At 61.3% G+C, this 55,058-nt stretch carries 57 protein-coding genes and 2 tRNA genes (2 of these 59 cut by a window edge); 28 read left to right on the top strand and 31 right to left on the bottom strand.

Annotated elements, in window-relative coordinates:
* From CAF76_RS16470 to recX, 17 genes are all read left to right on the top strand, one after another.
* Nucleotides 1-538 carry the 3' portion of a baseplate J/gp47 family protein gene (locus CAF76_RS16470; protein ID WP_074691337.1) on the top strand. Its footprint begins 506 nt before the window's first position, so only the last 538 of its 1,044 coding nucleotides appear in the window; its start codon lies beyond the left edge, outside the window; its stop codon occupies nucleotides 536-538.
* On the top strand, nucleotides 526-1,125 hold the full coding sequence (locus tag CAF76_RS16475) for a YmfQ family protein (RefSeq protein WP_011332730.1): 600 nt from the start codon (nucleotides 526-528) through the stop codon (nucleotides 1,123-1,125). The genes CAF76_RS16470 and CAF76_RS16475 overlap by 13 nt, the downstream gene beginning before the upstream one ends.
* An 11-nt stretch (nucleotides 1,126-1,136) precedes the next feature.
* Nucleotides 1,137-2,015 (top strand): hypothetical protein, encoded by an 879-nt coding sequence (locus CAF76_RS16480; RefSeq protein WP_085647819.1) that lies wholly within the window; start codon nucleotides 1,137-1,139, stop codon nucleotides 2,013-2,015.
* Nucleotides 2,016-2,032: 17 nt separating this feature from the next.
* Entirely contained in the window at nucleotides 2,033-2,452 is a 420-nt protein-coding gene (locus tag CAF76_RS16485; RefSeq protein ID WP_085605284.1) for a tail fiber assembly protein, read from the top strand.
* A gap of 70 nt (nucleotides 2,453-2,522) precedes the next feature.
* Nucleotides 2,523-3,674: a phage tail protein gene (locus tag CAF76_RS16490; protein WP_085647820.1), complete on the top strand. Its 1,152-nt coding sequence runs from the start codon at nucleotides 2,523-2,525 to the stop codon at nucleotides 3,672-3,674.
* Complete coding sequence (locus CAF76_RS16495) at nucleotides 3,671-4,186, top strand: phage tail protein (protein ID WP_085647821.1); 516 nt, start codon at nucleotides 3,671-3,673, stop codon at nucleotides 4,184-4,186. Before CAF76_RS16490 ends, CAF76_RS16495 begins: the two co-directional genes overlap by 4 nt.
* A 127-nt stretch (nucleotides 4,187-4,313) precedes the next feature.
* The gene (locus CAF76_RS16500; protein ID WP_085647822.1) at nucleotides 4,314-5,408 is read left to right on the top strand and encodes a phage tail protein; all 1,095 of its coding nucleotides are present in this window, start codon (nucleotides 4,314-4,316) and stop codon (nucleotides 5,406-5,408) included.
* Between the two features lie 7 nt (nucleotides 5,409-5,415).
* Nucleotides 5,416-5,982: a tail fiber assembly protein gene (locus CAF76_RS16505; protein WP_011332734.1), complete on the top strand. Its 567-nt coding sequence runs from the start codon at nucleotides 5,416-5,418 to the stop codon at nucleotides 5,980-5,982.
* A gap of 14 nt (nucleotides 5,983-5,996) precedes the next feature.
* Complete coding sequence (locus CAF76_RS16510) at nucleotides 5,997-6,917, top strand: hypothetical protein (protein WP_011332735.1); 921 nt, start codon at nucleotides 5,997-5,999, stop codon at nucleotides 6,915-6,917.
* A 2-nt stretch (nucleotides 6,918-6,919) separates the two neighbouring features.
* Complete coding sequence (locus CAF76_RS16515) at nucleotides 6,920-7,360, top strand: phage tail assembly chaperone (protein WP_085647823.1); 441 nt, start codon at nucleotides 6,920-6,922, stop codon at nucleotides 7,358-7,360.
* Between the two features lie 29 nt (nucleotides 7,361-7,389).
* Nucleotides 7,390-8,592, top strand: a complete 1,203-nt coding sequence (locus CAF76_RS16520; RefSeq protein ID WP_064593862.1) for a carbohydrate binding domain-containing protein — start codon at nucleotides 7,390-7,392, stop codon at nucleotides 8,590-8,592.
* Between the two features lie 11 nt (nucleotides 8,593-8,603).
* Nucleotides 8,604-8,846 (top strand): hypothetical protein, encoded by a 243-nt coding sequence (locus tag CAF76_RS16525; protein ID WP_064593864.1) that lies wholly within the window; start codon nucleotides 8,604-8,606, stop codon nucleotides 8,844-8,846.
* Nucleotides 8,847-8,902: 56 nt separating this feature from the next.
* Nucleotides 8,903-9,466, top strand: a complete 564-nt coding sequence (locus CAF76_RS16530) for a glycoside hydrolase family 19 protein (protein ID WP_039771292.1) — start codon at nucleotides 8,903-8,905, stop codon at nucleotides 9,464-9,466.
* A complete protein-coding gene (locus tag CAF76_RS16535; protein ID WP_085647824.1) occupies nucleotides 9,448-9,978 on the top strand; it encodes a lysis system i-spanin subunit Rz in 531 nt (176 codons plus the stop codon). Before CAF76_RS16530 ends, CAF76_RS16535 begins: the two co-directional genes overlap by 19 nt.
* A gap of 68 nt (nucleotides 9,979-10,046) precedes the next feature.
* On the top strand, nucleotides 10,047-10,547 hold the full coding sequence (locus CAF76_RS16540; RefSeq protein WP_085647825.1) for a CinA family protein: 501 nt from the start codon (nucleotides 10,047-10,049) through the stop codon (nucleotides 10,545-10,547).
* A gap of 83 nt (nucleotides 10,548-10,630) precedes the next feature.
* The gene (gene recA / locus CAF76_RS16545; RefSeq protein ID WP_003222269.1) at nucleotides 10,631-11,689 is read left to right on the top strand and encodes a recombinase RecA; all 1,059 of its coding nucleotides are present in this window, start codon (nucleotides 10,631-10,633) and stop codon (nucleotides 11,687-11,689) included.
* Between the two features lie 8 nt (nucleotides 11,690-11,697).
* Nucleotides 11,698-12,168, top strand: a complete 471-nt coding sequence (gene recX / locus CAF76_RS16550) for a recombination regulator RecX (protein ID WP_039771298.1) — start codon at nucleotides 11,698-11,700, stop codon at nucleotides 12,166-12,168.
* A gap of 80 nt (nucleotides 12,169-12,248) precedes the next feature.
* On the opposite strand, the gene CAF76_RS16555 is transcribed toward recX, so the two are convergent.
* A complete protein-coding gene (locus CAF76_RS16555; protein ID WP_085647826.1) occupies nucleotides 12,249-13,367 on the bottom strand; it encodes a TIGR00730 family Rossman fold protein in 1,119 nt (372 codons plus the stop codon).
* Between the two features lie 351 nt (nucleotides 13,368-13,718).
* Between CAF76_RS16555 and CAF76_RS16560 the strand changes: the two genes are divergently transcribed.
* Nucleotides 13,719-13,913 carry a hypothetical protein gene (locus CAF76_RS16560; RefSeq protein ID WP_011332745.1) on the top strand — a complete coding sequence of 65 codons (195 nt, stop codon included), beginning with the start codon at nucleotides 13,719-13,721 and terminating at the stop codon, nucleotides 13,911-13,913.
* On the opposite strand, the gene CAF76_RS16565 is transcribed toward CAF76_RS16560, so the two are convergent.
* On the bottom strand, nucleotides 13,914-14,339 hold the full coding sequence (locus CAF76_RS16565) for a PA3611 family quorum-sensing-regulated virulence factor (protein ID WP_011332746.1): 426 nt from the start codon (nucleotides 14,337-14,339) through the stop codon (nucleotides 13,914-13,916).
* A 189-nt stretch (nucleotides 14,340-14,528) separates the two neighbouring features.
* Between CAF76_RS16565 and CAF76_RS16570 the strand changes: the two genes are divergently transcribed.
* From CAF76_RS16570 to CAF76_RS16580, 3 genes are all read left to right on the top strand, one after another.
* Nucleotides 14,529-15,272: a tRNA-uridine aminocarboxypropyltransferase gene (locus CAF76_RS16570; protein WP_064593874.1), complete on the top strand. Its 744-nt coding sequence runs from the start codon at nucleotides 14,529-14,531 to the stop codon at nucleotides 15,270-15,272.
* 224 nt (nucleotides 15,273-15,496) lie between these two features.
* Nucleotides 15,497-16,147 (top strand): response regulator transcription factor ErdR, encoded by a 651-nt coding sequence (gene erdR / locus CAF76_RS16575; protein WP_085647827.1) that lies wholly within the window; start codon nucleotides 15,497-15,499, stop codon nucleotides 16,145-16,147.
* A 75-nt stretch (nucleotides 16,148-16,222) separates the two neighbouring features.
* A complete protein-coding gene (locus CAF76_RS16580; protein WP_003222276.1) occupies nucleotides 16,223-16,585 on the top strand; it encodes a diacylglycerol kinase in 363 nt (120 codons plus the stop codon).
* Here the strand turns inward: CAF76_RS16580 and CAF76_RS16585 are convergent.
* Nucleotides 16,582-17,508 carry a LysR family transcriptional regulator gene (locus CAF76_RS16585; RefSeq protein ID WP_011332748.1) on the bottom strand — a complete coding sequence of 309 codons (927 nt, stop codon included), beginning with the start codon at nucleotides 17,506-17,508 and terminating at the stop codon, nucleotides 16,582-16,584. The two genes, CAF76_RS16580 and CAF76_RS16585, sit on opposite strands and share 4 nt — an antisense overlap.
* A gap of 144 nt (nucleotides 17,509-17,652) precedes the next feature.
* Between CAF76_RS16585 and fpr the strand changes: the two genes are divergently transcribed.
* On the top strand, nucleotides 17,653-18,432 hold the full coding sequence (gene fpr, locus CAF76_RS16590; RefSeq protein WP_007908723.1) for a ferredoxin-NADP reductase: 780 nt from the start codon (nucleotides 17,653-17,655) through the stop codon (nucleotides 18,430-18,432).
* 69 nt (nucleotides 18,433-18,501) lie between these two features.
* Here fpr and tsaA read toward each other — a convergent pair whose 3' ends face one another.
* The 6 genes from tsaA to rimO form a co-directional block, all read right to left on the bottom strand.
* On the bottom strand, nucleotides 18,502-19,200 hold the full coding sequence (tsaA, locus tag CAF76_RS16595) for a tRNA (N6-threonylcarbamoyladenosine(37)-N6)-methyltransferase TrmO (protein ID WP_178076182.1): 699 nt from the start codon (nucleotides 19,198-19,200) through the stop codon (nucleotides 18,502-18,504).
* Between the two features lie 157 nt (nucleotides 19,201-19,357).
* On the bottom strand, nucleotides 19,358-20,128 hold the full coding sequence (locus tag CAF76_RS16600) for an SDR family oxidoreductase (protein WP_085647829.1): 771 nt from the start codon (nucleotides 20,126-20,128) through the stop codon (nucleotides 19,358-19,360).
* 127 nt (nucleotides 20,129-20,255) lie between these two features.
* On the bottom strand, nucleotides 20,256-20,723 hold the full coding sequence (locus CAF76_RS16605; protein ID WP_064593879.1) for a DUF1456 family protein: 468 nt from the start codon (nucleotides 20,721-20,723) through the stop codon (nucleotides 20,256-20,258).
* A 74-nt stretch (nucleotides 20,724-20,797) separates the two neighbouring features.
* Nucleotides 20,798-21,508: an rRNA pseudouridine synthase gene (locus tag CAF76_RS16610; protein ID WP_039771310.1), complete on the bottom strand. Its 711-nt coding sequence runs from the start codon at nucleotides 21,506-21,508 to the stop codon at nucleotides 20,798-20,800.
* A gap of 191 nt (nucleotides 21,509-21,699) precedes the next feature.
* A complete protein-coding gene (locus CAF76_RS16615; protein ID WP_085647830.1) occupies nucleotides 21,700-22,173 on the bottom strand; it encodes a GNAT family N-acetyltransferase in 474 nt (157 codons plus the stop codon).
* A 111-nt stretch (nucleotides 22,174-22,284) separates the two neighbouring features.
* The gene (gene rimO / locus CAF76_RS16620; RefSeq protein WP_085612340.1) at nucleotides 22,285-23,622 is read right to left on the bottom strand and encodes a 30S ribosomal protein S12 methylthiotransferase RimO; all 1,338 of its coding nucleotides are present in this window, start codon (nucleotides 23,620-23,622) and stop codon (nucleotides 22,285-22,287) included.
* A 347-nt stretch (nucleotides 23,623-23,969) separates the two neighbouring features.
* On the opposite strand from rimO, the gene CAF76_RS16630 reads away from it, so the two are divergent.
* The gene (locus CAF76_RS16630; protein WP_371857891.1) at nucleotides 23,970-25,811 is read left to right on the top strand and encodes a potassium transporter Kup; all 1,842 of its coding nucleotides are present in this window, start codon (nucleotides 23,970-23,972) and stop codon (nucleotides 25,809-25,811) included.
* 261 nt (nucleotides 25,812-26,072) lie between these two features.
* Here the strand turns inward: CAF76_RS16630 and CAF76_RS16635 are convergent, their stop codons facing one another.
* The 4 genes from CAF76_RS16635 to CAF76_RS16650 all read right to left on the bottom strand — a co-directional run bounded on the left by CAF76_RS16635 (nucleotide 26,073) and on the right by CAF76_RS16650 (nucleotide 30,644).
* On the bottom strand, nucleotides 26,073-27,368 hold the full coding sequence (locus CAF76_RS16635; protein ID WP_074691372.1) for a virulence factor family protein: 1,296 nt from the start codon (nucleotides 27,366-27,368) through the stop codon (nucleotides 26,073-26,075).
* A complete protein-coding gene (mprF, locus tag CAF76_RS16640; RefSeq protein ID WP_064593893.1) occupies nucleotides 27,368-30,007 on the bottom strand; it encodes a bifunctional lysylphosphatidylglycerol flippase/synthetase MprF in 2,640 nt (879 codons plus the stop codon). The genes CAF76_RS16635 and mprF overlap by 1 nt, the downstream gene beginning before the upstream one ends.
* 279 nt (nucleotides 30,008-30,286) lie before the next feature.
* Nucleotides 30,287-30,363, bottom strand: a tRNA-Met gene (locus CAF76_RS16645).
* Nucleotides 30,364-30,567: 204 nt separating this feature from the next.
* Nucleotides 30,568-30,644: transfer RNA gene (locus CAF76_RS16650), tRNA-Met, on the bottom strand.
* Between the two features lie 274 nt (nucleotides 30,645-30,918).
* Between CAF76_RS16650 and dinB the strand changes: the two genes are divergently transcribed.
* Complete coding sequence (gene dinB / locus CAF76_RS16655; RefSeq protein WP_039771321.1) at nucleotides 30,919-31,980, top strand: DNA polymerase IV; 1,062 nt, start codon at nucleotides 30,919-30,921, stop codon at nucleotides 31,978-31,980.
* A 49-nt stretch (nucleotides 31,981-32,029) separates the two neighbouring features.
* Here dinB and CAF76_RS16660 read toward each other — a convergent pair whose 3' ends face one another.
* The 4 genes from CAF76_RS16660 to CAF76_RS16675 form a co-directional block, all read right to left on the bottom strand.
* A complete protein-coding gene (locus CAF76_RS16660; RefSeq protein ID WP_039771323.1) occupies nucleotides 32,030-32,983 on the bottom strand; it encodes a hypothetical protein in 954 nt (317 codons plus the stop codon).
* A 17-nt stretch (nucleotides 32,984-33,000) separates the two neighbouring features.
* Complete coding sequence (locus CAF76_RS16665) at nucleotides 33,001-34,716, bottom strand: proline--tRNA ligase (RefSeq protein WP_039771325.1); 1,716 nt, start codon at nucleotides 34,714-34,716, stop codon at nucleotides 33,001-33,003.
* Between the two features lie 115 nt (nucleotides 34,717-34,831).
* Nucleotides 34,832-36,391 (bottom strand): AmpG family muropeptide MFS transporter, encoded by a 1,560-nt coding sequence (locus tag CAF76_RS16670; RefSeq protein WP_011332760.1) that lies wholly within the window; start codon nucleotides 36,389-36,391, stop codon nucleotides 34,832-34,834.
* A gap of 43 nt (nucleotides 36,392-36,434) precedes the next feature.
* A complete protein-coding gene (locus tag CAF76_RS16675) occupies nucleotides 36,435-36,776 on the bottom strand; it encodes an MGMT family protein (protein ID WP_256579625.1) in 342 nt (113 codons plus the stop codon).
* A gap of 177 nt (nucleotides 36,777-36,953) precedes the next feature.
* On the opposite strand from CAF76_RS16675, the gene CAF76_RS16680 reads away from it, so the two are divergent.
* Nucleotides 36,954-37,961, top strand: coding sequence for a DUF481 domain-containing protein (locus CAF76_RS16680; RefSeq protein WP_064593901.1), 1,008 nt, complete (start codon nucleotides 36,954-36,956; stop codon nucleotides 37,959-37,961).
* 118 nt (nucleotides 37,962-38,079) lie between these two features.
* Here CAF76_RS16680 and CAF76_RS16685 read toward each other — a convergent pair whose 3' ends face one another.
* Nucleotides 38,080-38,289 (bottom strand): cold-shock protein, encoded by a 210-nt coding sequence (locus CAF76_RS16685; protein WP_002554837.1) that lies wholly within the window; start codon nucleotides 38,287-38,289, stop codon nucleotides 38,080-38,082.
* Between the two features lie 353 nt (nucleotides 38,290-38,642).
* Here CAF76_RS16685 and dcd point away from each other — a divergent pair, with 353 nt between their 5' ends.
* Nucleotides 38,643-39,209 carry a dCTP deaminase gene (gene dcd, locus CAF76_RS16690; RefSeq protein WP_007954988.1) on the top strand — a complete coding sequence of 189 codons (567 nt, stop codon included), beginning with the start codon at nucleotides 38,643-38,645 and terminating at the stop codon, nucleotides 39,207-39,209.
* A gap of 106 nt (nucleotides 39,210-39,315) precedes the next feature.
* Nucleotides 39,316-39,525 (top strand): hypothetical protein, encoded by a 210-nt coding sequence (locus CAF76_RS16695; protein WP_085647833.1) that lies wholly within the window; start codon nucleotides 39,316-39,318, stop codon nucleotides 39,523-39,525.
* Nucleotides 39,526-39,564: 39 nt separating this feature from the next.
* Here CAF76_RS16695 and pdeM read toward each other — a convergent pair whose 3' ends face one another.
* From pdeM to CAF76_RS16750, 11 genes are all read right to left on the bottom strand, one after another.
* Nucleotides 39,565-40,221, bottom strand: coding sequence for a ligase-associated DNA damage response endonuclease PdeM (gene pdeM / locus CAF76_RS16700; RefSeq protein ID WP_085647834.1), 657 nt, complete (start codon nucleotides 40,219-40,221; stop codon nucleotides 39,565-39,567).
* Nucleotides 40,218-42,707 carry a ligase-associated DNA damage response DEXH box helicase gene (locus tag CAF76_RS16705; RefSeq protein WP_085647835.1) on the bottom strand — a complete coding sequence of 830 codons (2,490 nt, stop codon included), beginning with the start codon at nucleotides 42,705-42,707 and terminating at the stop codon, nucleotides 40,218-40,220. The genes pdeM and CAF76_RS16705 overlap by 4 nt, the downstream gene beginning before the upstream one ends.
* 59 nt (nucleotides 42,708-42,766) lie before the next feature.
* Nucleotides 42,767-43,531 carry an ABC transporter ATP-binding protein gene (locus CAF76_RS16710; protein ID WP_039771333.1) on the bottom strand — a complete coding sequence of 255 codons (765 nt, stop codon included), beginning with the start codon at nucleotides 43,529-43,531 and terminating at the stop codon, nucleotides 42,767-42,769.
* Nucleotides 43,532-43,544: 13 nt separating this feature from the next.
* Entirely contained in the window at nucleotides 43,545-44,663 is a 1,119-nt protein-coding gene (locus tag CAF76_RS16715; protein WP_085647836.1) for a succinylglutamate desuccinylase/aspartoacylase family protein, read from the bottom strand.
* Nucleotides 44,664-44,675: 12 nt separating this feature from the next.
* On the bottom strand, nucleotides 44,676-45,386 hold the full coding sequence (locus tag CAF76_RS16720; RefSeq protein WP_011332767.1) for an ABC transporter permease: 711 nt from the start codon (nucleotides 45,384-45,386) through the stop codon (nucleotides 44,676-44,678).
* A complete protein-coding gene (locus CAF76_RS16725) occupies nucleotides 45,383-46,111 on the bottom strand; it encodes an ABC transporter permease (protein WP_085647837.1) in 729 nt (242 codons plus the stop codon). The genes CAF76_RS16720 and CAF76_RS16725 overlap by 4 nt, the downstream gene beginning before the upstream one ends.
* Before the next feature lie 56 nt (nucleotides 46,112-46,167).
* Complete coding sequence (locus tag CAF76_RS16730; RefSeq protein ID WP_011332769.1) at nucleotides 46,168-46,950, bottom strand: transporter substrate-binding domain-containing protein; 783 nt, start codon at nucleotides 46,948-46,950, stop codon at nucleotides 46,168-46,170.
* A 342-nt stretch (nucleotides 46,951-47,292) separates the two neighbouring features.
* Nucleotides 47,293-48,981, bottom strand: a complete 1,689-nt coding sequence (locus CAF76_RS16735) for an ATP-dependent DNA ligase (RefSeq protein WP_085647838.1) — start codon at nucleotides 48,979-48,981, stop codon at nucleotides 47,293-47,295.
* Nucleotides 48,978-50,012 (bottom strand): ligase-associated DNA damage response exonuclease, encoded by a 1,035-nt coding sequence (locus CAF76_RS16740; protein ID WP_039771341.1) that lies wholly within the window; start codon nucleotides 50,010-50,012, stop codon nucleotides 48,978-48,980. The genes CAF76_RS16735 and CAF76_RS16740 overlap by 4 nt, the downstream gene beginning before the upstream one ends.
* Before the next feature lie 320 nt (nucleotides 50,013-50,332).
* Nucleotides 50,333-52,783 carry a penicillin acylase family protein gene (locus CAF76_RS16745; RefSeq protein ID WP_085647839.1) on the bottom strand — a complete coding sequence of 817 codons (2,451 nt, stop codon included), beginning with the start codon at nucleotides 52,781-52,783 and terminating at the stop codon, nucleotides 50,333-50,335.
* Between the two features lie 144 nt (nucleotides 52,784-52,927).
* On the bottom strand, nucleotides 52,928-53,572 hold the full coding sequence (locus tag CAF76_RS16750; protein ID WP_064593916.1) for a glutathione binding-like protein: 645 nt from the start codon (nucleotides 53,570-53,572) through the stop codon (nucleotides 52,928-52,930).
* A gap of 147 nt (nucleotides 53,573-53,719) precedes the next feature.
* On the opposite strand from CAF76_RS16750, the gene CAF76_RS16755 reads away from it, so the two are divergent.
* Nucleotides 53,720-54,277 carry a cysteine hydrolase family protein gene (locus tag CAF76_RS16755; protein WP_085647840.1) on the top strand — a complete coding sequence of 186 codons (558 nt, stop codon included), beginning with the start codon at nucleotides 53,720-53,722 and terminating at the stop codon, nucleotides 54,275-54,277.
* Nucleotides 54,278-54,425: 148 nt separating this feature from the next.
* On the opposite strand, the gene CAF76_RS16760 is transcribed toward CAF76_RS16755, so the two are convergent.
* Both CAF76_RS16760 and CAF76_RS16765 read right to left on the bottom strand, forming a co-directional pair.
* Nucleotides 54,426-54,632 carry an SEC-C metal-binding domain-containing protein gene (locus CAF76_RS16760; RefSeq protein ID WP_007955014.1) on the bottom strand — a complete coding sequence of 69 codons (207 nt, stop codon included), beginning with the start codon at nucleotides 54,630-54,632 and terminating at the stop codon, nucleotides 54,426-54,428.
* Nucleotides 54,633-54,637: 5 nt separating this feature from the next.
* A protein-coding gene (locus CAF76_RS16765; protein WP_064593919.1) for an LEA type 2 family protein crosses the window boundary here: on the bottom strand, nucleotides 54,638-55,058 show its 3' portion. It continues 65 nt past the right edge of the window; 421 of the gene's 486 nt are visible here — the last part of the coding sequence; its start codon lies off the right edge, out of view; it ends in the stop codon at nucleotides 54,638-54,640.

The raw sequence follows: 55,058 nt of genomic DNA on the forward strand, positions 1-55,058 counted from the left end.
GGCGCGGGAAAGCCTGGAGTCGTTGCGCTCGCGGGTGATCCGTTCCTACCGCGTGATCCCTCACGGCGGTTCGGCCAGCGACTACGAGACCTGGGCGCTGGAAGTGCCGGGCGTGACTCGTGCCTGGTGCCGAGGCGGCTTCCTCGGGCCGGGCACCGTCGGCGTGTACATCATGCGCGACGACGATCCGCAACCGGTGCCGAATGCCGATCAACTGGCCGAAGTGCAGGCCTACATCGAACCGTTGCGCCCGGTGACCGCCGAAGTCCATGTGCGTCCGCCGGTGCAAAAACCGGTGACCTATCAACTGAAGCTGACCCCAGACACCACCGCCGTGCGCGCCGCCGTCGAAACCCAGTTGCGCGACCTGCATAACCGTGAAGCCGACCTGGGCGAGGATCTGTTGATCAGCCATATCCGCGAAGCGATCAGCAGCGCGGCGGGTGAAACCGATCACGTGCTCTCGGCCCCGGTGGCGAACGTGGCCGCGGGTGACAGCGAACTGCTCACCTTCGGGGGTTGCGTATGGCTGCCATAAGAACCGCCGCGCAATACCAGGCGCAACTGCGCGCCTTGCTGCCGAGCGGTCCGGCGTGGGATCCGGAGCGCGTGCCGGAACTCGAGGAAGTGCTGCAAGGCGTCGCCGTCGAACTGGCGCGCCTCGACGCCCGCGCCGCCGACCTGCTCAACGAAATGGACCCGGCCGGTGTCAGCGAACTGGTGCCGGACTGGGAACAGGTGATGAACCTGCCCGATCCGTGCCTGGGCGCCACACCACTGTTCGACGACCGTCGCCTCGCCGTGCGCCGCCGCTTGCTGGCGGTCGGCAGCCAGGCCGTCGGCTACTACCTGGAAATCGCCAAAAGCCAGGGTTACCCCAACGCCACCATCACCGAACTCGAAGCCCCGCGCATGGGCCGTTCGCGTTTTGGCGCAGCGCATTGGGGCACCTGGGAAGCGCAGTTCATGTGGACGCTCAACACTGGCGGCCGCTTGCTGCTCGGCCGGCGTTATGGCGCGAGTTACTGGGGCGAGCGCTTCGGCGTCAATCCGGGCTCGGCGCTGGAATGCCTGATCCACCGGGCGGCACCGGCGCATACCAAGGTGCACATCAACTATGACTAGGGAATAACGGGATGGATTATCCGAAAAGCATGCCCGGTGTGGGTCTGGTCAACAGCCGATTCGTCGATGAAAACCCGATCACGGGAACGCCGGGATCGTTGATTCCTGCCGAATGGGGCAATGCGCTGACCGAGGAAGTGTTGACGGTCATCAAGGCGGCGGGCATCGAGCCCACCGAGGGGTTGAACACGCAATTGCTGGAGGCGTTGCGCGGCAAGCGACTTTTTGAAACGCCTGCACAGTTCGACTCCAGCCAGAAGGTTGCGACGACGGAGTTTGTCCAGCGCGCACTGGGCAGTCTGGCGGGGCAAACCAACTACGTCGGTGAAGTGACGTTGACGGCCGCGGACGTCGGCAAACTCTCTATCTTCACTGGACCGAGCACGGCCACCTTGCCTGACTGGTCAAGCGTTCCTGCGGGCGGACTGGTATCTCTCGTCGCCAGCTCCGGTGGTTTGACGGTGAAAGCCAGAACTGGCGAAACCCTGAGTACCACCAATGGGGTCTCGGGTACCTCCCTTTCATTTGTCGGCGGCAGCTACGTGACCTTCAGGCGCCTTCTATTGGGCGGCGGGTGGGGGTTGGACACGGGGGACGGAGCACTCAAATACTCTCCGGCGTTCGGCGCTTCGTTGGGAACTGCCGGTGGCTATCAGCGTCTTCCCAGCGGCCTGATTCTGCAATGGGGTCTGGCCACGGGCGGCGGCCTCAGCGAAACCATCACCTATCCGATTGCCTTTCCCAACGCCGTGCTTTTCCTGTCCGGTAGCGATATTTCCCCGGGTTTCGCGGACCTGCGTTTTTCCTTTTACAGACTCTCGTTAAGCCAGTTTCAACGATTTTCAAACTCCGATCCCGGTGGCTGGAACTGGTTTGCCATGGGCTTCTGAAATCAAAGGTAAAGACGATGAAATTTATTGATTTTGACGCCCAGGGTGAACTCCTTGGGCGCTATGACCCGATGATTCACACGCAGATTCCGGCCAGCGCGGTGGAAATTTCCGACGAGCTATTCCTGCGCACGATCGATGAACGTGACGGCATCTGGCGATACACCGAAGGCAAGGTCACCAAGCACGCCTTGCCGAACACCTCGCAGCAAGTCGATGCCGAGCGGCGAGCAGCTGCGCTGGCGCGACGTGATGAGCTGCTGGCAGAGGCCGATCAGCAGACTGTCGGCATGGCCGATGCCTACATCGCAGGATTGCTGGATGCCGATGACATGCAGCGGTTCAAGGCTTACGCCACGTACAAGCTGGCACTGAACAAGATCGAAAAACAGCCGGATTACCCGCAACACGTAGTCTGGCCCGAACTGCCTGCCTGAGGCCGCCACTGGCCTGATCCCTGAAAACCAACCCTGAACATCATCCCTCTGAATAACGGGAGGTCCGCACGTGGACTATCCACAAAGTGTTCCCAGCGCCGGTCTGGTGAACGGGAAATTTATCGATGAAAACCCGCTGACCGGAACGCCGGGGTCGCTGATCCCTGCTGACTGGGGCAACGGCGTTACGCAAGAAATCATCAATGTGATCAAGGCCGGGGATCTGACCCCGGACGAGAAGAAATACGATCAGTTGTTGCAGGCAATACAGAGCGTTTCGGCCAAGGGCTGGAATCAGGATCTGGCGTTGCCATTGGCAGCGTTGCCGTTGCCAACGGTTGCCACGACGGATGCGCGGATGCCGATCACACCGGCCGCCGCATCGACCAGTGGCGGGCGAGTGTCGGTGCCGGCGGGTGTTTACGTCAGCATCGGTCAGGAAGTGGTGGCGGGGCAGTTGGGACGTTCGCGTACGTTCACCACTCAGGCCTGGAGCAGCGCCGATCTGTTACCGAGCTCGAGTTACTTTCTGCGAGCGCAGGTGGTGGGTGGTGCGCTGACGTTTTACATGCAGCGCGGGACGATTTATGACGCCAGCCCTGATGGCTTGAAGGGGACGGTCAATGGTGCTGCGGGGGGTGGGTTCCAGTCGACACCGCTGGATATCTGTCTCGCGTGGGTAGTCACGGCGGGTCCGGGATCTGTGCCGATTGTCCGGCAGATCTACAACCGTAACCGGTTGTCCTGGACTCAAGTGGTCAATGGCAATGGCGTGGTCTATCTGCCGCTTGACCCTCATGCGCGAACAGCGCGTCTGGTGGTCGGGAATCCGACCCCACACCCGACGGCTATCACTGGTGTGTCGTTTGCACCGGGCGGCTGGCTGGGAGGGAATTACTGTTTCCTCAATCCGACTATCAGTACGTCCAATAATTGGGACGGTTGGGGAACGGCAGGCGCATCGGTGGGAATCTTCACCAGTAACGTCGTCAACGACACCACGCTTTCAACGTTGACGGCCGGTTTCGATCACTCGGAACTGCGTTCGCTGTGGCAGGTGTACCAAGCCGAGCACACTTGGAACGCAGGGAATGCCGCCAGTGATGAATTGCTATTCGGGATGGGGATCAAAAGCTTTTCTCAAACCGATTATTCGAACGGCATCGCAGTCAATTTCACGGCGGCCGTGAATGTGCATTTGTCTTGGGAGTTGATCCGATGAACATCATTCAGGAACTGCATCAATTCGAAGACGGCTTGCGTCCGGTACCACCTTCTGCCGCCCATGAGTGGGACGGTGAGCAATGGCTTGCCAGCGCTGACAAAGCCGCGTTACTGGAGCAGCAGGAAACCGAACGCCTGTGCGCCGGGGTCGATGCCGTCGCCGACAGTGCGCGCACGACTTTGGCCGGTGATCCGCTCAAAGCCTTGGAATACGCCCAGGCTGCCGTCGACGCTCAGGCCTTTCAGGACGCCGGTTACCCGAAAAAGGAAGTGCCGCTGTCCGTCGCCGCCTGGGTTGCCAAGGGCCGTTCGGCGAAACAGTCGGCCGAGCAGATTCTCGACAAGGCCGCCCAGCTCAGCGACAGCCTGCTGACCCTGCGCACCTTGCGCCTGAAGGCCAAGACCCAGATTCGTGCCTGCGCAGGCAAAGGTCAGATGGATCAGGCCCGAGCTGCCGCCGATGAGGCGCTGCAGGCCATTCGTGAACTGACCGCCAACCCGGCCTCGTAACCGCAATCGCATCACCCAAGCCCACTTCATTGTGGGCTTTTTATTTTCAGGAACAGAGACGTCTGCGTCGCGGCGAAAGCTTGCGCGCGGCCACGTTTCATTTGTCATTACAGAGGAACGAGCACCCATGGATTACCCAAAAAGTGTCCCCAGCGTCGGCCTGGTCGATGGCCGCTTCGTCGATGAAAACCCGGTGGCGGGAACGCCCGGTTCGTTGATTCCGGCGGTGTGGGGCAACAGCGTTACGCAAGAAATTCTCAACGTGATTACCGGTGCCGGGCTGACAGCCGCCGAGGCCGATACCGGTCAGCTGCTCAGAGCCATTCAATCGATTGTCGGCAATGCCAGTCCTATGCGTTCAGTGGTGACACGGCTGACGGCTTCCAAGGCGCTGACCGACCCGGAGCTGGGCCTGGTGCTGATCGATGGCGGATCCAGTGCCGTGACGGTGACGTTGCCGCCGGCAAACGCGGCGCTGGGTGTGCGTGATGTGATTGTTCGGCGCATGGATAACAGCGGCAACCGGCTGATCGTTCAGGCGTCAGGTTCCGACCGCATTCGTTTTCACACGCACCTGTCACCCAGCGGTTATCCGTTTCTGGTGTTGATGGGCGGCGGGGACTGGTGGCAGTTGCGCAGCGATGCCGCCGGTAGCTGGTGGCCGGTCGGCCGGTTTGACAACACTCCACTTGGCCGGCCGTTTTTCGAGACAACCACCTTGCTCAGTCCCGGTGGTTACGGTGCGCTCAATGGCACGGTCATGAAACGTGCCGAGTGGCCCTGGTTGTGGGACCACGCCCAGCTTTCCGGAATGTTGGGCACCGAGGCCGCGCGCGCGGGCAACGAAGGTAAATGGACGTCGGGTGATGGTGCCGCAACCTTCCGTGGCCCTGAAGGGCGCGGTGAGTTTCTGCGAGTGCTGGACGAGGGCAGGGGCGTGGATGTCGGTCGTGCCATGGGTTCCTTTCAGGCCGGATCGATTCACTCGTATGCCATGGGTGCCAATGGTGCCGGTGCGGTGGGGGCGTGGTGGTCGGACAGCCTGACCGGCTTCGGTGCCGAGTCTCGTGAAGAGCCGCAATACGTGTCCGGACTGGTCAACGGCGGCCCTGTCTTCCCTGCCAATACGACCTACCAACGAGATGCTGCCAACACCTTGCTGCTGGCATTCAAGTCCCGCCCTCGCAACATCGCCTATCCCGGCCGTATCAAGCTCATCTGAGGTGCCTATGTTCAATTATCTGTTTGACGGCTCGGGCGCCTTGTCCGGGCCTGTCGAGTTTTTTGTGACCCCGGGGATCGGTATTCAACTGCCCGGCAATGCGGTGGAGTTGTCCTTTGAGTTGCCCGCGCCTGAAGCCGGTCGTATCTGGGCCTTGATCAATGGTGTTCCGCGAGAGGTGATTGACCGGCGCGGTCCGGTTTTCCGCAAGGACGGCGGCGGGCAGCAGATCTGGAGTGAGCTGGGAGAGTTACCCGATACCCTCACAACGCAGCCCTGGCCGGGGGAATTTCATGTGTGGCGCGGCGACGCCTGGCAACTGGATGAGCAGGCCCGCTTGCTCAGCATCAGCCAGCAGATGCTGGAGCAGCGCGACACGCTGCTGCGCGAAGCCGTCCTGCGCATCGCCCCCCTGCAATACGCCGAAGACATCGGCGATGCCACTCACGAAGAACAGATGCAGTTGCTCGAATGGAAGCTCTACAGCGTGGAGCTCAATCGCATCGACAAGCAGACAGGCTTCCCCCGGGAAATCACCTGGCCTTCGCTGCCAGGCCCCGTCACCACCGATTGATAAGGAGATGAATCTTGGACTATCCCAAAAGCGTACCCAGCGTCGGGCTGGTGAACGGGCAATTTGTCGATGAGGATCCCGTCGCCGGAAAACCCGGCTCGCTGATTCCTGCCGCTTGGGGCAACGGCGTCACGCAGGAAATTCTCAGTGTCGTACAGGCCGCCGGCATGACGCCCAACGAGGCGAACACTCATCAACTGCTCGACGCACTGCGCAGTCCGGGGTTGTTCACGACGGCTGCGCAATTCGATGTCAGCCGATCGGCTGCAACGGCCGAGTTTGTCCAGCGGGCGCTGGGCAACTACGCCAGCGCTCGCGGCATCTCCGGCTCGACCCAACTGACCCTGGCCGATATCGGCTGCTCGATCGGGATGGGCGGTAACGCTGCGTACACCGTGACCTTGCCGGACGCCACTGCAGTGCCCAGCGGCGCGACGATCAGCCTGCATTGCCGAAACAGCGCAGCGGTCACGGTTGCCAGTAAAACCGGTACGCAGATCAGCCCCCAGGGGGCCTATCTGGGTTCGATCACGATGAACGCGGGCGAGAGCGCAACCTTCGTCCGGGAGTCGGGTGTCTGGGTCGTTTACGGCACCGCAGCGTTGAAGTATTCGGCGCTCTATGCGTCGCAGTTCGCCACGGCCGGATATCAGAAACTTCCCAGCGGCTTGATCGTGCAGTGGGTGACCGGGGGCTCCGATGCGAATGGAGTCATGACGGTGTCGTTGCCGATGATGTTTCCCAATGCTGTCCTCGGCGGGATCGCCAATGAGGGTTATCCGGCAGGCTGGGGCAGTTCCAACGTCACTGTCTGGGCATTCGACGGGGCCAACTCCACGACATCGACGGTTGTTGCCAGGGTTCGCAATGTCCTGGCGTCGAGTGTGAAGGCTGAACCTGGAATTTCGGGGCGCATATTGGTTTGGGGACGATAACCATGGCTATTTATTTTCATGCACAGACACGCGGCTTTGAACTGGTCGACAGCCCCTATCCGGAACCACCTGAAGGCGCCGTGGAAATCACCCGCGCCCAATACGCCGAACTGTTTGCCGGGCAGGCAAGCGGCAAGGTCATCAGCGCCAGTGCCAGCGGTCAGCCCGTATTGAACGACCCGGTCATCACCCCGCAGGCACTGGCTTCCCGGGAGCGCGCGTGGCGCGACAACGTCCTGCAAGACACTCAATGGCTGGTGTGGCGTGACGCTGAAGAGCTGGAAGTCGGCGAGGGCACGACGCTGCGTACCGAAGAATTCAAACAGCTTCTTGCCTATCGGCAGGCAATGCGCGACTGGCCCAATGATCCGGAATTTCCGGATGCCCAGGCTCGCCCTGTAGAGCCCGACTGGCTTGAAGGCTTGCTGCGGTCGAACGGCTGAACCGTTGACCCGATCAATGAGGAATCAAAGTGGATTATCCGAAAAGCGTTCCCGGCTCAGGCCTGGAGAATGGCAAGTTCGTCGATGAAGACCCGATTGCCGGAAAACCGGGATCGTTGATCCCGGCCAGTTGGGGCAACAGTGTGACCCAGGAAATTCTCAACGCGATCACGGCCGCCGGCCTGACGCCGGATGAGGAGCAGACCGATCAACTGGCCCAGGCCATCCGGCAACTGGCGAAACCGGATCCGTTGCAGCAGTTTCCTGTGCAGGTGTATCGCAAGAATCTGTTGATCAATGGCGGATTCAATATCTGGCAACGCGGCACGACCAATCAGGCGCCGAACATCGGTGGGTATGTGGCGGATCGCTTCCGGTGCGACTGGAACGGCAACGCTGGTGTCAGCATTTCGCGCCAGGAATTTGCCCTCGGTCAAACGGAAGTCGTGGGTGAACCCGCTTATTTCCTGCGCTGGCAGCAGGCCACCGCAGGCACGGGAGCAACGGTGCATAAAGTCGCCCAGAGCATTGAATCGGTCAGGACCCTGGCCGGACGAATGGCGACAGTCAGCTTCTGGGCGCGATCCGATGCGACGCGTCCTTTGCGTGTCACGATTGCCCAGCAATTCGGGGCGGGCGGTTCGGAGGGTGTCGTGAAGGTTGTCGACGTCTTTCAACTGAGTACGTCGTGGAAGAAATACAGCGCAACGTTTCAGGTGCCAACCATCGCCGGGAAAATGCTAGGCGTGAATGACTGCCTGACCTTGTCGTTCGATCTGCCGCTCAACGTGTTGCAGACCGTCGATCTGGCACAGATGCAATTGGAGGAGGGGCCGGTTGCGACAGCGTTTGAATACCGTCCGGCGGCGGAAGAGCTGAGCCTTTGCCAGCGTTATTTTGAGAAGTCTTTTGCTAACCGTCTGCAGATCCGTTCGAACAATGGTGCCGCAACCTGCATTGGTAACTTCACCCAGGCTGCGGTAGCCAATACCGGTCAGTACGGTATGAGCATCGATATGCAGGTGCTCAAGCGCGTACAACCTACCATCGTGCTGTATTGCCCGGGAGATGCGAGCAATCAAGTCTGGCATCAGGGCCTGATGAAGGCGTGTACGGGAACCGTTTTGCAAAGCGTGACCGAGAGAAGCTTTGCCATTGCCACTGTGACTCCTGTCGGCAGTGTTCCCGGGCAGATTTTGCAGATCGAATGGACCGCGGACGCGGAAATCTAGGAGGTAAGTCCATGAGCTATCAGCTCACATCGTCTGGCGTTCTGCGCCTGGGTGATTCAGCGTTCATTCCACAGGATCCGACCAACCGTGACTGGCTCGAGTACCAGGAGTGGCTGGTTTCCGGGGGACAGGTACTGCCTCTGGATCTGCCGCTCGAGAGTGCGACGGCCAGCCAGGGCATGCTGGGGTTGTTCAAGCGAATGATCCAGGTTTCCCCGGACAGCACGCTGAAAACTGAGGTAAACAATGGCTGATCAGCTTTGGTCGCCAACCGTGATTCAATCGGCGCATCCAGGGAGGACCGAGCATTATGCAAATCACTGAAGACAACCTACTCAACATCATGCCCAACGCCCGCCGCCAAGCGGGCGTTTTTGTTTCACCGCTCAACGATGCGATGGCGCGCCATCGCATCGACACGCCCAAGCGTATTGCCGCGTTTCTCGCCCAGATCGGACACGAATCGGGGCAATTGCAGTACGTGCGTGAACTGGGCAACAACCAATACCTGAGCAAATACGACACCGGTACGCTGGCGTTGCGTCTGGGCAACACGCCCGAGGCCGATGGCGACGGGCAGAAATATCGCGGGCGCGGACTGATCCAGATCACCGGCCGCACCAACTATCGCCAGTGCAGCCTCGGGCTGTTTGGTGACGAGCGCTTGCTGGCGCTGCCGGAACTGCTGGAACAACCGCAATGGGCGGCCGAGTCTGCCGCATGGTTCTGGGCGCAGAACGGCCTGAACGAGCTGGCGGATCAGGATCAGTTCAACAGCATCACCCGGCGGATCAACGGCGGGTTGAACGGCTTGCAGGATCGACTGGAGCTTTGGGGGCGGGCGAGGGCGGTGTTATGCCAGCCTTCGGTCTGAGCGTCTGGCGGCTGATTGGCCTGGTGCTGTTGGCCGCAGGGTCGGCGGCGCTGGCCTGGCAGTTTCAGGACTGGCGCTACGGCCGCCAACTGGCCGAACAGGCCCGGCTGCAGGCCGAGACCCTCAATCAACTGACTTCGGCCGCTGCCACCGCGCAACAGGCCGAACAGGACAAGCGTCTGGCCCTGGAGCAACGGCTCACGGCCAGTGAACAAACCCATTACCGAGCTCTGAACGATGCCCAACGTGATCAGGATCGCCTGCGCGATCGTCTTGCCACTGCTGATCTGCGCCTGTCAGTCCTCATCGACGCAGGCGACGCTGCCCAAGGCTGTGGTGTGCCAGCCGCCTCCGGCACCGGCGGCGTGGATCATGCAGCCATACGCGCCCGACTTGACCCGGCGCATGCTCGACGAATTGTCGCCATCACCGGCGAAGGCGACCGCGGACTGATCGCCTTGCAGGCTTGTCAGGCCTATATCAGAGCGCTGGCGCCTGCACATTTTGAATAAGCTTGTGTATTGAAAGCGCAACCGGCTCGTGTACGGTGGTACCCATTCCATCCGATCCGGAGCGCGCCGTGAAAGAAATCACTCAACTGGCGGCCGAACTTGGCCGACGTCTGCAATTGCTCAATGCCCACGTCACGACGGCCGAGTCCTGTACCGGTGGCGGGATTGCCGAAGCCATCACCCGCATTCCTGGGAGTTCGGCGTGGTTCGAGGCGGGTTACGTGACCTACTCCAACCGCCAGAAAACCCAGCAACTGAATGTACCGACGGAGCTGTTCGGCACCGTGGGTGCAGTCAGTCGCGAGGTGGTCGAGGCCATGGTGCGCGGCGCCCAGGAAAAAAGCCTGGCGCGGTTTGCCGTGGCGGTCAGCGGTGTGGCCGGGCCGGACGGTGGTTCGCCGAACAAACCGGTGGGTACCGTCTGGCTGGCGTGGGGCGTGGGCGACCAGGTTTCCAGCGAGGTCCAGCACTTCCCCGGCAACCGCGACGACGTCCGCCGACAAACGGTGAAGGCCGCGCTAGAGGGCTTGCTGCGACTAGCGGCACGAGAAATCGAAAATCAGGGGTAGGCGATCCGTGAACGCTGTGGAATAATACTGGCTACTTATACAGGTGTTGGCCGTCAGGCCTTATTGATTACGTGAGGACTTTAATGGACGACAACAAGAAGAAAGCCTTGGCTGCGGCCCTGGGTCAGATCGAACGTCAATTCGGCAAGGGTGCCGTAATGCGTATGGGCGATCAGGACCGTCAGGCGATCCCGGCCATTTCCACCGGCTCTCTGGGTCTGGACATCGCACTCGGCATCGGCGGCCTGCCAAAAGGCCGTATCGTTGAAATCTACGGTCCTGAATCTTCCGGTAAAACCACACTGACGCTGTCCGTGATCGCCCAGGCTCAAAAAGCCGGCGCGACCTGCGCCTTCGTCGACGCCGAACACGCCCTCGACCCTGAGTACGCCGGCAAGTTGGGCGTCAACGTCGACGACCTGCTGGTTTCCCAGCCGGACACCGGCGAACAGGCCCTGGAAATCACCGACATGCTGGTGCGCTCCAACGCCGTTGACGTGATCATCGTCGACTCCGTGGCCGCGCTGGTACCGAAGGCTGAAATCGAAGGCGAAATGGGTGACATGCACGTGGGCCTGCAAGCCCGTCTGATGTCCCAGGCGCTGCGTAAAATCACCGGTAACATCAAGAACGCCAACTGCCTGGTGATCTTCATCAACCAGATCCGCATGAAGATCGGCGTGATGTTCGGCAGCCCGGAAACCACCACCGGTGGTAACGCGCTGAAGTTCTACGCCTCGGTTCGTCTCGACATCCGCCGTACTGGCGCGGTGAAGGAAGGCGACGAAGTGGTCGGCAGCGAAACCCGCGTCAAGGTTGTGAAGAACAAGGTTGCTTCGCCGTTCCGTCAGGCCGAGTTCCAGATTCTCTACGGCAAGGGTATTTACCTGAACGGCGAGATGATCGACCTGGGCGTACTGCACGGTTTCGTCGAGAAGTCCGGCGCTTGGTATGCCTACGAAGGCACCAAGATCGGTCAGGGCAAGGCCAACTCGGCCAAGTTCCTGGCGGACAACCCGGAAGTCGCGGCCAAGCTTGAGAAGCAACTGCGTGACAAACTGCTGTCGCCAGCTGTGATTGCTGATTCCAAGGCTTCTGCGGTCAAAGAGACCGAAGACGACCTGGCTGACGCCGACATCTGATTGCACCGATGACAACCGCCGTACTCGATACCCTCGTCGCGGTGCGGCGAACCGCCATGGACCTGCTCGCACGCCGCGAGCATGGTCGAGTCGAGCTGACGCGCAAACTGCGTCAGCGTGGCGCTCCCCCCGAGATGATCGAAACCGCCCTCGACCGTTTGACGGAGGAAGGGCTGCTTTCCGAAGCCCGCTATCTTGAAAGCTTTGTTTCCTATCGCGCCCGCTCCGGTTACGGCCCACTGCGGATTCGCGAAGAACTGAGCCAGCGCGGTTTGCAACGCGCCGATATCGAACTCGCCTTGCGTGAGAGCGGTATCAACTGGCAGGAGCAGCTAACGGACACGTGGCAACGGAAGTTCTCCGGACAGCTTCCCGGTGATGCCAAGGAACGCGCCAGACAAGGTCGATTCCTGGCGTACCGGGGATTCTCGATGGAGATGATCAACCGTTTGTTCAGCGGAAGAGGGATGGACGATTAAATCGCTCCAGCTTCAGCTCAGCTTCATCTAAAAAGTAAAAACGGCCCGCTATTTCGATAGCGGGCCGTTTTTTTTTGCCTTCACGTTACCTTCGACGGTTCGCGGGTGCGTTGCGCGGTCTGGGGTTTTGACTGGGCCCAGTTTTCCGGCTGGTTGATGTAGTCCACCAGCTCCCGCAGACGCCCGTGGTTTCGGGCATTGAACGCGAATGCCAGGCGCGTCAGGTGGCTGAATTGAGCTTCGTCGTGCTCTTCGCCGGCGTAGGCGTGTTGATGGAACTGATCACTCAGGCACAGATCGGCAAAAGCCTCCTGCATATGGTCGAGGGCCTGATCGCTAAGTTTGTGATTCATGCGAATGACAAACTGGCGCTTGAGCCAGCGGCTGGAGTGGAAGTTGCCGTAGAACTGGTTGATCTGCTCCACCGCCTCCTCAACGTTGTAGACCAGGCGCATCAGCTTCAGGTCGGTCGGCAGGATGTAGCGGTTTTCCTCCAATTGCTGACGGATGAAATCCAGTGCGCCTTGCCAGAACGTTCCGCCCGGTGCGTCCAGCAGCACCACCGGCACCAGAGGGCTTTTGCCGGTCTGGATCAGCGTGAGCACTTCCAAAGCTTCGTCCAGGGTGCCGAACCCGCCCGGGCACAACACCAGCGCATCGGCTTCCTTGACGAAGAACAGCTTGCGGGTGAAGAAGAAATGGAACGGCAGCAGGTTATTGGTACCGTCCACGGTGGGGTTGGCGTGTTGCTCGAAGGGCAGGGTGATGTTGAAGCCCAGGCTGTGATCGCGACCGGCCCCTTCATGGGCGGCGGCCATGATTCCGCCGCCGGCACCGGTGATGACCATCATGTTCGAGCGGGCCAGCGATGCCCCGAGTTCCCGAGCCATGGCGTAAAGGGGATGTTCGACCGGTGTACGAGCCGAGCCGAACACCGTGACCTTGCGTCGTCCCTTGAACTGTTCGAGCGTGCGAAAGGCCTGCTCCAGTTCGCGCAGGGCTTGCAGGGTGATCTTGGCATTCCAGCGGTTGTGATCTTCCTGGGCCATGCGCAGCACGGTCAGGATCATGTCGCGGTAGATGGGGGAATTCGGGCTGTTGGGTGACACCAGGTTGAGTTGTTCTTCGACCTTGCTGATGAGGTCGGGGCCGCTTTCCTGAAAATGACGGCTGAGCAGGTCATTTGGTTGGTAAGGCATGCAACTTCTCCTTCTGCACAGAGCTTCCGGCCCTGACGTGCGACGTCAGTGCCGCGCTGCAAGAAAACAAACAGCCGGCAGCTCCTTTCCTGCCGTTAATAAAGATCGGGAATACGTTGAATCTAGACCCTCAATGCATTTTTCGCTCATTGAGCATCGCGCCGCAAAGTCTTTGCTGGCAACTGCTTATTGCCGCTTTGCGAGGTGTTTTCACCGCTCGTCCGATGCAGCGTCGAGGGCTGAATGCTCTGATTTACTAAGTTAAAGGCGCCGTACGACAACTTTGCGTCAACGAGCGTACGCAAGGTGCACGCTATTCAAGGATTTGCGGGTGGCAAGGAGGCGGGACACATGACCAGAGTCATTCTGGAGATCGATGCGCAGCTGTATCGATTGTTGAAAGCATCGGCCGAGACCAACCATGTGAGTCTCGAAGAGGAGTGCTGCCGACGCCTGGCGGGAGGGGAGCGCCGCTCGCGTTACTTGCAGGCCTTGCTGGCCGAACTGCGCGCCGAGGATGAACAACGGCGCGCCACGTCGAGATGATTACTTCTTCTTCGCTGGAGCCGCTTTCGGGCAATCCGATTCCTGGTAGCTGGCGGAGCCGATCGCCTTGTTGGTTTTCACTTCGGTGAAGTCATAACGCATGATCGCGCCCTTGGCCATCAGCTTGCGGTACGACGGGTTGTTGCAGACCGAGGCGCCCAGCTGAAAATACACGGCTTTCGGATCGGCGCGCATTTTGTCGGCGTGGCTCTTTTGCACGCTCAGGTGATTGACCAGCGTGGTGCCTTCGACGGTGTAGCCCTGATCAAGAATGTCTTCGTTGATCGCCCGTGGCGTGCCGACGCTGCTTTGTGCGGCGACATTGCGCAGCTCTCGGTTCAGATTCTGCTCACTCAGGGACGCAGCCTGAGCGCTGAAGGACGAAGCCAGCAGAATGGCAGCGGTGGGAACGATAAGGCGCAGCATGAAACTCTCCTGGTTCAGTGACTGGTGGTTCGACCAGCCACGTGACTGTGCGTTCAGTGGCGGCGAATTATAGGGGAGCCGGTCGGGAGGGTACAGGCTTGTCCCCGTCGCTCTGGTAAACTGCCGCCCTTTATTGCCCTGCCGAGTGTCGTTCGTGTCGAGTTTTCCTGTCTGCCGGTGCCGCCTGCGATGAATCATGCCCCCAACGCCGTGGCCCGCCTGCGCGACCAGCGCGAGGATGAAGGCATCAAGCCGATCCAGGCCCGTGGCTTTCGCTCCCCGCGCTGCCGCGATTGCCGGGTGATCATCAGCCATTGCCTGTGTGCCTGGCGGCCCACGGTCGATGCGCGCTCGGGCGTTTGCCTGATCATGACCGGCAAGGAAGTGTTCAAACCCAGCAACACCGGCTGGTTGATCGCCGACATCGTGCGCGACAACCATGCCTTTATCTGGTCGCGGACCGAGCCCGACGAGCAACTGCTGGCGCTGCTGAACGACCCGCAATGGCAGCCGTATCTGGTGTTTCCCGGCGAGTACGTCGAACCTTCGCGGGTGACCAACACCGTGGATCTCGATAGCAGCAAGCGCCCGCTGTTCATTCTGCTGGACGCGACCTGGACCGAAGCCCGGAAGATTTTCCGCAAGAGCCCGTATTTCGACCGTTTGCCGATCCTCAGCCTGTTGCCCGACAAACTGTCGCGCTATCGCCTGCGCCGTTCGACCCGCAGCGAGCACCTGTGCACCGCCGAAGTGGCGGCTCTGTGCCTGGAGCTGGCCGGCGATTCGGACGCGGCGTCGGCGCTGGATGCCTATTTCGATGTGTTCAGCCAGCATTACCTGGGGGCCAAGCAGCAACTGGACGTCGATGTGTCGACGCCGGCCCACGCCGAATTGCTGCCCTATATCCGAAACGCGGCGCCAGTACCGGCCTGATCCTGGCCCATACTGCTAAAGCAGTGGCCGTGCGGCTTGACCACCCCGGCTTCGCTGGTCATGCTTGGCGCCGATTGGGGTGCGGCCAAGGTTTGAAACGCCGCTTTTGTTCGTGATTGGCGTTGAACGTGCCCCTGTGGATACCGCTGCCGGGCGGTATCTGGATTTGCTTTGGCACGACCCGAATGCGCGGGCCTGCCATCAAAAACAGGATCATTTGAAAAATGGCCACATACGACATCCTGATTGCCGATGATCACCCTCTTTTTCGTAGCGCACTGCACCAAGCGGTGACGATGGGCCTTGGCCCGGATGTACGCATGGTGGAGGTGGCGAGCATCGCGGAGCTGGAAGCCCGCCTGACCGAAAAGGCTGACTGGGATCTGGTGCTGCTGGACCTGAACATGCCGGGTGCTTTCGGGTTTTCCGGGCTGGTGATGCTGCGCGGCCAATACCCGCAGATTCCGGTGGTGATGGTTTCGGCCCAGGAAGAAGCCTCGGTGATGGTCAAGTCCCGGGAATTCGGCGCCAGTGGCTTCATTCCCAAATCCAGCGACCTGAGCGTGATTCAGGAAGCGGTGCGCAAAGTGCTGGATGGCGACGTGTTCTGGCCGCCCCAGGCATTCGAGGCGGTCAGCGTTTCGGATGAAGCCAAGGCCGCCAGCGATGGCCTTGCGAGCCTGACACCGCAGCAGTTCCGGGTGTTGACCATGGTCTGCGAAGGCTTGCTGAACAAGCAGATCGCCTACGAGCTGAGTGTGTCGGAAGCGACCATCAAGGCCCACGTCACGGCGATTTTCCGCAAGTTGAACGTGCGGACCCGGACCCAGGCAGCTTTACTGCTGCAACAACTTGAGTCAATTCCGAGCCAGTAAGCACTGGCGTCTTCACGCTTTTTTGACTTTCGTTGATCTAGCTTCCCCACTTCCTTTCGGTCGGTTATCTACTTTATGTCACCTTTCAAGGGCCAGACGGGCCTGAAACGCATCCTCAATGCATCCGGTTATTCGCTGGACGGCTTGCGCGCCGCCTTCACCGGCGAAGCCGCTTTCCGCCAATTGGTACTGCTTAACGTGGTGCTGATTCCGCTGACGTTTTTCCTCAATGTCAGCCGGGTCGAGCAGGCGCTGCTGATCGCGGTGTGCCTGCTGGCGCTGATCGTCGAGCTGTTGAATTCGGCGGTGGAGGCGGCTATCGACCGCATCTCGCTGGAGTTGCACCCGCTGTCCAAGAACGCCAAGGACATGGGCAGTGCCGCACAATTCGTGGCACTGAGCATGATCGCGCTGGTGTGGGCGGTGATTCTGCTTTAAGCGATGCTCGGCAGAACGATCTCGTCGCTGCGTTGCACCCCGGCGGTGAAGGCGCGGCACAGATCGAGGAATTCGCGCATGGCGGAGGTTTGGTACTTCTGTTTGTGCCAGATGAAATAGAACTGCCGCGCCAGATCCAGATCCGGCGTCTCCACCGGCACCAGGCTGCCGCGCCGGAAGGCGTCACGCAGCGCCAGACGCGAAATACAGCCAATCCCCAGACCTGATTCCACCGCGCGTTTGATCGCTTCGGTGTGTTCCAGCTCCAGCCGGATGTTCAGCGCGCTGCGGTGATGCCGCATCGCCTGATCGAACGTCAGGCGCGTCCCCGAACCCTGTTCCCGCAAAATCCACGCTTCATGGGTCAGTTCCTCCATGGTCGCGCTGCCGCGTTTGGCCAACGGATGTTGTGGGGCGCAGAACACCACCAGTTCATCCTCGACCCAGCTCTGTACTTCGATGTCCGGGTGGCTGCAATCGCCCTCGATTAGACCCAGATCAATTTCGTAATGAGCAACCTGTTGCACGATATTGGCAGTGTTCTGCACATGCAGCTTCACCTGGCTTTCCGGGTGGCGCTGCATGAAACCGCCGATCAGCAGCGTCGCCAGGTAATTGCCGATGGTCAGGGTCGCGCCCACCGACAGTGAGCCGAAACCGGATTTGCCGTTGAGCAGGTCTTCGATTTCCTTGGCCTGATCGAGCAGGGCCACCGCTTGCGGCAACAACTGTTTGCCGAGGGCGTTGAGGCTCAGGCGTTTGCCGGCGCGATCGAACAGCTGGCAGCTGGACTGGCGCTCCAATTCGGTGATGGACGTGCTGGCGGCCGATTGCGACAGGTTGAGCAGACCCGCAGCACGGGACACGCTCTCCTGCTGGGCGACAGCGACGAAGACTTGCAGTTGACGAAGAGTAAATCGCATATCGATATAACCGATAACCCTTATCTTAATAATCCAGTTAACAGATATTGTCGGCGCTATTAGAATGCGATGCAATTGCGCACCGTCGGCATTCTTCAACACCAGCCGGGCAGGCGCAGATCAATCTCCAGGAGTCCCACGTACATGAGCAACATGAACCACGAGCGTGTCCTCAGTGTTCATCACTGGAACGACACTCTGTTCAGCTTCAAGTGCACCCGCGATCCGGGCCTGCGCTTCGAGAACGGTCAGTTCGTGATGATCGGCCTGCAACAGCCAAACGGCCGCCCGCTTATGCGCGCTTACTCGATCGCCAGCCCGAACTGGGAAGAGCATCTCGAGTTCTTCAGCATCAAGGTGCAGGACGGTCCGCTGACCTCCCAGCTGCAGCACCTGAAGGAAGGCGATGAGATCATCATCTCGAAAAAACCGACCGGCACCCTGGTGCTGGACGACCTGAACCCGGGCAAGCATTTGTATCTGCTGAGCACCGGCACCGGTCTGGCGCCGTTCATGAGCGTGATCCAGGACCCGGAAACCTACGAGCGCTTCGAGAAAGTGATCCTGGTTCACGGTGTTCGTTACGTCAACGAAGTCGCCTACCGCGAATTCATCACCGAGCACCTGCCGCAGAACGAGTTCTTCGGCGAAGCGCTGCGTGACAAGCTGATCTACTACCCGACCGTGACTCGCGAGCCGTTCGAAAATCAGGGCCGTCTGACCGACCTGATGCGCAGCGGCAAGCTGTTCAGCGACATCGGTCTGCCACCGATCAACCCGCAGGACGACCGCGCGATGATCTGCGGCAGCCCGAGCATGCTCGACGAAACCAGCGAAGTGCTCGACAGCTTCGGCCTGAAGATCTCGGCGCGTATGCGCGAGCCGGGTGACTACCTGATCGAGCGTGCATTCGTCGAGAAATAATCCCGACGATGCAAACAGAAAAGCCCGCGTTGCCTGAGAAGGCAGCGCGGGCTTTTTCGTTTCCGGAGTTCACGCCTCGGCGGGGATGACTTCCAGGACGCGGATCTGCTCCGGTGTCGGGTAATGCCAGCGCACATCCAGATCCCAGAACTGCGCGCCGTATTCGCGCTCTGGCGCGGGCGTCTGATACGCCGGGCGCGGATCCTGAGCCAGGCATTGCTCGATTAGCTCGACCAGCGGCTCGGCCAGGCGCTGAGCGTGCGTGTGCGCCTGTTGCAGCGCCGCATCCGTCCACTGCACGTCGATCAGGTGCGGCGCGGCACTGGCGATGCTGTTGGAGGCGTCAGCGATGATATCCGCGTAAGGCACGTAGGGTTTGATGTCGAGAATCGGCGTGCCATCCAGCAAGTCGATGCCGGAAATGAACAGACGATTGGCCTCGACCTTGTCCAGCTTCACCACCGACTGGCCGATGCCGTTCGGCCGGTGCGTGGCGCGGGTGGCGAACACGCCCATGGACTTGTTGCCACCCAGGCGCGGAGGGCGGACCTTGAGGCGTGGTTTTTCTTCCAGCGCCTGATGGAACAGGAACAGCAGCCAGACATGACTGACCTGCTCGAGTCCCTGTACAGCGTCGCCCTGATCGAACGGCGCCACCAGTTCCAGCACGCCACGGGCGGCGGGGGCCAGTTGCGGCTGGCGCGGGATGGCGAACTTCTCCTTGAAACAGGAGCGGACGAAGCCGATGGGGGAAACGCTGTAAGTCATGGTGTGCATTCGAAGCGGAGCAGGGCGGGCATGATAACCCGGCAGGCTTCAAGTCTGGTGCTGGCAGATCTGGCCTCTTCGCGAGCAGGCTCGCTCCCACAGGGGAACGCATTCCAAATGTGGGAGCGAGCCTGCTCGCGAAGGCCGCGTCGCCGAGCTAAAGACTGAACCCTCCATCCAGTGGAATGATATTCCCGGTCATGTAGGCCCCGGCGGTACTCGCCAGGCTGATCGCCAGCGCCGCCATCTCTTCCTCGCGGCCCCAGCGTTTCATCGGGATCAGTGCGGTGTCTTCGGCAAGCGCCTGCTGGTCGCTGCCGATGTGCTGGGTCATCTTGCTCGGGAAACGACCCGGTGCGATGACGTTGACGTTGATGTGCTGGCTCACCAGTTCCCGGGCGAGAATCCGCGACAGTTGATGCAGGGCAGCCTTGCTCGGCCCGTAGGCATAGGCCTGTTCACCGAAGGAAGAAATCCCCGCCACCGAACCGATGTTGATGATCCGCGCCGGATTGGCTGCCGACCCGGATTGGCGCAGCAACGGCAGAAACTGCTGGATGCAACTGAACACCGAGGTCACGTTGAGCTGCATGACTTTCTCCCAGCCCTTGACCGGGTAGCTCTCCAGCGGCGCGCCCCAGGTGGTGCCGGCGTTGTTCACCAGAATGTCCAGATGAGTGATCTGCTCGCCCATTCGCGCAACCAGCTCTTTCACGCCTTCTTCGGTCGCCAGGTTCGCCGCCATGCCCTGACAAGTGCCCAGAGCACTGAGTTCTTCAGCGGTTTGATGACAGGCTTCAGCGTCACGGGAGCAGACGTATACGCGGGCGCCGGCTTCGACAAAGGCCTTGGCGATCATTTTGCCGATACCACGGGTGCCGCCGGTCACCAGGGCGGTGCGGCCTTGCAGGGAGAAATACGGGTGCATGGCGAATCCTGAGGGCTAGGGTTCAGTACACCCTAGTCGCCGGCCGCAAAAAGCGGAGCCACTATTTTTCGAGGGAATGGAGGGGCATGCATGAAAACGGCGACCGAAGTCGCCGTGATCGAATGGGTCAGCCGCGAACGCGCAGGGTCAGGCCCTTGAGGAAATTGCGCAGCAACTGATCGCCACACGGGCGGTAGTTGGTGTGGCCTACTTTGCGGAACAAAGCGCTCAGCTCAGGCTTGGACACCGGGAAGTCGGCAGCCTTGAGGATCGCGTGCATGTCGTCTTCCTTCAGTTCGAAGGCCACACGCAGCTTTTTCAGGATGATGTTGTTGGTCACCGGCAGTTCGATCGGCAGCGGCGGACGGCTTTCGTCCTTGCCGCGCTTGAAAATCACCAGACCGTCGAGGAAGTGCGCGATGACTTCGTCCGGGCAGCGTACAAAACCTTCTTCGTCTTCTTCTTTCTTGTCGAGGTACTTCACGACATCAGCCAGCGTGACGTCCAGGCCGCCGAGTTTGATGATCTCGACCACTTTCTTGTCGCTGATGTCGAGCATGTAGCGCACGCTGCGCAGAACGTCGTTGTGAACCATGTGTGCAATCCTGATCTTTTCGCTGTGGGCATCACGCGGGCGCGATGCCGGAAATGTAGGGTGGCTTGCGAGCCTTAGAATTTCTCTTTGCCGGACAGGTAGCGCCATTGGCCGACCGGCACCTTGCCGATGGACACGCCGCCGATGCGGATCCGGCGTATGCCGATGACCTTCAGGCCGACCGCTTCGCAGAACTGAGCGATGATCCCCGGCTGCGGGTTCTTCATGGCGAAGCGCAGACGGTTTTCGTTCTGCCAGCTGGCCTTGACCGGCGGCAGCTCCTTGCCCTTGTGGGTGAGGCCGTGCTGCAGTCGGTTGAGGCCGTGGGCAACCATGTCGCCTTCGACTTCGACCACGTATTCCTGCTCGATCTTGGCCGCGTCGGCGGTGAGCTTGCGCAGCACCTTCCAGTCCTGGGTGAACACCAGCAGGCCGCTGGCCTTGGGTTGCAGGTCGGCGCTGGCGGTCAGGCGCAGGAAATGCCCGCGCAGCGGACGCTTGCCGTAGCGGTGTTCTTCGCTGAGGGTCTCGGCGTTCAGCGACTGCATGGCGCTGTCGACATCCATGCCGGCCGGCACGTTGAGCAGGAGGGTCACCGGCTCCGGCGCGGTGGCCTTGGCGTCCTTGTCGAGCTCGACCTTCTGGTCGCCGACCTTGAACTGCGGCTCGTCGATGACTTCGCCGTCCACGGTGACCCAGCCGCCCTCGATGAACAGCTCGGCCTCCCGGCGGGAGCAACCGACCAGCTCGATGAGGCGTTTGGAGAGGCGAATCGGGTCAGTCATGACAGGGGCCGTAACAAAAAAGGGGTGGGCATTGTACCTGCCTGGGGCCGGTTAAGCCCGGAACGATTTTTACCGCTTGGCTTTTTGTGAGAGCGAGCCTGCTCGCGATGAGGCCTTTAGTCTCGATATCAATGTCGACTGTCAGATCGCCATCGCGAGCAGGCTCGCTCCCACAGTTGATTTCTGTCTTGTCAGCCGTGTTGCGAGCGCTGCTGATTCTGCCGCAGACGCATATGCAGCAGTGGATACGGCTGGCCCATGCCATCGACCTCCGAGCGGCCGATCACCTCGAACCCTTGCTTGAAGTAAAACCCCAGGGCCTGCGGATTCTGCTCGTTGACGTCCAGTTCGTCGGCGTTCAGGTGTTCCATCGCGTACTTCAACAGTTTCTTGCCAAGGCCCTGGCCGCGATGAGCCGGGTCGATGAACAGCATTTCGATCTTGCCCGCCGCGACACCGGCAAACCCGGTGATGCGCTGGTGGCTGTCCCGGGTGCAGATCAACATCACCGCATCGAGGTAGCGGGTCAGCACCAGATTCTTCAGCAGCTCGATGTAGGATTCCGGCAGGAAATCATGAGTCGCACGGACCGAGGCCTCCCAGACCCGGGTCAGTTCCTGGTAATCGCTGAGTTTCGGCGTGTGGATGACCGAATGCTGACGCATGCCCGATAGCCTCTTTGTCATGGATGAGGGAGTCCTTCCCCTCACAAACTCTAGCTGTAAAAAAGCCCCGCATCTCGTAAAAGAGAGCGGGGCTTTCTGTATTTTTCGCGCTTAGATCTGTTCGGCCCAGAGGTCGTATTCGTCGGCGTCGGTCACCTTGCACCAGACCTTGTCGCCCGGCTTGAGGTTGCTGCCGTTGTCGATGAACACGTTGCCGTCGATTTCCGGGGCGTCGAAGAAGCAGCGGCCGACCGCGCCTTGCTCGTCGACTTCGTCCACCAGCACTTCGATTTCGCGGCCGATGCGCATTTGCAGGCGCGCCGAGCTGATGGCCTGCTGGTGCGCCATGAAGCGCTCCCAGCGATCCTGCTTGACGTCGTCCGGAACGATGTCGAGGTTCAGGTCATTGGCCGGCGCGCCTTCGACCGGCGAGTACTGGAAGCAGCCGACGCGGTCGAGCTGGGCTTCGGTCAGCCAGTTCAGCAGGTATTGGAAGTCTTCTTCGGTTTCGCCCGGGAAGCCGACGATGAAGGTCGAACGGATGATCAGGTCCGGGCAGATTTCGCGCCAGTTCTTGATCCGCGCCAGGGTCTTGTCTTCGAACGCCGGGCGCTTCATCGACTTGAGGACTTTCGGGCTGGCGTGCTGGAACGGGATGTCCAGGTACGGCAGGATCTTGCCGGCGGCCATCAGCGGGATCAGTTCGTCGACGTGCGGGTACGGGTAAACGTAGTGCAGACGGACCCAGACGCCGAGGGTGCTCAGCGCTTCGCACAGTTCGGTCATGCGGGTTTTCACCGGCGCGCCGTTCCAGAAACCGGTGCGGTATTTGACGTCAACGCCGTAGGCGCTGGTGTCCTGGGAAATCACCAGCAGTTCCTTCACGCCGGATTTGACCAGGCGCTGGGCTTCGTCGAGCACGTCGCCCACCGGACGGCTGACCAGTTTGCCGCGCATCGACGGGATGATGCAGAAGCTGCAGCTGTGGTTGCAGCCTTCGGAAATCTTCAGGTATGCGTAGTGACGCGGGGTCAGCTTGATGCCTTGCGGCGGCACCAGGTCGATCAGCGGGTTGTGATCCTGCTTCGGCGGCACGACTTCGTGCACGGCGTTGACCACTTGCTCGTACTGCTGCGGACCGGTGACGGCCAGCACGCTCGGGTGCACGTCACGGATGTTGCCTTCTTCCACGCCCATGCAGCCGGTCACGATGACCTTGCCGTTTTCCTTGATCGCTTCGCCGATGACTTCCAGCGATTCGGCCTTGGCCGAGTCGATGAAGCCGCAGGTGTTGACCACGACCACGTCGGCGTCCTGATAGGTGGACACCACGTCATAGCCTTCCATGCGCAGCTGGGTCAGGATGCGCTCGGAGTCGACCAGTGCTTTCGGGCAACCCAGAGAAACGAAGCCAACCTTTGGATTGGCCGGCGCAGGAGTGGTGGACATGTCTAACCTCGGTGTTTTGTGACATCGATTACCTTGTTCAGGAACCGACGGACGGGCGCTTGAACTGCGCCTCTGATCAAAAAGTGCGCAATTCTAGCGACGAGCAGCGCACTTGACCAGCTTTATGCAGGGAAATACGACGAGTGCTGCGCTATGCTTCGCGCCGTTGCGCTTTACTGAATTTTTACAGTCAAGAAAACGTCTGTTACAGGGCGTAAAAACGCGCATGCTGCACACAAAGCATAGTGCTTCATATAAGAAGCCGGTCTGGGAATCAGGAGTGTTGGATGGGTCAGGCAAGTAGTCACGCGGCAGGCGCCGAAGGTTCGGCCACCAAGCCGCTGAGCATGCTGGTCGCGGCGGTCGGGGTAGTTTACGGCGACATCGGCACGAGCCCGTTGTACACCCTCAAAGAAGTGTTTTCCGGCGCTTACGGTGTGCCCGTCAATCACGACGGAGTGCTCGGCATTCTGTCGCTGATTTTCTGGTCGCTGATCTGGGTCGTTTCAATCAAGTACATGATGTTCGTCCTGCGCGCCGACAACCAGGGCGAAGGCGGGATCATGGCGCTCACCGCGCTGGCGCGGCGGGCAGCGGCGGGGCGCAAGCGATTGCGTACGTTGCTGGTGGTCTGCGGGCTGATCGGCGCGGCGCTGTTCTATGGCGACAGCATGATCACCCCGGCGATTTCCGTGCTCTCGGCCATTGAAGGTCTGGGCCTGGCCTTCGACGGCATCGACCACTGGGTCGTGCCGCTGTCGCTGGTGGTGCTGGTGGCGCTGTTTCTGATCCAGAAGCACGGCACGGCGCGGATCGGTATTCTGTTCGGGCCGATCATGGTCACCTGGTTCCTGGTGCTCGGCGCCCTCGGCGTGTACGGCATCAGCCACACCCCGGAAGTGCTGCACGCGATGAATCCTGTGTGGGCGGTGCGGTTCTTCACCGTCCATCCGGGCATGGGCGTGGCGATCCTCGGCGCCGTGGTGCTGGCGCTGACCGGTGCCGAAGCGCTGTACGCCGACATGGGCCACTTCGGTCGCAAGCCGATTGCCCGTGCGTGGTTCCTGCTGGTGCTGCCGGCGCTGGTGCTGAACTACTTCGGTCAGGGCGCCTTGCTGCTGGAGAACCCGGACGCCGCGCGCAACCCGTTCTACCTGCTGGCCCCGAGCTGGGCGCTGATTCCGCTGGTCGGTCTGTCGACCCTGGCCACGGTGATTGCCTCCCAGGCCGTGATTTCCGGCGCGTTCTCCCTGACCCGTCAGGCGATCCAGCTCGGTTACATCCCGCGCATGTACATCCAGCACACCTCCAGCGACGAGCAGGGCCAGATCTACATCGGTGCCGTGAACTGGTCGCTGATGGTCGGCGTGGTGTTGCTGGTGATCGGCTTCGAATCCTCCGGCGCCCTGGCCTCGGCCTACGGCGTGGCTGTCACTGGCACCATGCTGATGACCACGATTCTGGTGTCGGCAGTCATGTTGCTGCTGTGGAAATGGCCACCGATTCTGGCGGTGCCGGTGTTGCTCGGCTTCCTGCTGGTGGACGGTCTGTACTTCGCCGCCAACGTGCCGAAGATCGTCCAGGGCGGTGCCTTCCCGGTGATCGCCGGTATCGCGCTGTTCGTGCTGATGACCACCTGGAAACGCGGCAAGCAACTGCTGGTCGAGCGCCTCGACGAAGGCGCGCTGCCGCTGCCGATCTTCATCAGCAGCATCCGCGTGCAACCACCGCATCGCGTGCAGGGCACCGCCGTGTTCCTCACCGCCCGCTCCGACGCGGTGCCGCACGCGTTGTTGCACAACCTGCTGCACAACCAGGTGCTGCATGAGCAAGTGGTGCTGCTGACTGTCGTTTACGAAGACATCCCGCGCGTCCCGCCATCTCGCCGCTTCGAAGTCGAAGCCCACGGCGAAGGCTTCTTCCGGGTGATCCTGCACTTCGGCTTCACTGACGAACCGGACGTGCCGCAGGCGCTGAAGCTGTGCCATCTGGATGATCTGGACTTCAGCCCGATGCGCACCACCTACTTCCTCAGCCGCGAAACGGTCATCGCCTCGAAACTCGAAGGCATGGCCCGTTGGCGTGAAGCGCTGTTTGCGTTCATGTTGAAGAATGCCAACGGCAACCTGCGCTTCTTCAATCTGCCGCTGAACCGGGTGATTGAGTTGGGGACGCAGGTGGAGATGTAGGTTGCGTCTCGATTGAATAGCCCCCGTCAGCTTTGCGGCTGGCGGGGGCTTTTTTGTGTTTGTGGACTTATCAGAATCCAGTGGAGATCCCTGTGGGAGCGGGCTTGCCCGCGAATGCGGTGTATCAGTTTACAAATCAGCTGCCTGACCCATCGCCATCGCGGGCAAGCCCGGCTCCCACAAGGATCTCGGGCGTTTGCCAAAACGAAAAAGCCCCCGCAACTGCGAAGTCGCGGGGGCTTTTCGTTGGTGCGCTTCAGATCACTCTTCCGCCACCTGCGCAGTGTTCTGGCGCTTCTCGATCAAGTCCACAAGACGCTTGGCCAGCGCCGGGTAGTTCTCGTCGAAGTGGTGGCCACCAGGCAACTTCACCGCTTCGCCCACCGCCGTCTTGTCGGTGCAGCCGCTTTCGTCAGTTTCTTCTTCACCGTAGATGCACACGACCTTGGCCGGTGGCAGCTTGGCCATTTCCGGGCCGGTGGCGGCTTCTTTGCCGGCGTTGCCGAGCCAGCCTTCGACTTCGATTTCGAAGCTGCCGGTGCGGGCGAAGGCCAGCAGGATGATTGCGTCGACGCGTTGCTGCTCGGTTTCCGGCAGGCGGTTGTAGATGGCCGGGAGGACGTCGGCGCCGAACGAGTAGCCGGTCAGGATGAAGCGCTTGGTGCCCCATTTCTGGCGGTAGTGCTGCATCAGTTCGGTCAGGTCCAGCGCGCTCTGTTCCGGGCTCTTGTGCTGCCAGTAGTAGCGCAGGGTGTCGATGCCGACGACCGGGTAGCCGATCTTGGCCATTTCACCGGCCACGTCGCGGTCCAGATCTCGCCAGCCGCCGTCACCGGACAGGAACAGGGTGACAGTGTCCTTGGCCTGGCCGGCCGGGACTTCCACCACCGGGATCTGCAGGCCGCCGTTGGCCTTGTCGCCGCCGACGAGGATCTTGCGCAGTTCGTTGTTCAGCACTTGCGGCAGGTTGATGTCGTAGTCGCTGATGCTGGTTTCGGCGTTCGGTTGGTCGCGCACGAAGCCGGCGCTGGTGTCGTCCGGGTTATCGTTCCACGCCACCAGCCAGTGGCCGTGGGCGGCGGCTTTTGGCAGCAAGTGGGTGCAGCCGGGTTTTTCCAGGGCCAGGTCGACGGAGACGGCCTGGGCCTTGTCGTCCTTCTGCTCGGACAGCCAGCGCCACGCCAGGACGGCGCCGGGGCCGATGCCGCTGACCAGGGTCGCCGGGCCGTTCAGTTCACGCAGGCCCGCTTGCAGGGCGCGGCTTTGCAGCAGGCAGTCCTTGGGCAGGATCACCTGGACGATCTGCGCCGAGGCGCTGCGGCTCAGGGTGGTCAGTTGCTTGTCACTGAGCTTCTGGTCGTCGTTGACCGCCACCAGCACCTGAGCCTTGGGCTTGGTGCCAGGGATGACCCGGGTCATGGCGGCGCCATCGGCCGGGGTGAGCTGTTCGAGGGTCGGTTCCGGTGCCGGGCGTTTGAGGTACCAGAAACCGCCACCGGCAATCGCGGCCAGCACCAGCAGTGCGACCAGGATGTACTTCAGGGAGCGTTGAATCATCAGCGTTTCACCAATCCAGTCAAGCCGCCCGCGATCAGGGCAGCAGTGTCGGCCAGCGCCACCAGCGGATCCAGTCCGGCGGGCACGGCCATATAACGGGGTTCCCAGTCAGGCTGGAACTTGTCTTTGAAGCGGCGCAAGCCTTGGAAGTTGTACAGCTGCTCACCACGGCGGAAAACCATCGAGCCCAGACGCTGGGTCAGTGGTGCCCCGCGCCGGGGTTGCAACCCCGACAGCGGCACCATGCCCAGGCTGAAGCGCGCGTATCCGTGACTCTTATAGTGTTGAATCAGACCGACCATCATGAATTCCATGGTCAGCTTGGGGGCGTCCGGGTGCGCGCGCATCAGGTCGAGACTGGCCAGGTCATGGCTGTAGGTCTCGAGCAGGTTGGCGAATGCCACCGGGCGCCCTTCGAAGCGAATCACCGCGATGCGGAAATGCTTCAGGTAATCGTCGCTGAAACGGCCAAGGGAGAAGCCTTTCTCGCGCACGTTCTTGCCGGTCAGCCAGGCATCGGAAATCACCTTTAGCTCATCCATTGGCGCCTGGCCCGGCTCATGGATTTCCAGTGACAGGCCATCGCGAGTGCCACGGTTCCAGGTGTAGCGCAGGTCCTTCATCTCCTTGCCCTTGGCTTCCAGGTCAAAGCGATGCAGATCGACCCGGGCTTCCTCGCCCAGCTTGATCGCAGTCAGACCGATGTCCATGTAGTACGGCAGGTTTTCGGCGCGCACCTGATAGAACACCGGACGGGCGTGATGGATGTCGCACAGGTCGCGGAACTGCCAGATCATCTCGGCCCGTTGCTGGCCAGGGCCGATCGGGTCGTACAGGGCCACCAGACTGCGGCCGCGGCGGGCGTACATCAGGAAGGCTTCGTCGTTGGGATGAAACAGCAGCGCCTTGTCACCAGTCAGGGCCAGGCCACCGTCCGGTTGCGAGGAGGCCATCAGGATCTTCGAGGCGCGTTCCAGTTCGTCCGGTGTCGGCAGGTGAATCACCGGGCGGGCGGTGCGCAGCAGCCAGGTCAGGGCGATCACCAGCAGCAGCACGGCGGCGCCGAGCAGCGAGCGCAGGCCGCGCGGGGCGTCGGCGTCGAGGGTGAACTGCCACCACAGTTGATGGCTGTACGGAACGTCCTGATAAGCGAACAGCAACAGCCAGGTCGAAGCACCGAGTACGCACAGGCTGGCCACCAGATACAGCGGCGAGAACGGCAGTTCGGTCAGACGGCTCGGGCGGTAGAACGAGCGACGGAACACCCCCAGCAGCGCGGCGGTGAGGGTCATCAGGGTCGCTTCTTCCCAGTCGAAACCCTTGAGCAGCGAGAGCAGGGCGCCCACCAGCAACAGAATGGTGGTCAGCATCCACGCCGCCGACAACCGGCGACGCAAGCCCTGGGCGAGCATCAGGCACAGCACGCCGATCAGGCTGGCGCCAAAGTGCGAGGCGTCGACCAGGCGGTGAGGAATCAGAAAGCCGATGTGTTCCAGACGGGTGTCGATCTCTGGCGTCGCGCCGGAAAACAGCAGCACCACGCCGGACAGGAACACCAGCACCGCGAGAATCGGTGCCGCCAGACCGGAGGCTGCACGCATCGTCTGCGACTGAAACAGACGCTGGCCTTCGTTGAGCAGCAACAGCACGCAGGCCACCAGCAACGGCAGCACCACATAGATCAGGCGATACAGGAGCAGGGCAGCGGCCAGTGGCGCGGCGCCAAGCTTGTCGGCGAACGCCGCGAGCAGAATCGCTTCGAAGACCCCCACGCCACCCGGAACGTGACTGAGTACGCCCGCCGCCAGCGCCAGCAGATAAACCAGCAGGAACGCACCGAAGGGCGGCGCTTCCGGCAGCAGCAGATAAAGGACGGTCGCAGCGGCGGCGACGTCGAGGGCGGTGATGACCAGTTGCAGGAACGTCAGGCGACGACCCGGCAGACGCAGGGTGCGACGACCGGCCCGAACCAGCAGGTTGTCCGGATAAGGTTGTTCCGGCAGGCGACGGCGATAGATGCCGATAGCCAGGATCGCGCCGAGCAGCAGCACCACGCCGGCAATCGTCCCCAACAAGGTCTCGGACAACCCCAGTGCCTGCGATGCAGCAGGCAAGTTGCTCAGGGTCGCAAGGGCAGCCAGCGGCGGCAGGGCGCAGCCCAGCGACAGGCTGGCGAACAGCGTCATGTGCGCGACTTCGGACGCGCCCAGGCCATGTCGTGCATATAAACGGTAACGCACCGAACCGCCGGACAGCATCGACAGGCCGATGGCGTTGCCGATGGCAAACGCGGTGAAGCCGCCAAGGGCCAGAACTTTCGGTGCCAGCGTCACGCGGGCATAACGACTGGCCGACCATTCATAGCCGAGCAGAATGATGAAGCCGACGAATGTCGCACCGAGGGCACCGAGAAGGGCCGGTTTCGGCACCTCCAGAATCGAGTCGTGCAGTGCGTCGAGATCGAGTTCGCTGAGCAGATGGCGACAGGCAATCAGCGCGATGGCGAACAGCAGCAAAGTAACCGCCAGACCGATCGGTTGCCGGTATTTGCTGATCCGATCCAGCAGGCGCAGACGCTCAGGCTTGATCGGTGGGGTCGCTGTGACGGTGTCTTGTGAATCAGACGAGTTGGCGCGCATCAATCACCTCTTGGATTGTGCGCGACAGGATGGAGGTATCCAGCCAAGTAACCAATCCCTGTAGAAAAAAATAATCACAAAATACTACGCCTCTCACCGGGTATCGGCGAGGGCAGGTCCTGGATTGCAGATGCCTTGTCCGCGACTCAAGCATAGTCGCAACTCGGCGGGTCTGAAGATCCTGAACGGTTCACTGCACAGTGACAGATCATTGTTGCGAAAGGAATTTTTCCACAGATACAAAAAAGGCCACTCTTTCGAGTAGCCTTTTTTGATGTTTGGTTGCGGGAGCCGGATTTGAACCGACGACCTTCGGGTTATGAGCCCGACGAGCTACCAGACTGCTCCATCCCGCGTCTGTGTGGCGGCATTCTACAGGCGAACGGCGAGGTGTCAACCGATAATCCCGTGATGGGTCAAATAAGTGTGCAATCGCGGCAAACGGTCGCAGGGGGAGCGCTAAGTTTCGGAATCGGAACGATTTCCGCTTGGCGCGACTGGATCCGAAAAACCGACGCGCACAAAAAAGGCCAATCTTTCGATTGGCCTTTTTTGATGTTTGGTTGCGGGAGCCGGATTTGAACCGACGACCTTCGGGTTATGAGCCCGACGAGCTACCAGACTGCTCCATCCCGCGTCTGTGTGGCGGCATTCTACAGAGGAACGCCGGAGTGTCAACCTTCAATTCGGATAAAACCTGTTCAGCTTCAATTGGTTAGCGCTGACGGACGGTCTTTTGCTCGGCTGCAGGTCAGGCAGCGCAAGGGTTTCAGCTCTATTGGAGGTTGCTTTTCGATTGAGAAAATAAATTCAAAGGCGGTTTCCTACAAACTGAAAAGAACATTCATACCACTGGTGCTATATACAGGTGAGATACTGCCGGTCCGGCTCGCCATGTTTCCTTTTCTGTCATGACTCAGCGAAAAATCATCCACGTCGACTGTGACTGTTTCTACGCCGCCATCGAGATGCGGGATGACCCGAGCCTCGCCGGCAAGCCGTTGGCGGTCGGTGGTTCGGCGGACCGGCGCGGAGTGATCGCCACCTGCAACTATGAGGCGCGGGCTTACGGCGTTCGCTCGGCGATGTCGTCCGGACATGCCTTGAAACTGTGCCCGGACCTGACCATCGTCAAGCCACGCATGGATGCCTATCGCGAGGCGTCGAAGGAAATTCATACGATCTTCAGCGATTACACCGACCTTATCGAGCCGCTTTCCCTGGACGAAGCCTATCTCGACGTCTCGGACAGCGCGCACTTCGGCGGCAGCGCCACGCGGATCGCCCAGGACATTCGCCGCCGGGTTTCCAATCAGTTGCACATCACCGTCTCCGCCGGCGTGGCGCCGAACAAGTTTCTGGCCAAGATCGCCAGCGACTGGAAAAAGCCCAACGGCTTGTTCGTGATCACCCCGGACCAGGTCGAAGACTTCGTCAGTGGCCTGCCGGTGAGCAAGCTGCACGGGGTGGGCAAGGTCACGGCCGACAAGCTGGGCAAGCTCGGTATCAGTGACTGTCTGCAATTGCGCGAGTGGGACAAGCTGGCGCTGGTGCGGGAATTCGGCAGTTTCGGCGAGCGTTTGTGGAGTCTGGCCCGTGGGATCGATGAGCGGCTGGTGCACAACGACAGTCGTCGTCAGTCAATCAGTGTCGAAAACACCTACGACGTCGATCTGCCGGATCTACGCAGTTGCCTCGACAAGCTTCCGGAACTGTTGGAAACCCTGAAAACCCGTATGGCGCGGATCGACAGCAGCTACCGGCCGGGCAAGCCGTTCGTCAAAGTGAAGTTTCACGATTTCACCCAGACCACACTGGAGCAGGCCGGGGCAGGGCGGGATCTGGGCAGTTACCAGTTGATGCTGACCCAGGCGTTCAATCGCGGTGGTAAGCCGGTGCGGTTGTTGGGGGTGGGTGTGCGGCTCGAGGATTTGCGCGGCGGTTTTGAGCAGATGGAGTTGTTTGAGCGATAAGCGGACAAAAAAATGCCCGAAGCAGGTTCGGGCATTTTTTTCAGGGGGTTCAGTTCGGCCCCGGATCCGCCACCAGACGCCCCGCATCCCGGGTCAGGGACTTGAGGAATTCGGCCTGCAACTCAGGATCGTTGCGGGTCAGTTCAATCAGGCTTTGTTCCAGTTCACTGGCTTCTTCTTCCAGACCCAGTTCCGACAGACGCTTGACCCGGTGCACCCATTGGCTCACTTCGTCGTCTTCAAGATCGTCGTAGATCAGCCCGTGAGCTTCCAGCAGCTTGCCGCGCAGGTGACTGCTGATCGCCAGAGACGAGTCGGAATGCACGTCATCCTTGCCGTCTTCGACGCTGATCTGCAGTTTCCCTACATGATTGAGGTCGTTTTCGGCGAACGGGCTGTCCAGCAGGTTCAGGCGCAGCACGCCGTTGCGATCGGTGGTCATGTCGAAGGTCTGCTTGCCGGCCTTGACCTGAACCGGGCGCTCGCTCCACGGCAGGCTCGAATATTCCGTGCGCTTGTCGCGCTGGACTTCGTCGATACCGGCCAGGTTCTGTTGCGCGCGACCATTGGATTGCACGTTCATGAACGGGTTGAGCCCGGCGAAACCGTAGCTGAGCCAGTCACGTGTCACGCTGTCGGGCAGATTGCCGAGGGCAAACACGTTGACCACGTTCGCGCCGACGCCGCCGACCACCGCCACCGCGCCCAGCGGGATCTCGTAGATCTCCCGCCATGGCTGGTAAGGCGTGTAACGGTCGTAATGGCGGGTGACCTCGAACTCGGTGACTTCGAAAGTCTTCTGTTCGTTGATCTTCACGCGCCGTTGCGGCAGCTCAAGCACCTTGGGCTCGCCGACATCGATCTGCAGGCTGTGATCGAGCAGTTTGCGCTCGACACGTTCCTCGTGCTCGCTGCGTTGTGACATGTGATTGGCACAGCCGCTGACCAGCAGGGTGCCGCACAGGGCGGCACCACCGAGGCCTAAGGTGTTTCGCTTGAACATGACGTCTCTATCTGGTTTCAGCGGCGGATACGGGCCTGAAGGAAGGACAGCACGTCGGCAACCGGCAGCGCTTGCGCCTGGCCTTCGGTACGGCTCTTGTATTCCAGGTTGCCTTCGGCGAGGCCGCGGTCGCTGACCACGATCCGGTGCGGAATGCCGATCAGCTCCATGTCCGCGAACTTGATGCCCGGGCTGGTTTTCTTGTCGCGGTCGTCCAGCAGCACTTCGAAGCCGGCCGCGGTCAGTTCCGCGTACAGCTTGTCGGTGGCTTCACGCACCAGCTCGGTTTCATAGCGCAGTGGCACCAGAGCGATCTGGAACGGTGCCAGGGCGTCGCTCCAGATGATGCCGTTCTCATCGTTGTTCTGCTCGATGGCGGCAGCCACCACGCGGGACACACCGATACCGTAGCAACCCATTTCCAGGGTCACCGGCTTGCCGTTCTCGCCCAGCACTTCGCACTTCATCGCCTTGCTGTACTTGTTGCCCAGCTGGAAGATGTGCCCGACTTCGATGCCGCGCTTGATTTCCAGGGTGCCCTTGCCGTCCGGGCTCGGGTCGCCGGCCACGACGTTGCGCAGGTCGGCCACGGTCGGAACCGGCAGATCACGCTCCCAGTTCACGCCGAAGTAGTGCTTGTCGTCGATGTTGGCACCGATGGCGAAGTCGCTCATCAGCTCCACCGAACGGTCGATGATGATCGGTAGCGGCAGGTTCAGCGGGCCGAGGGAGCCGGCGCCGGCGCCGATGGCGTCACGCAGTTCGGCATCGGAGGCCATGACCAGCGGGCTGGCAACGCCTGGCTGGTTGGCAGCCTTGATTTCGTTCAGCTCGTGGTCGCCGCGAATGATCAGGGCGATCAGCTTGCCTTCTTCTTCGGCGTGCACGATCAGGGTCTTGATGGTCTTTTCGATCGGCAGATTGAATTTTTCCACCAGGGCCGCGATGGTCTTGGTGTCTGGCGTATCGACCAGACGCAGCTCTTCGCTTGGCGCGGCGCGCGAGGTTTCACGCGGCACGGCTTCGGCTTTCTCGATGTTCGCTGCGTAGTCGGAACCGTTGCTGAAGACGATATCGTCTTCGCCGGACTCGGCCAGCACGTGGAATTCGTGGGAGCCGGCACCACCGATCGAACCGTTGTCGGCTTCCACCGGACGGAATTTCAGGCCCAGGCGGGTGAAGATGTTGCAGTACGCTTCGTGCATGCGGTCATAAGTGATCTGCAGCGACGCCTGATCCGCATGGAACGAGTAGGAGTCCTTCATGATGAATTCGCGACCGCGCATCAGGCCGAAGCGTGGACGGATCTCGTCACGGAATTTGGTCTGGATCTGGTACAGGTTGATCGGCAGCTGTTTGTAGCTGCTCAACTCGTTGCGCATCAGATCGGTGATCACTTCTTCGTGGGTCGGGCCCGCGCAGAAATCACGACCGTGGCGGTCTTTGATGCGCAGCAGCTCAGGGCCGTATTCTTCCCAGCGCCCCGATTCCTGCCACAGCTCGGCCGGTTGGGTGCTCGGCATCAACACTTCCAGAGAGCCGGCGGCGTCCATTTCTTCACGAACGATGGCTTCCACCTTGCGCATCACTCGCAAGCCCATCGGCAGCCAGGTGTACAGGCCCGAGGCGAGTTTGCGGATCATGCCGGCGCGCAGCATCAGCTGATGGCTGATCACGACCGCGTCGGAAGGCGTTTCTTTCTGTGTGGCGAGCAAAAATTGACTGGTGCGCATGGTTGGCCGTTGTCGGTTGCTATGACTGGAAATGACGGAGCAGTGTAACGGCGAGATCCGCCGACGTACAGAAGTGCAGCCCCGGCGCAAACCCTCTCGCCGGGTGCGAGATGTCTTACGATTCTTCCACGACGGAGGTCGGTGCAGGTTCCGGGGTCGGCGTCGGGCCTTCGCGGCGGCTTTCCTGGAACCAGTGCAGGGCGATCAGCACCAGGGTCGGAACGCCGAGCAGCGCGGTGATCAGGAAGAAGTTGTGATAACCGAACTTCTCCACCATCACCCCGGAGTAGCCGCCGATCAGGCGTGGCAGCAGGAGCATGATCGAGCTTAGCAGCGCGTACTGGGTGGCGGAGAACTTCAGGTTGGTCAAGCTCGACAGGTAGGCGACGAACGCCGAGGTGGCCAGGCCGGAGCTGAAGTTGTCGAGAGAGATCGTCACCACCAGCATCTGCAGGTTCGGGCCCATGTCGGCCAGCATCAGGAACAGCAGATTGGTGCCCGCCGACGCGGCACCGCCGATGAACAGGATCGGCAGGATGCCGAAGCGCACGATCAGCAGACCGCCCATGCCGGCGCCGACGAGGGTCATGATCAGACCGAAGATCTTGCTGACGCTGGCGATCTGGTCCTTGGTGAAACCCTGGTCGATATAGAACACGTTGGCCATCACGCCCATCACCGTGTCGGACATCCGATAGGTGGCGATCAGGCCGAGCAGCAGCAACGCCTGCCAGCGGTAGCGCAGGATGAAGTCGTTGACCGGCGTCAGCACTGGCGCCAGACCGCGACGGCCCATGGCCGAGAGGCACAGGCAGGTCAGCGTGGTGTAGAGAATTGCGCGCAGGAACGCCCGGTCTTCCAGCAGCAGGTCCAGCGGGCTCATGTCGCCAAACAGCACGCTGGCGAAATCGGTGTTGTAGAGCTGGGTGAACATGGCCGGCACGGAGACCAGCAAAATGATCAGCACGAACACCGACATCAACTGATGCATGAAGGTGTAACGCCCCGCCTGCAACTGGGTGCGCAACGGCACCGGCGGCTCGCGCATCAGCAGGGTGGTGAGCAGGGCAGGCACCATCAGGGCACCGAACAGCACGTAGGTGCCGGTCCAGGCCGAATGCTGGTACTTGAAGCCTGTAGAGCCGAAGCCCTCGGCGAAGAACAGCGCACCCGCGGTCGCGAGCAGGGCGGCGATCCGATAGCCGGACATATAGCTGGCGGCCAGCGCGGCCTGACGGCTGTCTTCGGCGATTTCCAGGCGATAGGCGTCGACCGCGATATCCTGGGTGGCGGAAGCGAACGCCACGACCACGGCGATGGCTATCAGCCAGGACAGGTGTTTCTGCGGGTCGCAAAAACCCATACCGATCAGGCCGAGGATTACCAGCGTCTGGGAGAGCACCAGCCACGAACGGCGGCGACCCAGCTTGCCCAGCAACGGCAGGCGCCATTGGTCGAGCAGGGGCGACCAGACCCATTTGAAGGCGTAGGCAAGACCGATCAGGCTGGCGTAGCCGATCGTCTCACGGGCCACACCGGCTTCACGCAGCCAGACCGAAAGTGTCGAGAACACCAGCATGTACGGCAGGCCGGCGGCGAAACCCAGCAACAACAGCACGAGCGTCGAAGGACTGGCATAGGCGGCGAGCGCGGCGCGCCAGGTTTTACGGGGCATGGGCTGAAGTCTGCCTCAAGATTGCGAAAACAAAGCGCGCACTCTAACCGCTGTGCTCTACCGGACGCCAGCCATGGCGCCGAATATCCACACGATTGTTCAGGACGGTGATGCCTTCCATACGCAATCGCGTCCGCTGTTCGTCCCCGGACGGGCTGCCCGCCGGCAGGCTGATCCGACCGCCGGCGCCGAGCACGCGGTGCCAGGGCAGTTTGGTGTCGCCGGGCAATTGGCTCAGGGTCCGGCCGACCCAGCGGGCGGCGCGCCCCAACCCCGCCAGTTCGGCCAACTGACCATAGCTGACGACTTTGCCCTCAGGCACTTGGGCGAGGGTGGAATAGAGTGCCGTGCGTCGGATTTGCGGATCGTTTTCGCAGGCATGCATCGGGTCTGTCACGTGCGCGGTTCCTGAACTTGATCGCGTTATGTGCTTAAGCGTAATCGGTGGATGGGCAATTGAGAAATGAACTCAACAGAATTAGCCGGGTCACTCCTTGTCAGGGAATTATTCCTACGGATAATGCCGACCCTTTTTTCGCAAACTTGAGTCTTCGATTCGCTTATGTTGTCCAGAACCCTGCTGTGCCTTGCTGTCTTCAGTGCGTCCACACCTTTGCTTGCCGACACCGTCTGGTTGAAGAACGGTGACAAGCTGAGCGGTAAAATCACGCTGTTCGACGGCGGCAAGTTGCTGGTCCAGACCCAGTACGCCGGCGCCGTCACCATCGACTGGAAGCAGGTCAAGACCCTGGAGAGCGATCAGGAACTGCTGGTCAAGCAGGACGCCTACAACGGCGAGAAGGCCAAGTCCCTGAGTGCTGCCGAAGATGGCAAGGTCACTCTGGCCAACGGCGAGGCGCCGAAAACCGTGGAGTTGGCGAGCATTCAGCAAATTCTCAAGCCGAAACCGGTGGTCGAGGATCTGGTGTGGAAGGGCAACGTCGATCTGGCGCTCGACTACCAGCGCGCCGAGAAAGATACCGACGACTACGATGTCGGCTTCAAGACCACTGCTCGTCACGGCCGCTGGCGCCATATCGCCGAGGGCGAATACAACCGCGAAGTGCAGGACGACGTGACCACCACCGATAACTGGCGCGCCGAGTACTCGCTCGACCGCTTCCTCACTGATCAATGGTTCTGGCAGGGGCGGTTGAACTACAAGCGCGATCACATCGAAGAGCTGGCGCGCCAGCGCGTGGTGGGTACCGGCCCGGGTTACCAGTTCTGGGATGACGAGCTGGGAGCGTTCTCCCTGGGTTCGCTGCTCAACCGAACCGATTACGAGTACCGCGATGGCAGCAAGGACAACTTCTATTCGGTCGCCATGAAGTGGGACTACAACCGCTACCTGATCGGCAAGAAGGTCGAGTTCTTCACCAATGGCGAAGTCGGCAAGCCACTGTCCGGCGTCGCCGATTACGCGCTGGATGCGGAAATGGGCTTGCGCTACAAAGTCACCGAGTGGGCCTCGCTCAACCTCAAGGCCGAACGCGACATCATCAGCGGCACCGAGGATGCGGACCTGAGCAAGACCCGCTACACCGCCGGTTTCGGCGTGGCCTGGTAAGCAACGCAAAAGATCGCAGCCTTCACGGGCTGCGATCTTTTTTTGCGCCCGGAAAAACAGACGCCCACAAAAAAGCCCCGCTTTTGAGGGCGGGGCCTTTTTCTAAAGAAGCTACAAGTTAGATAACTTGTACTTCTTCAGCTTGCATGCCTTTCTGACCGCGGGTAGCGATGAAAGAAACCTGTTGGCCTTCTTTCAGGCTTTTGAAGCCGTCGGATTGGATAGCTTTGAAGTGAACGAACAGGTCGTCACCGGATTGTGGAGTGATGAAGCCGAAGCCTTTTTCATCGTTGAACCACTTAACGGTACCGGTTTGGCGATTAGACATGGTGTAACTCCTTGAACAAAGATAACTGCGACTCAGGAAGAACCCTGGCCGAGACTGAGTGCAAAGAGCAGGAAAAATTCTTGTAGATGGTTGGATCGAAATTCAACATATCGTGTAGAGATTCTCAGTGACACAAGCAGCACAGTGGCGCCACCTTAACCCTTTTTCCGGAACGTGCCAATGCTTCTTGCGAAGGTTTCTCTGTTTTAGGGATCGACGGTGTGACGGTTCGTCGCGAAGCCGCGTAAATCCCGCACGTTCGGCGAGAATTGCACCCCGCACTTTGAACCCGGCGGCGCGCCCGGTAAGATGCCGGACAGATTTTTTCCACCTCGCTATTCAGGACACCCGCCATGAGCATCAAATCGGACAAGTGGATTCGCCGCATGGCGCAGGAACACGGCATGATCGAGCCGTTCGTCGAGCGCCAGGTACGCGGCAGCGACGACAGCCGTGTGATCTCCTACGGTGTGTCGAGCTACGGCTACGATGTGCGCTGCACCAATCATTTCAAGGTGTTCACCAACATCAATTCGGCCATCGTCGATCCGAAGAATTTCGACGCCGGCAGCTTCGTCGACGTCCACAGCGACGTCTGCATCATCCCGCCAAACTCCTTCGCCCTGGCCACGACCGTTGAGTACTTCCGTATTCCACGCAACGTCCTGACCATCTGCCTGGGCAAGAGCACCTACGCCCGCTGCGGCATCATCGTCAACGTCACCCCGCTTGAGCCCGAGTGGGAAGGCCAGGTGACCCTGGAGTTCTCGAACACCACCAACCTGCCGGCGAAGATCTACGCCAACGAAGGCGTAGCGCAGATGCTGTTCCTCGAATCCGATGAAGAATGTGAAGTCTCCTACAAGGACCGTGCCGGCAAGTATCAGGGCCAGCGTGGCGTGACGCTGCCGCGTACCTGATCCGTCCATCCGGCAGTTACCGGGAATTCTTCGGCGGGTAGACACTCTATGAGGTGTACTGCCCGTTTCGCGAACAGCGGGACGGGCCTTCGCCGAGGAGTGCTCCATGAAGATCGATCCGCAAATCACTGCCGAACTGGCAAGGCTCGAGCCCAATCAGGTTGGCGTAATGGCCTGGTCGTTGTTGGCACACCCACCCATCGCGACGGCCGGCGGAATCCCTCACCAGCCCGATCCCGATACCCCCAACGAAGAACCGACCGAGCCCGGCGAACCTACGTTGCCGGACAAACCGCCACCCGCGCCCGTCGCCTGATTTAACGTATGGCCCGTCGGCTGAATCCTGAACAGGACGTCAGCCGACGGGCCAAATTTCGTTGTCGCCAATGACAAAGATCCGACAGCTGTCTTCCTTCTCCACCGGATAACCGCCGGTGAAGGCGCCGAAGGCCGGCAACAGGCTGATGCGTTCCCCCAGCCTGAAACACGCCAGCCGCAAACGCTGGCGCCCCTTGCCGATCAATCGATAAACCGGGTGTACGTGCCCGGCGAGGACGTGCCGTTCAGGGTGCGGATCCGGCTCGTGCTGCAGCGAGAAGGGGCCCAGCAGCATGGGCTCCGGCACCACCCTGATATTCAGCGACTGCGGTGGATCGCCCGCCCGCTTGTCGTGATTGCCGCGAATCAGTGTGATGGGCAGATCCTTATGCCGTTCGCGCCACCGAGCCAATTCGTTCAAGGTGCCCGTGGCGTGGGAGCCGGGCCCGTGCAGAAAGTCCCCAAGAAAGATCAATTGCCGACATGGCAGTTTCGCCAGCAACTGCTCGATCACGGCAATGTTGCTGGTCGTAGTGCCCTGCGGCACCGGCTGCCCCAGGCGACGATAAGCGGCCGCTTTGCCGAAATGCACATCGGCAATCAGCAGCGTCTGCTGCGCCGGCCAGTACAGCGCCTTTTCCGGCAGCAACCAGAGGTCTTCGCCCGCCAGACGTACGGGATAGGGCGCGTTCATCGGGATTGGCCCTTGTCGGCGGTGTTCTCCAGATCGCCGACCATACGCCGGATGCGGTCAGCGAGTTTTTCCGAGCTCATGCTTTCGCGCATGCGTTCCACCAGCAATGGAAAGCCGAGCGGTGTCGGACGTTTGATCAAGTGCATATCGAGTTTCATCCGGTTGATTCGCTCCAGTGTCTGTTCCAGTCGACGAATATCCAGTTCTTCCCGCAGGACTTCTTCCCCAGCCTGGGCCAGCAGCAGGTTGCCGGCGTCGTATTGTTTGAACACTTCGAAGAACAGCCCGCTGGAAGCCTGGACCTGACGGGTACTTTTCGGCGCGCCGGGGTAACCGGCGAACACCAGTCCGGCAATCCGCGCAATTTCCCGAAACCTGCGCAGCGCCAGTTCGCCTGCGTTGAGGCTGGCAAGTACATCGCGCAATAAATCCTCAGGGCTGAGCAGGGCGCCATCCAGTTGCACAGACCAGTCAACGGGCGTGGCGCTGAGCAATTCCAGTCCGTAATCGTTGACCGCAATCGAGAAGGTCACAGGCAGGCGCTGACTGACCCGCCACGCCAGCAGGCTGGCCAGCCCCAGGTGCACCTGACGTCCGGCAAACGGATAGAGGAAAAGGTGCCAGCCTTCGCGGGATTTCAACACTTCGGCCAGCAGATTGTTGACGGTCGGCAGGCCTGACCAGCGCATCTGCGTTTCCAGCAGCGGTCGCAAGGCCTGCATTTCCGGGCCGGCAAACTCGCCTTGTGCCGCCGCGCTGAACCGGCTGACCACCGCTTCGGCCAATTCATTGGAGAGCGGCATGCGCCCGCCATTCCAGCGCGGCACCGCGGCTTTTTTCGCCGTGCTGCGTTTGACATAGGCGGTCATGTTTTCCACCCGCACCAGCTCCAGCAAGCGACCGGCGAACAGAAACCCATCGCCGGGTTTGAGGCGTGCGATAAAACCTTCTTCAACACTGCCCAGTTGTTTGCCGCCACCGCCCTTGCTCCAGAACTTCAGATGAATGCTGGCATCGCTGACGATGGTGCCGATGCTCATGCGATGGCGGCGCGCCAGGCGGGCGTCGGGGACGCGCCAGATTCCGTGCTCATCCGGCTCGACCCGGCGGTAATCCGGGTACGCCGTCAGCGACATCCCGCCGTGGCGTACGAAAGCCAGCGCCCAGGCCCAGTCCGCGAGCGTCAGGTCACGATAGGCCCAGGCGCCACGGACTTCTTCGTACAGCTCATCGGGAACAAAGCCACCGCCCAGGGCCATGCTGACCAGATGTTGCACCAGCACATCCAGCGGTTTGTGCGGTGACAGTCGCGGTTCGATCCGCCGCTGCGCTACGGCATCGCCGGCGGCTGCGGCTTCGATCAGCTCCAGGCTGTGGGTCGGCACCAGGGTGACCCGCGACGTTCTGCCGGGCGCATGCCCCGAACGTCCGGCACGCTGCATCAGCCGCGCCACGCCTTTGGCCGAGCCAATCTGCAGCACCCGCTCCACGGGCAGGAAATCCACCCCCAGATCCAGACTGGAAGTGCAGACCACGGCTTTGAGTTGGCCGTTCTTCAGCGCCTGTTCCACCCAGTCGCGAGTGTCACGGGACAGCGAGCTGTGGTGCAGGGCGATCAATCCGGCCCAGTCCGGCCGCGCTTCCAGCAAGGCCTGATACCAGATTTCCGATTGCGCCCGGGTGTTGGTGAACACCAGGCTGCTGGCGCAGACGTCCAGTTCGGCGACCACCTGCGGCAACATCTTCAAGCCGATATGCCCGGCCCAGGGAAAACGCTCGATGGCCGGTGGGAGCAAGGTGTCGACCTTGAGCGACTTTTCGCTTTGCCCCTGAATACTCACGCCACCGCCCTGTGGGATCAGCACCTGTTCGGCGTGGGACTGATTGCCGAGCGTCGCTGAAACGCCCCAGACGATCAGCCCCGGGTGCCAGCGGCGCAGTCGGGCGAGGGCCAGTTGCAATTGCACGCCGCGCTTGTTGCCGAGCAATTCGTGCCACTCATCCACCACGACCATGCGCAGCGTCGACAGCGCCGTTTGCGCGTCGGCACGGGCAAGCATCAGGGTCAGGCTCTCCGGGGTGGTGATCAGTGTGGTGGGCAGGCGCCGGTTCTGCCGGGCGCGTTCGCTGCTGCCGGTGTCGCCGGTGCGCAGGCCGACGCTCCAGGGGATCTGCAGATCGTCCAGCGGCGCTTGCAGGGCGCGCGCGGTGTCGGCGGCCAGCGCCCGCATCGGGGTGATCCACAACACGGTCAGCGGTTCGGCGGGTGGTTTGCGTTTACGGGTGGTTTCAGCAACAGGCCCGGAGCGGGCAAAGCGATTGAGCGCGGCAAACCAAACCGCGTAGGTTTTACCGGCGCCGGTGCTGGCATGCAGCAGGCCGGACTCGCCACGTTTGACCGCGGCCCACACCTGTTTCTGAAAGGCGAACGGCTTCCAGTCGCGGGCGCTGAACCAGTGTTTGGCGAAGTCGGTGGAAGTGCCCATGCCGGCGACGTGTGCTCTGAAGATGTTCCTTCAATGACCGCGCCGACCGGGCAATAGTTTTACTTGAGATTGCCGCTGAGAAATTGCTTCAGGCGTTCGCTCTTCGGATTGCCCAGCACCTCTTCCGGCGCGCCTTCTTCCTCCACCAGCCCTTGATGCAGGAACAGCACCTGGCTCGACACCTTGCGCGCAAAGCTCATTTCGTGGGTGACCATGATCATGGTCCGGCCTTCCTCGGCCAGGCCCTGAATCACCTTGAGCACTTCGCCGACCAGTTCCGGATCGAGCGCCGAGGTCGGTTCGTCGAACAGCATGACTTCCGGCTCCATCGCCAAAGCCCGGGCAATAGCCACCCGTTGCTGCTGGCCGCCGGAGAGGAACGCCGGGTACTGATCCGCCACCCGCGCCGGCAAACCGACCTTTTCCAGATAACGCCGCGCGCGGTCGTCGGCTTCCTGCTTGCTGCAACCCAGCACCCGGCGCGGGGCCATGGTGATGTTTTCCAGCACGGTCATGTGGCTCCACAGGTTGAAATGCTGGAACACCATCGCCAGGCGGGTGCGCAGGCGTTGCAGTTCATCGGCGTCGGCGACGTGCATGCCGTGGCGGTCGGTGACCATGCGGATCGCCTGGCCGTCGAGGCTCATCGCGCCGTCGTTGGGTTGTTCGAGAAAGTTGATGCAGCGCAAAAAGGTGCTTTTGCCCGAGCCGCTGGCGCCGATCAGGCTGATCACGTCGCCGGTCCTGGCCTTGAGCGACACGCCTTTGAGCACCTGATGGTCGCCATAGCTTTTGTGCAGGCCTTCAACGGTCAATTTGTACATGGGACAGGCATCCTCAAGGCGAAAGTAGATAGCCGCTGCGATAGGCTTCGGCGCCCGCGACGTGGGCGATCACCATCCCGGCGGTGGCCATGCGCCGCAGCGAGCGGGCATAGAGCAGACCGGAAGCGGTGCAATGGACTGGCGTAACCCGGTCGTTGATCGGGTCGATGATTTCGGCGATTTTCTGCCCGGCTTCCAGAAACTGGCCGGGCGTGGCGGTATAGACCAGCAGGCCGCCGACGGGGGTGGCCACCGGTTCCACGCCGGCCAGCGGTGTGGCGGGATGTGGCAGGGCCGGCAAGGCTTTGGGTTCGCCGACGATGGCGCCGAAATGGATCAGGTAATCGATCAGCGCCTGGCAATCGCGACTGGCCAGCGGATGGGTGACATCCCCCTGACCGCGCAACTCGACGGTGACCGAGAAACTGCCCAGCGGTATCTCGAAGTGGTCGCCGAAGCGCTCCTTCAATTGCCACCACAGCAGGGTGAAGCACTCATCGAACGACTGGCCGCCGGAGTCGGTGGCCAGCAGGCTCGCCTGGGATTCGATATAGCGCGCCAGCGGCTCGACCTGCGGCCAGGCCTCGGGCGTGGTGTAGAGATGAACCACGGATTCGAAATCGCAATGCAGGTCGAGCACCATGTCCGCATCGCAGGCCAGCCGTTGCAGGGTCAGACGCTGGGATTGCAGCTGAGTCGTGGCGGTGTGGCGGGCGAGGGCATTGCGCAGGCTGGCGCGGATCAGCTCGAGGTTGCGCTGCGGGTCGTCGCACAGCTGTGTTTCGATCTCGTTGCCGATTTCCTCGCTCAGGTCGACGAACCAGCGGTTGAAATTCTGTCCGCTCTCCAGTTCGTAGCGGCCCAGCGGCACGTCCATCAGCACCTGTTCGAGGCCGACCGGGTTGGCTACCGGCACCAGCACGATTTCGCTGCGCAGGCGGCCGGCGGCTTCCAGCTCCGCCAGACGCTGCTTGAGGTGCCAGGCCACGAGCATGCCGGGCAGTTCGTCGGCGTGCAGCGATGACTGGATGTAGATCTTGCCCTGGGCCTTGTCCGGGCCGAAATGAAAGCTGTGGATCTGTCGTGCGGTCCCCGGCAGCGGGGCCAGCAGGTCGTGTATCTGATGACGCATCTCTAAAGGGTCCTAGTGGGTCGGGCCGAGGAACGCCAGCCATCGGCGTTCGGCAAGGCGGAACAGGCCGACCAGCGCAAAGGTGATGGTCAGGTAGATCAGCGCGGCGATGCCGAACGACTGGAAGGTCAGGAAGGTCGCCGAGTTGGCGTCCCGCGCGACTTTCAGGATGTCTGGGATGGTCGCGGTGAAAGCCACGGTGGTCGAATGCAACATCAGGATCACTTCGTTGCTGTAGTACGGCAACGAACGGCGCAGCGCCGACGGCATGATCACGTAGGCATACAGCTTCCAGCCGGTCAGCCCGTAGGCCTTGGCCGCTTCGACTTCGCCGTGGTTCATGCTGCGGATAGCCCCGGCGAAAATCTCCGTGGTGTAGGCGCAGGTGTTGAGGGCGAAGGCCAGGATCGTGCAGTTCATCGCATCGCGAAAGAAACTGTCGAGCAGCGGCTGCGCGCGCACGGCGGCCAGGCTGTAGATCCCGGTGTAGCAGATCAGCAGCTGGATATAGAGCGGCGTGCCACGGAACAGGTAGGTGTAGAACTGCACCGGCCAGCGAATGTAGAAGTGCGGCGAGACCCGGGCGATCGACAGCGGAATCGACACGATGAAACCGAAGAAGATCGAGGCGCTGAGCAGCCACATCGTCATCGCCAGGCCAGTGATGTTCTGGCCGTCGGTATAAAGGAAGGCTTTCCAGTATTCCTGCAGGAGTTCGATCATCGTACGGCCTCCCGGGCACCGGCGGCGTAGCGGCGTTCGAGCCAGCGCAGGATGAAATTCGAGGCACTGGTGATCAGCAGGTAGATCAACGCGGCGAGGACCAGGAAGTAAAACAGTTGATAGGTGCTCTTGCCGGCATCCTGAGCGGCCTTGACCAGATCGGCCAGGCCGATGATCGAAACCAGCGCGGTGGCCTTGAGCATCACCATCCAGTTGTTGCCGATGCCCGGCAGGGCGAAGCGCATCATTTGCGGGAACACCACGAAGCGAAAGCGCTGGCCGCGCTTGAGGCCATAGGCGGTGGCGGCTTCGACCTGGCCGCGCGGCACGGCGAGAATCGCCCCGCGAAAGGTTTCAGTGAAGTACGCGCCGTAAATGAAGCCCAGGGTCAGGACCCCGGCGCTGAACGGGTCGATCTCGATGTATTCCCATTCCAGGTAATCGGTGAGCGTCGTCAGCCAGGTTTGCAGGCTGTAGAAGATCAGCAGCATCAGCACCAGGTCCGGCACCCCGCGAATCAGCGTGGTGTAGAGCTGGGCGGGCAGGCGCAGCAGTTTGACTTTTGACAGCTTGGCACTGGCGCCGAGCAGGCCGAGCAACACGGCCACCAGCAGCGACAACGCCGACAATTTGATGGTCATCCAGGTGCCTTCCAACAGCAAAGGGCCAAAGCCCTTGAGGCTGAAGGCGGAGAGCCCCAGATTTTGTAAGAGGGTTTCGAACATAAATCAGCAACCTGACTGAATGAAAAAGGCGCCCATGGAAGATGGGCGCCGGGGCATTATTTGCCGCTGTACAGATTCAGATCGCCAAAGTGTTTCTTTTGAATCTCGGCGTATTTGCCATCATCGTGTAACGCTTTGATACCTTTATCCAAAAGCGCTTTCAGCTCGGTGTTACCTTTCTTAATACCGACAGCGGTCTTGGCTGGCAGCAAGTGGTTGTCGACCGGCTTGCTGACTTCATAATCGGCGCCCTGCGGCGACTTCAGAAAGCCCAGTTCGGCCTGCAACATGTCCTGAATGCCCGCATCGAGACGGCCGGAGGTCAGGTCGGAATACACCTGGTCCTGGTTCTGATAGGCCTGGGTTTTCACACCGGCCTTGTCCAGCACGGCTTTGGCATAGGCTTCCTGGATGGTGCCTTGCTCGTAGCCGACGGTTTTGCCTTTCAGGGAAGCGACGTCGTCGGTGATGCCCGAACCTTTTTTCGACACGTAGGCCGTCGGGCCGGAGAACAGCTCGCTGGAGAAGTCGATGACTTTTTCACGGGCTTCGGTAACGGTCATCGACGAGATCACGCCGTCGAATTTATTGGCCTTGAGGCCCGGAATCATGCCGTCGAAGTCGCTTTCGACCCATTTGCACTTGACCTTCAGCTCGGCGCAGATGGCGTTGCCTAGATCGATGTCGAAGCCAACCAGGCTGCCGTCTGCCGCTTTCGACTCGAACGGTGCGTAGGAAGGGTCAACGCCAAACCGCAGTTCTTTGTATTCCTTGGCCAGCGCGGAGCCGGCGGCCATGCACAACGCCAGTGCAGAAAGGGTCAGCAATGCTTTTTTCATTATTCAATCCCTAAGAACCAATATGAGCGCTTGTGGCGCGGAATGATTGTTACTGGAGCGCTTACGACTTATAGAAAGTAGCAATTTCCGAACCAGAGTCCCGAACAAGTGTTTTAAAAGGTGCAGCAAGTGCATGCCGGGGCCGGTCAGTGCACGAAAACGGGCACGGAGAATCAGTTGCACTGTTTATGGGCGTGATTGTTCCCATGCTCTGCGTGGGAATGCCTCAATGGACGCTCTGCGTCCGGCGCTGGATGGGACGCGGAGCGTCCCGGCTGCATTCCCACGCGGACGGTTCGACGCTTCGACGTGGGAACGATCGGGGAGGCGTGGGGGAAGGGATCAGACCAACAGGTCTTGCAAGGTCGCCAGGCTGTCGGCCTCGTCCACGGTTTTGTCCTGGCGCCAGCGCAACATGCGCGGGAAGCGCACGGCGATGCCGCTCTTGTGCCGGCGGGAGAGGGCGATGCCTTCGAAACCGAGTTCGAACACCAGACTCGGCTTGACGCTGCTGACCGGGCCGAATTTTTCGACTGTGGTCTTGCGCACGATGCTGTCGACTTCGCGCATTTCCGCGTCGGTCAGCCCGGAATAGGCCTTGGCGAAGGGCACCAGCGCCCGGGCACTGGAACCAGGCGGGCCGTCCCACACCGCAAAGGTGTAATCGCTGTAGAGGCTCGCGCGGCGACCATGCCCGCGCTGGGCGTAGATCAACACCGCGTCGACGCTGAACGGGTCGACCTTCCATTTCCACCACACGCCCATGTCCTTGGTGCGACCGACGCCATACATCGCATCCCTGGCCTTGAGCATCATGCCTTCTACCCCCAGTCGTCTGGAGGCTTCGCGCTGGCGGGCGAGGTCGAACCAGTCATCACCCGTCAGAATCGGCGAAGGCAGCAGCACCGGGTTGTTGCAGCGGGCGATGACCTGCTCCAGTTGCTCGCGACGCCTGGCCTGGGGCTGGTTGCGCCAGTCTTCGCCCTGCCATTCGAGCAGGTCGTAGGCGAGTATCACCACCGGCGCGTCTTCGAGGATTTTGCGGTCCAGTGACTTGCGGCCGATCCGTTGTTGCAACAGTGCGAAGGGTTGCACCGCCGGGGCTTCTGTCGACTGCGGATCGAACGCGTCTTCGGTGACCGGGCGGTTGTTCTTCCAGACTACGATCTCGCCGTCGATCACCGTGCCGTCGGGTAAACCGTGCAGCAGCGTGTCGAATTCGGGAAAACGCTCGGTGACCAATTCCTCGCCGCGCGACCAGACCCACAGTTTCCCGTCACGCTTGACCACCTGTGCGCGAATGCCGTCCCACTTCCATTCCACCTGCCAGTTGCTCGGCGGCCCGAGCAGGGCCTCGAAGGTTTCAACCGGTTGCGCCAGCGCGTGGGCGAGGAAGAACGGGTAGGGCTGGCCGCCGCGCTGGGCGTGCTCGTCGCTGGATTCGGGGGCGATCAGTTTCAGGTAAGCGGCGGCGTTCGGCCGGTTGGACAGGTCGGTGTAACCCACCAGCCGTTGCGCCACGCGTTTGCTGTCGAGCCCGGCCATGGCGGCCAGGGCGCGGGTCACCAGCAGTTTGGACACGCCGACCCGGAAGCTGCCGGTGATCAGTTTGATGCACAGCATCAGGCTCGGCCGATCCAGTTGCGCCCACAGAGCGGGCAATTGGTGGGCGAGGTATTCCGGGGTTTCACCACGCAGGGGCAGCAGTTTGTCTTCGATCCATTCGGCGAGCCCGGCCCGCGACGTGTGCGGGTGTTCCGGCAGCACCAGCGAAATGGTTTCCGCCAGATCGCCGACCGCTTGATAGCTCTCCTCGAACAGCCATGGCTCAAGCCCCGACGTTTCAACAGCGAGTTCGCGCAGAACTCTCACCGGAACCAGTTGCCGTGGCCGCCCGCCGGACAAAAAGTACACGGCCCAGGCGGCATCTTGTGGTTGCGCCTGGGCGAAGTAGGTTTGCATCGCCGCCAGTTTGGCGTTGCTCGAGGTGGTGGCGTCGAGTTCGGCGTACAACCCGGCGAAGTCTTTCATGGTTGCACCTCGGCCATCGCAGGCGTGGCGCTGGAAAGCTCTTCTTCATCGTCACCGTATTCGGTGTTGAAACCTTGTGCGTCGAGCCCTTTTTCGCGCAGATGGCGCACCAGTACGCCAATCGAGCCGTGGGTGACCATCACCCGCTCGGCGCCGGTCTGTTCGATGGCCCACAACAGGCCGGGCCAGTCGGCGTGATCCGAAAGTACGAAACCGCGATCCACGCCGCGCCTCCGACGAGTGCCGCGCAGGCGCATCCAGCCGCTGGCGAAGCTGTCGCTGTAATCGCCGAACCGGCGCATCCAGCTGCTGCCGCCGGCAGAGGGCGGGGCGATGACCAGCGCCTGGCGCATCATCGGGTCGTTCTTTTTCACCTCGCCGGCGTAGATCGTTGGCGGCAGGTAGACGCCGGCCTCGCGGTACACGCGGTTCAGCGGCTCGACCGCCCCGTGGCTGAGGATCGGCCCGAGGGTTTCGTCGATGCCGTGGAGAATCCGCTGGGCCTTGCCGAACGAATAGCAGAACAGCACGCTGGCCTTGCCGGCCTCGATGTTGGCCTGCCACCACTGATTGATTTCGGCGAACACCTGCGCCTGCGGCTGCCAGCGGTAGATCGGCAGGCCGAAGGTCGATTCGGTAATGAAGGTGTGGCAGCGCACCGGTTCGAACGGCGCGCAGGTGCCGTCGGGTTCGATCTTGTAATCGCCTGACGCGACCCAGACTTCGCCGCCGTATTCCAGCCGCACCTGGGCCGAGCCGAGCACATGACCGGCGGGATGAAAGCTCAGGGTGACGCCGTGGTGGGTCAGGCGCTGGCCGTAGTCGAGGGTTTGCAGGTTGATGTCCGCGCCCAGACGCGCACGCAGAATTCCTTCGCCGGCGCTGGCGGCCAGGTAATGCTGATTGCCGCCACGGGCGTGGTCGCCGTGGGCATGGGTGATCACCGAACGCTCGACGGGCCGCCACGGGTCAATGTAGAAGTCCCCGGCGGGGCAGTAGAGGCCTTCGGGGCGGGCGATAACAAGGTCCATGGCATTACCGGAATGGAGGGACTTGTTAGCTATGAGGTTGGCGCGAAGTCAGAAGTTCTATTGATTTTCGAAAGCACCCTCACCCCAGCCCTCCCGAAGCGTCGGACCGCCCGGAGGGAGAGGGAGCCTACGGGGGTGTTTGGCGAGGGACATCGACCTGTGAGATCGCGTCGATTATGGATCTTTCAAGCAGCAATACGAATCTGGATTCGGTGCAGCAAGTTCAGGTCGGCGAACTTCTTGAGCATCCCCCGATCAGTCCCCTCTCCCTAAGGGAGAGGGTTAGGGTGAGGGGGCTTTTGATCTTTTGGGGAGTAGCGCTATTTGCCGGGAGTAAGCGTCAACCGCGTCTTGCCATACACCCGGTCAAAGTTCTGCGGCTGCATCGGCAAGCCAATGTACTGGCCCTTGAGCCACGGATCGATTCCGTTCAAGTAGTTCGGGCTGACCGGATTCCCGGATTGCCCCGTCCCGTTCTGCCCCATCAACGGCTCGCTCTGACCGAAGTCGACGATGAAACGCATCGACGGCGCACGCGTGGTGTTGAAATCCTGGCCCCAGGCAAACGCCGCCGTGTTGAGGGTGGTGTGGTCGCCGCCCGCCGCAATTGGGCCGCGAACGGTCTGGCCGCTGGCATTCTTCCACTCGTAACGGTGCAGTTTGCCCCACTGCCAGGCCCGGCGGTCGCCGCCCAGTTGGCTGTCGCCGGCGCTGATCGCTGCCGCCAGGCTGCGGGCGAGGATCGCCGGTTTGTCTTCTTTTTGCGGGGTGCGGGCGTCGTCCCAGAATGGACTGTCTTCGCGGCCCAGCAAGTGATCGGCCTGGGCGGCGTAGGACAGATCGCCATTGGCGACAAAGGCTTTCCACGCCGGGCTGCTCTGCGGGCCGAGTTCGTCGAGGAAGATCTGCTTCATGCTTTCCTGCAGGAACAGCTCGTAGATCGCCGCATCGGCGGAGGTCGGGCTGAGCTTGCCGTCGAACGCCATCAGGCGGGTATAGGCCTCGCGCGCCTTACTGCGCTCGGCTTCCGGCAGTGCGTCCATCGCCTGTTTCAGCGGCTGCGCCATGCCCGGTGCCTCGAACATTTTCTTCAGTTTGGCGGCGAAGGTGGTGGTCTGGTCGTACTGCATGGCGATCACACTGCGACCGTCATGCTTGCCGCTGCCAGCCAGTTCGGCCAGACGCTCGCCACGTTCCGGCGCCGCCCAGGAATTCGACAGTTGCATGCCGTAGCCGTGAGGAATGACCCGCTGGTTGGCGGTGCCGAGCCAGCCCTGGGCCGGGTCCTGATCGTAGGGGTGGAGCATCGGGTCGGCGTAACCGTCCCAGTCGTAGCGACCTTCCCAGCCCGGCGACGGCAGCAGGCCTTCACCTTCGCGGCGGTTGGGGAAGCGCCCGGTAACTTGCCAGCCAATGTTGCTGGCGTCAGCAAACACCAGGTTCAGCGCGATGGCGCGGATTTCCCGGCTGGCGTCCGACGCGCGTTCAACGTTCTGGGCGCGGCTCAGATCGAAAAACGCATCGAGGGATTTGTCATCGGTGAAGCTCGGGGTCTGCAAGGCCAGGCCAAAGCCTGCGCCCTGAGCAGCGGCCTGGGTGCTGTTGAGCAGCGCGCCATGGCGGGTTTCGTACACCGCTTCACGAATCGGCCGCTGGCCTTTGACGAAATAGGTTTCGTTGCGCACGGCGACCGGTTGCCACTTGCCGTTGACCTCGTAGGACAACGTGCTGCCCTGACGACGGATTTTTTCCAGGAACAGGTCCTGGTTATCGCCGAGCACGCTGGTCAGGCTCCACGCCACCTTGCCGTTGAAACCGCCGAGCACCATCGGCAGACCGGCCACGGTCACGCCGGCGGCCTGGTATTTCGGCGCGCGGATCTGCACGAAACTCCACAGCGACGGCGCGGCCAGCGGGCCATGGCTGTCGCTGGCCAACAGGCTCTTGCCGCTGCGGCTGCGTTGCGGGGCGACGGCCCAGTTGTTCGACGATTGAGTGCCCAGCAGGTTGAGGGCTGCCAGTTGTTCGCTGGCGTTGCTCAGCTCCGTCAGCCCCGGAATCTGCCCGTTGAGCTTGATGCCTTGCAGCTTGTCGGCTTCGGCCAGCGGCAGGTTTTCGTCGGGGGCGGACGGGGTCAGCCACGCCAGTTTGTCGTTGGTCACGGTCTGCGCCAGCACCAGCGAGGCGATTTCTTCCGGCAGGTTGGCCGACTGGCTGAAGTTCAGCAGGCAGAAGATCAGCGCCGAATCTTCGGGTTTCCAGTATTCAGGCTTGTAGCCGCTGGAAGCCAGATCCCCCGGCAGTTTCTCGGCATATCTGAACAGGTAGGCGTTGACGCCCCGGGCATAGACTTCGAAGAAGCGCTTGAGCCGTGGCGACGAAGCCTTGTACAGCTCGCCGGCGCTTTTCTTCAGGTTGACGGCGCGCATGTAGCGGTCGGCGTCGAGCATCGACGAACCGGACATTTCCGCCAGACGGCCCTGAGCCAGCAGGCGCAGGGTGACCATCTGATTGATCCGGTCGCTGGCGTGAACGTAGCCGAGGGCGAACAGTGCGTCGTGGAAGCTGTTGCTTTCGATCAGCGGCATGCCCATGGCATTGCGGCGTACCGAAACGTTCTGCGCCAGGCCCTTGAGCGGCTGCACACCGGAGGTCGGCGGGAGGGTGTCCTGGGCGTTCCAGGTCTGACAACCGGTCAGGCTCAGAACACCGGCCACTGCAGCGGCAACGCCGAACCGGGGAAGAAAATGTGAAAGGGCTGGCGAGGCCATGGCAAAGCTCCTGCGGGGGTGTAGAGGCTGGGGACGCAATAAAGCCGCTACGTTAGTGAGCAGGAGGGGGCCGCGCAAGCGGGGCGAGCGGTTATTTCTTCCCGTTGATCGTTCCCGCGCGCGGGAACGATCAGGCCGGGTGACTCAAGCCTTCGGCGGATTGATCTTCTGCACCAGCGCGTAGGCCTTCACGGTCGCCGGGCGATCCTTGATGTGGTTGAACCAGCGCTGCACATTCGGGAAGTCTTCCAGATTCTGGCTCTGCCATTTGTGCGAGACGATCCACGGGTAGATCGCCATGTCGGCGATGCTGTATTCACTGCCGGCCACGAACTCGTTGTTGGCCAGTTGCTTGTCCAGCACCCCGTACAGGCGCGCGGTTTCATCGATGTAGCGCTTGATCGCGTAGGGGATTTTTTCCGGGGCGAACTGGCTGAAATGATGGTTCTGCCCGGCCATCGGCCCCAGCCCGCCCATTTGCCAGAACAGCCATTGCAGGGCCACCTGGCGGCCACGCAGGTCCTTGGGCAGGAACTTGCCGGTCTTTTCCGCGAGGTACAGCAGGATCGCCCCGGATTCGAACAGCGACAACGGCTCGCCACCGTCGGCCGGCTCATGATCGACGATCGCCGGGATGCGGTTGTTCGGTGCGATTTTCAGAAAATGCGGCTGGAACTGCTCGCCCTGGCTGATGTTGATCGGGTGCACGTCGTAGCGCAGGCCCGCTTCTTCGAGGAACAGGGAAATCTTGTGGCCGTTGGGCGTGGTCCAGTAATACAGGTCGATCATGGAAAACTCCAAATCAGGAAAATGGCTTACGTACGGACAGCAAACGCCGGCTTCAGGTTGTCCTGTGTGCGTTCGATAGCTTGCTTAACCACAGGAGGTGATGCTCAAGTACGGGAAATTCAATGACCCCGCGTGAGAAAAATCGCCATGGCGCTCAAGGCCAACGCTGCACTGATCATCATCGACCAGCAAAAAGGCATTCTGGAACCGCGTCTGGGGCGGCGGAATAATCCGTCGGCCGAGGAGCGGATTCTTGAGCTGCTGAGTTTTTGGCGGCGCAGTGGACGGCCGGTGATCCACGTGCAGCACCTGTCGCGCTCGCCGGATTCGGTGTTCTGGCCCGAGCAGGAAGGGGTGGAGTTTCAGGACAGGTTTTTGCCGCAGGACGGCGAATGGCTGATCCAGAAGCAGGTGCCGGATGCGTTTTGTGCGACGGGGCTTGAGGCGAAGTTGCGTGAGGCGGGGGTCGAGCAGTTGATCATTGTCGGCGTGGCGACGAACAACTCGGTGGAGTCCACGGCGCGCACGGCGGGCAATCTGGGGTTTGACGCGTGGGTGGCGGAGGATGCGTGCTTTACCTTCGACAAGGCCGACTATTTCGGCACTTTGCGTTCGGCGCAAGAGGTACATGCGATGTCGCTGGGGAATTTGCACGGGGAGTATGCGACGGTGGTCAGCACCGGGCGGATTCTGGCGGCAGGCTGAAAAGCTTCCGGTGAATGGGCCGGCCCCTTCGCGAGCAAGCCCGCTCCCACATTTGCCTGCATTCCGTCAGAAGGAATACGGTCGAAGGTGGGAGCTGGCTTGCTCGCGAAGTCGGTATCTCAGGCGAAGAAGATAATTGCCTGAAACATCAAGCGCCGTGGCACTTCTTGAATTTCTTGCCGTTGCCGCAGGGGCAAGGGTCGTTGCGGCCAACGTCTTTCAGGGCGTTGCGCACCGGTTCCTGGTGGGCGTGGCCGCAGTTCGGGCCGTGGACATGGCCATGGTCGTGATCATGGTGGTGATGGTCATGATCGTGGTTGCAGTCTGGGCCATGGACATGAGGTTGCTGGGTCATCGGGGTCACTCCGTAATCAAATCGGCGGGGATTATCACGCCATTGCGCGCCAGGTGCACGTAGTGAGCGATGAATAAACCGGTTTCCATCTCGCCCTCCAGTCGATAGGGAATCTGCTGGTTCGGGTTTTTCAGCATTTTCACCACCTCTTTCACCTTTGGCCACAGGTTGGTACGGATCGGCACCTTGTAAAACGCGCTGCTTTTGGGGTTCACCGTGATCCAGTGTTCGTGCTCGCCTTCGGCCAGCAGCATGTCGGCCAGGTGTATGCGGTATTCCAGGCCGCGCACGGTCAGGTCGCTGTCATTGGGGTTGTCGATGCGAAAGTGCAGGATGAATTTCTGTTCCAGCAACTTGGCGCGCACCACTTCGACTTTCACCAGGTGCACGGCGGGGTCGCGGGCGTCGTCGGTAAACCATGACGCG

This window comes from Pseudomonas sp. B40(2017), assembly GCF_002112855.1.
Classification (GTDB): Bacteria; Pseudomonadota; Gammaproteobacteria; order Pseudomonadales; family Pseudomonadaceae; genus Aquipseudomonas; species Aquipseudomonas pharyngis.

Coding starts and splice junctions, on each gene's coding strand:
- CAF76_RS16475 (WP_011332730.1), top strand. CDS start 526: ATGGCTGCCATAAGAACCGCCGCGCAATACCAGGCGCAACTGCGCGCC.
- CAF76_RS16480 (WP_085647819.1), top strand. CDS start 1,137: ATGGATTATCCGAAAAGCATGCCCGGTGTGGGTCTGGTCAACAGCCGA.
- CAF76_RS16485 (WP_085605284.1), top strand. CDS start 2,033: ATGAAATTTATTGATTTTGACGCCCAGGGTGAACTCCTTGGGCGCTAT.
- CAF76_RS16495 (WP_085647821.1), top strand. CDS start 3,671: ATGAACATCATTCAGGAACTGCATCAATTCGAAGACGGCTTGCGTCCG.
- CAF76_RS16500 (WP_085647822.1), top strand. CDS start 4,314: ATGGATTACCCAAAAAGTGTCCCCAGCGTCGGCCTGGTCGATGGCCGC.
- CAF76_RS16505 (WP_011332734.1), top strand. CDS start 5,416: ATGTTCAATTATCTGTTTGACGGCTCGGGCGCCTTGTCCGGGCCTGTC.
- CAF76_RS16515 (WP_085647823.1), top strand. CDS start 6,920: ATGGCTATTTATTTTCATGCACAGACACGCGGCTTTGAACTGGTCGAC.
- CAF76_RS16525 (WP_064593864.1), top strand. CDS start 8,604: ATGAGCTATCAGCTCACATCGTCTGGCGTTCTGCGCCTGGGTGATTCA.
- CAF76_RS16530 (WP_039771292.1), top strand. CDS start 8,903: ATGCAAATCACTGAAGACAACCTACTCAACATCATGCCCAACGCCCGC.
- CAF76_RS16535 (WP_085647824.1), top strand. CDS start 9,448: ATGCCAGCCTTCGGTCTGAGCGTCTGGCGGCTGATTGGCCTGGTGCTG.
- recA (WP_003222269.1), top strand. CDS start 10,631: ATGGACGACAACAAGAAGAAAGCCTTGGCTGCGGCCCTGGGTCAGATC.
- recX (WP_039771298.1), top strand. CDS start 11,698: ATGACAACCGCCGTACTCGATACCCTCGTCGCGGTGCGGCGAACCGCC.
- CAF76_RS16555 (WP_085647826.1), bottom strand. CDS start 13,367: ATGCCTTACCAACCAAATGACCTGCTCAGCCGTCATTTTCAGGAAAGC.
- CAF76_RS16560 (WP_011332745.1), top strand. CDS start 13,719: ATGACCAGAGTCATTCTGGAGATCGATGCGCAGCTGTATCGATTGTTG.
- CAF76_RS16565 (WP_011332746.1), bottom strand. CDS start 14,339: ATGCTGCGCCTTATCGTTCCCACCGCTGCCATTCTGCTGGCTTCGTCC.
- CAF76_RS16570 (WP_064593874.1), top strand. CDS start 14,529: ATGAATCATGCCCCCAACGCCGTGGCCCGCCTGCGCGACCAGCGCGAG.
- erdR (WP_085647827.1), top strand. CDS start 15,497: ATGGCCACATACGACATCCTGATTGCCGATGATCACCCTCTTTTTCGT.
- CAF76_RS16580 (WP_003222276.1), top strand. CDS start 16,223: ATGTCACCTTTCAAGGGCCAGACGGGCCTGAAACGCATCCTCAATGCA.
- CAF76_RS16585 (WP_011332748.1), bottom strand. CDS start 17,508: ATGCGATTTACTCTTCGTCAACTGCAAGTCTTCGTCGCTGTCGCCCAG.
- fpr (WP_007908723.1), top strand. CDS start 17,653: ATGAGCAACATGAACCACGAGCGTGTCCTCAGTGTTCATCACTGGAAC.
- tsaA (WP_178076182.1), bottom strand. CDS start 19,200: ATGACTTACAGCGTTTCCCCCATCGGCTTCGTCCGCTCCTGTTTCAAG.
- CAF76_RS16600 (WP_085647829.1), bottom strand. CDS start 20,128: ATGCACCCGTATTTCTCCCTGCAAGGCCGCACCGCCCTGGTGACCGGC.
- CAF76_RS16605 (WP_064593879.1), bottom strand. CDS start 20,723: ATGGTTCACAACGACGTTCTGCGCAGCGTGCGCTACATGCTCGACATC.
- CAF76_RS16610 (WP_039771310.1), bottom strand. CDS start 21,508: ATGACTGACCCGATTCGCCTCTCCAAACGCCTCATCGAGCTGGTCGGT.
- CAF76_RS16615 (WP_085647830.1), bottom strand. CDS start 22,173: ATGCGTCAGCATTCGGTCATCCACACGCCGAAACTCAGCGATTACCAG.
- rimO (WP_085612340.1), bottom strand. CDS start 23,622: ATGTCCACCACTCCTGCGCCGGCCAATCCAAAGGTTGGCTTCGTTTCT.
- CAF76_RS16630 (WP_371857891.1), top strand. CDS start 23,970: ATGCTGGTCGCGGCGGTCGGGGTAGTTTACGGCGACATCGGCACGAGC.
- CAF76_RS16635 (WP_074691372.1), bottom strand. CDS start 27,368: ATGATTCAACGCTCCCTGAAGTACATCCTGGTCGCACTGCTGGTGCTG.
- mprF (WP_064593893.1), bottom strand. CDS start 30,007: ATGCGCGCCAACTCGTCTGATTCACAAGACACCGTCACAGCGACCCCA.
- dinB (WP_039771321.1), top strand. CDS start 30,919: ATGACTCAGCGAAAAATCATCCACGTCGACTGTGACTGTTTCTACGCC.
- CAF76_RS16660 (WP_039771323.1), bottom strand. CDS start 32,983: ATGTTCAAGCGAAACACCTTAGGCCTCGGTGGTGCCGCCCTGTGCGGC.
- CAF76_RS16665 (WP_039771325.1), bottom strand. CDS start 34,716: ATGCGCACCAGTCAATTTTTGCTCGCCACACAGAAAGAAACGCCTTCC.
- CAF76_RS16670 (WP_011332760.1), bottom strand. CDS start 36,391: ATGCCCCGTAAAACCTGGCGCGCCGCGCTCGCCGCCTATGCCAGTCCT.
- CAF76_RS16675 (WP_256579625.1), bottom strand. CDS start 36,776: ATGCATGCCTGCGAAAACGATCCGCAAATCCGACGCACGGCACTCTAT.
- CAF76_RS16680 (WP_064593901.1), top strand. CDS start 36,954: ATGTTGTCCAGAACCCTGCTGTGCCTTGCTGTCTTCAGTGCGTCCACA.
- CAF76_RS16685 (WP_002554837.1), bottom strand. CDS start 38,289: ATGTCTAATCGCCAAACCGGTACCGTTAAGTGGTTCAACGATGAAAAA.
- dcd (WP_007954988.1), top strand. CDS start 38,643: ATGAGCATCAAATCGGACAAGTGGATTCGCCGCATGGCGCAGGAACAC.
- CAF76_RS16695 (WP_085647833.1), top strand. CDS start 39,316: ATGAAGATCGATCCGCAAATCACTGCCGAACTGGCAAGGCTCGAGCCC.
- pdeM (WP_085647834.1), bottom strand. CDS start 40,221: ATGAACGCGCCCTATCCCGTACGTCTGGCGGGCGAAGACCTCTGGTTG.
- CAF76_RS16705 (WP_085647835.1), bottom strand. CDS start 42,707: ATGGGCACTTCCACCGACTTCGCCAAACACTGGTTCAGCGCCCGCGAC.
- CAF76_RS16710 (WP_039771333.1), bottom strand. CDS start 43,531: ATGTACAAATTGACCGTTGAAGGCCTGCACAAAAGCTATGGCGACCAT.
- CAF76_RS16715 (WP_085647836.1), bottom strand. CDS start 44,663: ATGCGTCATCAGATACACGACCTGCTGGCCCCGCTGCCGGGGACCGCA.
- CAF76_RS16720 (WP_011332767.1), bottom strand. CDS start 45,386: ATGATCGAACTCCTGCAGGAATACTGGAAAGCCTTCCTTTATACCGAC.
- CAF76_RS16725 (WP_085647837.1), bottom strand. CDS start 46,111: ATGTTCGAAACCCTCTTACAAAATCTGGGGCTCTCCGCCTTCAGCCTC.
- CAF76_RS16730 (WP_011332769.1), bottom strand. CDS start 46,950: ATGAAAAAAGCATTGCTGACCCTTTCTGCACTGGCGTTGTGCATGGCC.
- CAF76_RS16735 (WP_085647838.1), bottom strand. CDS start 48,981: ATGAAAGACTTCGCCGGGTTGTACGCCGAACTCGACGCCACCACCTCG.
- CAF76_RS16740 (WP_039771341.1), bottom strand. CDS start 50,012: ATGGACCTTGTTATCGCCCGCCCCGAAGGCCTCTACTGCCCCGCCGGG.
- CAF76_RS16745 (WP_085647839.1), bottom strand. CDS start 52,783: ATGGCCTCGCCAGCCCTTTCACATTTTCTTCCCCGGTTCGGCGTTGCC.
- CAF76_RS16750 (WP_064593916.1), bottom strand. CDS start 53,572: ATGATCGACCTGTATTACTGGACCACGCCCAACGGCCACAAGATTTCC.
- CAF76_RS16755 (WP_085647840.1), top strand. CDS start 53,720: ATGGCGCTCAAGGCCAACGCTGCACTGATCATCATCGACCAGCAAAAA.
- CAF76_RS16760 (WP_007955014.1), bottom strand. CDS start 54,632: ATGACCCAGCAACCTCATGTCCATGGCCCAGACTGCAACCACGATCAT.